Annotated in this window: 44 protein-coding genes (2 of these 44 cut by a window edge); 19 read left to right on the forward strand and 25 right to left on the reverse strand. The window is 66.2% G+C overall.

What is annotated here, in order from left to right; genetic code table 11:
• The 3 genes in view from tssM to tssK are tightly spaced (at most 14 nt apart) and all read right to left on the reverse strand, a layout consistent with a single transcriptional unit that may run on beyond the window.
• Positions 1–3,092, reverse strand: partial view of a type VI secretion system membrane subunit TssM gene (tssM, locus tag ASF09_RS07450; RefSeq protein WP_060525744.1) — the 5' portion only. The gene continues 406 nt to the left of window position 1, outside the view; 3,092 of the gene's 3,498 nt are visible here — the first part of the coding sequence; the start codon lies at positions 3,090–3,092; its stop codon lies off the left edge, out of view.
• A gap of 14 nt (positions 3,093–3,106) precedes the next feature.
• Entirely contained in the window at positions 3,107–4,573 is a 1,467-nt protein-coding gene (icmH, locus tag ASF09_RS07455; protein WP_060525746.1) for a type IVB secretion system protein IcmH/DotU, read from the reverse strand.
• Positions 4,549–5,889: a type VI secretion system baseplate subunit TssK gene (gene tssK, locus ASF09_RS07460; protein WP_121884791.1), complete on the reverse strand. Its 1,341-nt coding sequence runs from the start codon at positions 5,887–5,889 to the stop codon at positions 4,549–4,551. The genes icmH and tssK overlap by 25 nt, the downstream gene beginning before the upstream one ends.
• 127 nt (positions 5,890–6,016) lie before the next feature.
• On the opposite strand from tssK, the gene ASF09_RS07465 reads away from it, so the two are divergent.
• The gene (locus ASF09_RS07465; protein ID WP_060525578.1) at positions 6,017–7,501 is read left to right on the forward strand and encodes a M23 family metallopeptidase; all 1,485 of its coding nucleotides are present in this window, start codon (positions 6,017–6,019) and stop codon (positions 7,499–7,501) included.
• A gap of 20 nt (positions 7,502–7,521) precedes the next feature.
• Here the strand turns inward: ASF09_RS07465 and ASF09_RS07470 are convergent, their stop codons facing one another.
• Genes ASF09_RS07470 through ASF09_RS07485 form a run of 4 tightly spaced genes read right to left on the reverse strand, consistent with a single transcriptional unit; the run spans position 7,522 to position 20,780 of the window.
• Positions 7,522–8,331 carry a CPBP family intramembrane glutamic endopeptidase gene (locus tag ASF09_RS07470; RefSeq protein WP_162237234.1) on the reverse strand — a complete coding sequence of 270 codons (810 nt, stop codon included), beginning with the start codon at positions 8,329–8,331 and terminating at the stop codon, positions 7,522–7,524.
• A 29-nt stretch (positions 8,332–8,360) separates the two neighbouring features.
• Positions 8,361–11,492, reverse strand: a complete 3,132-nt coding sequence (locus ASF09_RS07475; protein ID WP_162237235.1) for a CHAT domain-containing protein — start codon at positions 11,490–11,492, stop codon at positions 8,361–8,363.
• A 56-nt stretch (positions 11,493–11,548) separates the two neighbouring features.
• A complete protein-coding gene (locus ASF09_RS07480) occupies positions 11,549–19,123 on the reverse strand; it encodes a two-partner secretion domain-containing protein (protein ID WP_060525581.1) in 7,575 nt (2,524 codons plus the stop codon).
• 34 nt (positions 19,124–19,157) lie between these two features.
• Positions 19,158–20,780 carry a ShlB/FhaC/HecB family hemolysin secretion/activation protein gene (locus ASF09_RS07485; RefSeq protein WP_156359250.1) on the reverse strand — a complete coding sequence of 541 codons (1,623 nt, stop codon included), beginning with the start codon at positions 20,778–20,780 and terminating at the stop codon, positions 19,158–19,160.
• 436 nt (positions 20,781–21,216) lie between these two features.
• On the opposite strand from ASF09_RS07485, the gene ASF09_RS07490 reads away from it, so the two are divergent.
• From ASF09_RS07490 to ASF09_RS07520, 7 genes are all read left to right on the forward strand, one after another.
• On the forward strand, positions 21,217–22,206 hold the full coding sequence (locus tag ASF09_RS07490; RefSeq protein ID WP_162237236.1) for a glycoside hydrolase family protein: 990 nt from the start codon (positions 21,217–21,219) through the stop codon (positions 22,204–22,206).
• A gap of 17 nt (positions 22,207–22,223) precedes the next feature.
• The gene (locus ASF09_RS07495; protein ID WP_060525584.1) at positions 22,224–22,769 is read left to right on the forward strand and encodes a hypothetical protein; all 546 of its coding nucleotides are present in this window, start codon (positions 22,224–22,226) and stop codon (positions 22,767–22,769) included.
• A gap of 374 nt (positions 22,770–23,143) precedes the next feature.
• Positions 23,144–23,506 carry a hypothetical protein gene (locus ASF09_RS07500; RefSeq protein WP_156359251.1) on the forward strand — a complete coding sequence of 121 codons (363 nt, stop codon included), beginning with the start codon at positions 23,144–23,146 and terminating at the stop codon, positions 23,504–23,506.
• A 207-nt stretch (positions 23,507–23,713) separates the two neighbouring features.
• Complete coding sequence (locus ASF09_RS07505) at positions 23,714–23,899, forward strand: hypothetical protein (protein ID WP_156359252.1); 186 nt, start codon at positions 23,714–23,716, stop codon at positions 23,897–23,899.
• 29 nt (positions 23,900–23,928) lie between these two features.
• Positions 23,929–24,420: a hypothetical protein gene (locus ASF09_RS07510; protein ID WP_156359253.1), complete on the forward strand. Its 492-nt coding sequence runs from the start codon at positions 23,929–23,931 to the stop codon at positions 24,418–24,420.
• A gap of 255 nt (positions 24,421–24,675) precedes the next feature.
• On the forward strand, positions 24,676–25,161 hold the full coding sequence (locus tag ASF09_RS07515; RefSeq protein ID WP_060525588.1) for an ankyrin repeat domain-containing protein: 486 nt from the start codon (positions 24,676–24,678) through the stop codon (positions 25,159–25,161).
• Positions 25,158–25,595, forward strand: coding sequence for a DcrB-related protein (locus tag ASF09_RS07520; RefSeq protein ID WP_060525589.1), 438 nt, complete (start codon positions 25,158–25,160; stop codon positions 25,593–25,595). Before ASF09_RS07515 ends, ASF09_RS07520 begins: the two co-directional genes overlap by 4 nt.
• 49 nt (positions 25,596–25,644) lie before the next feature.
• Here ASF09_RS07520 and ASF09_RS07525 read toward each other — a convergent pair whose 3' ends face one another.
• The 12 genes from ASF09_RS07525 to ASF09_RS20915 form a co-directional block, all read right to left on the reverse strand.
• Entirely contained in the window at positions 25,645–26,451 is an 807-nt protein-coding gene (locus ASF09_RS07525; RefSeq protein ID WP_060525590.1) for a hypothetical protein, read from the reverse strand.
• A gap of 3 nt (positions 26,452–26,454) precedes the next feature.
• Positions 26,455–26,763, reverse strand: a complete 309-nt coding sequence (locus tag ASF09_RS07530) for a hypothetical protein (protein WP_060525591.1) — start codon at positions 26,761–26,763, stop codon at positions 26,455–26,457.
• Positions 26,760–29,417, reverse strand: a complete 2,658-nt coding sequence (gene tssH, locus ASF09_RS07535) for a type VI secretion system ATPase TssH (protein ID WP_060525592.1) — start codon at positions 29,415–29,417, stop codon at positions 26,760–26,762. The genes ASF09_RS07530 and tssH overlap by 4 nt, the downstream gene beginning before the upstream one ends.
• Positions 29,417–30,406 (reverse strand): type VI secretion system baseplate subunit TssG, encoded by a 990-nt coding sequence (gene tssG / locus ASF09_RS07540; protein ID WP_235529713.1) that lies wholly within the window; start codon positions 30,404–30,406, stop codon positions 29,417–29,419. Before tssG ends, tssH begins: the two co-directional genes overlap by 1 nt.
• Before the next feature lie 20 nt (positions 30,407–30,426).
• Entirely contained in the window at positions 30,427–32,304 is a 1,878-nt protein-coding gene (tssF, locus tag ASF09_RS07545; RefSeq protein WP_082444139.1) for a type VI secretion system baseplate subunit TssF, read from the reverse strand.
• An 18-nt stretch (positions 32,305–32,322) separates the two neighbouring features.
• Positions 32,323–32,856: a type VI secretion system baseplate subunit TssE gene (gene tssE / locus ASF09_RS07550; RefSeq protein ID WP_060525593.1), complete on the reverse strand. Its 534-nt coding sequence runs from the start codon at positions 32,854–32,856 to the stop codon at positions 32,323–32,325.
• Between the two features lie 6 nt (positions 32,857–32,862).
• A complete protein-coding gene (locus tag ASF09_RS07555) occupies positions 32,863–33,687 on the reverse strand; it encodes a type VI secretion system accessory protein TagJ (RefSeq protein WP_235529718.1) in 825 nt (274 codons plus the stop codon).
• Positions 33,684–34,178 carry an Hcp family type VI secretion system effector gene (locus ASF09_RS07560; RefSeq protein ID WP_060525594.1) on the reverse strand — a complete coding sequence of 165 codons (495 nt, stop codon included), beginning with the start codon at positions 34,176–34,178 and terminating at the stop codon, positions 33,684–33,686. Before ASF09_RS07560 ends, ASF09_RS07555 begins: the two co-directional genes overlap by 4 nt.
• Before the next feature lie 63 nt (positions 34,179–34,241).
• Positions 34,242–35,735, reverse strand: coding sequence for a type VI secretion system contractile sheath large subunit (tssC, locus tag ASF09_RS07565; RefSeq protein WP_060525595.1), 1,494 nt, complete (start codon positions 35,733–35,735; stop codon positions 34,242–34,244).
• A 31-nt stretch (positions 35,736–35,766) separates the two neighbouring features.
• On the reverse strand, positions 35,767–36,312 hold the full coding sequence (gene tssB / locus ASF09_RS07570) for a type VI secretion system contractile sheath small subunit (RefSeq protein ID WP_060525596.1): 546 nt from the start codon (positions 36,310–36,312) through the stop codon (positions 35,767–35,769).
• Between the two features lie 103 nt (positions 36,313–36,415).
• Positions 36,416–37,420: a type VI secretion system protein TssA gene (gene tssA, locus ASF09_RS07575; protein ID WP_060525597.1), complete on the reverse strand. Its 1,005-nt coding sequence runs from the start codon at positions 37,418–37,420 to the stop codon at positions 36,416–36,418.
• A gap of 76 nt (positions 37,421–37,496) precedes the next feature.
• Positions 37,497–38,234 (reverse strand): OmpA family protein, encoded by a 738-nt coding sequence (locus ASF09_RS20915; protein ID WP_082444140.1) that lies wholly within the window; start codon positions 38,232–38,234, stop codon positions 37,497–37,499.
• Between the two features lie 287 nt (positions 38,235–38,521).
• Here ASF09_RS20915 and ASF09_RS07585 point away from each other — a divergent pair, with 287 nt between their 5' ends.
• The 4 genes from ASF09_RS07585 to ASF09_RS20235 all read left to right on the forward strand — a co-directional run bounded on the left by ASF09_RS07585 (position 38,522) and on the right by ASF09_RS20235 (position 43,465).
• Positions 38,522–40,453, forward strand: coding sequence for a type VI secretion system Vgr family protein (locus tag ASF09_RS07585; protein WP_060525599.1), 1,932 nt, complete (start codon positions 38,522–38,524; stop codon positions 40,451–40,453).
• Positions 40,450–41,022, forward strand: coding sequence for a DUF6931 family protein (locus ASF09_RS07590; RefSeq protein WP_060525600.1), 573 nt, complete (start codon positions 40,450–40,452; stop codon positions 41,020–41,022). Before ASF09_RS07585 ends, ASF09_RS07590 begins: the two co-directional genes overlap by 4 nt.
• Complete coding sequence (gene tagH / locus ASF09_RS07595; RefSeq protein WP_060525601.1) at positions 41,019–42,557, forward strand: type VI secretion system-associated FHA domain protein TagH; 1,539 nt, start codon at positions 41,019–41,021, stop codon at positions 42,555–42,557. Before ASF09_RS07590 ends, tagH begins: the two co-directional genes overlap by 4 nt.
• Before the next feature lie 242 nt (positions 42,558–42,799).
• Positions 42,800–43,465 carry a hypothetical protein gene (locus ASF09_RS20235; protein WP_156359254.1) on the forward strand — a complete coding sequence of 222 codons (666 nt, stop codon included), beginning with the start codon at positions 42,800–42,802 and terminating at the stop codon, positions 43,463–43,465.
• A 1,502-nt stretch (positions 43,466–44,967) separates the two neighbouring features.
• Here ASF09_RS20235 and ASF09_RS20240 read toward each other — a convergent pair.
• From ASF09_RS20240 to ASF09_RS07620, 5 genes are all read right to left on the reverse strand, one after another.
• Positions 44,968–45,150, reverse strand: coding sequence for a hypothetical protein (locus tag ASF09_RS20240; RefSeq protein ID WP_156359255.1), 183 nt, complete (start codon positions 45,148–45,150; stop codon positions 44,968–44,970).
• A gap of 42 nt (positions 45,151–45,192) precedes the next feature.
• Positions 45,193–45,519 carry an immunity 53 family protein gene (locus ASF09_RS07605; RefSeq protein WP_060525603.1) on the reverse strand — a complete coding sequence of 109 codons (327 nt, stop codon included), beginning with the start codon at positions 45,517–45,519 and terminating at the stop codon, positions 45,193–45,195.
• Entirely contained in the window at positions 45,516–45,638 is a 123-nt protein-coding gene (locus ASF09_RS21065) for a hypothetical protein (RefSeq protein ID WP_268795615.1), read from the reverse strand. The genes ASF09_RS07605 and ASF09_RS21065 overlap by 4 nt, the downstream gene beginning before the upstream one ends.
• A gap of 365 nt (positions 45,639–46,003) precedes the next feature.
• Entirely contained in the window at positions 46,004–46,720 is a 717-nt protein-coding gene (locus ASF09_RS07615; RefSeq protein WP_060525604.1) for an MgtC/SapB family protein, read from the reverse strand.
• Positions 46,721–46,726: 6 nt separating this feature from the next.
• A complete protein-coding gene (locus ASF09_RS07620; protein WP_060525605.1) occupies positions 46,727–49,051 on the reverse strand; it encodes a S9 family peptidase in 2,325 nt (774 codons plus the stop codon).
• 260 nt (positions 49,052–49,311) lie between these two features.
• Between ASF09_RS07620 and ASF09_RS07625 the strand changes: the two genes are divergently transcribed.
• The 6 genes from ASF09_RS07625 (at position 49,312) to ASF09_RS07650 (ending at position 55,285) form a co-directional block, all read left to right on the forward strand.
• Entirely contained in the window at positions 49,312–49,977 is a 666-nt protein-coding gene (locus tag ASF09_RS07625; protein WP_060525751.1) for a DUF6975 family protein, read from the forward strand.
• A 67-nt stretch (positions 49,978–50,044) separates the two neighbouring features.
• Positions 50,045–50,899: an AAA family ATPase gene (locus tag ASF09_RS07630; protein ID WP_060525606.1), complete on the forward strand. Its 855-nt coding sequence runs from the start codon at positions 50,045–50,047 to the stop codon at positions 50,897–50,899.
• Between the two features lie 107 nt (positions 50,900–51,006).
• Entirely contained in the window at positions 51,007–51,573 is a 567-nt protein-coding gene (locus ASF09_RS07635; RefSeq protein ID WP_060525607.1) for a CHAP domain-containing protein, read from the forward strand.
• Positions 51,574–51,764: 191 nt separating this feature from the next.
• Positions 51,765–53,678 carry a CocE/NonD family hydrolase gene (locus tag ASF09_RS07640; protein ID WP_060525608.1) on the forward strand — a complete coding sequence of 638 codons (1,914 nt, stop codon included), beginning with the start codon at positions 51,765–51,767 and terminating at the stop codon, positions 53,676–53,678.
• A 12-nt stretch (positions 53,679–53,690) separates the two neighbouring features.
• Positions 53,691–54,869, forward strand: coding sequence for a vWA domain-containing protein (locus tag ASF09_RS07645; RefSeq protein ID WP_060525609.1), 1,179 nt, complete (start codon positions 53,691–53,693; stop codon positions 54,867–54,869).
• 89 nt (positions 54,870–54,958) lie between these two features.
• Positions 54,959–55,285, forward strand: coding sequence for a hypothetical protein (locus tag ASF09_RS07650; RefSeq protein ID WP_056048621.1), 327 nt, complete (start codon positions 54,959–54,961; stop codon positions 55,283–55,285).
• A 243-nt stretch (positions 55,286–55,528) separates the two neighbouring features.
• Here the strand turns inward: ASF09_RS07650 and ASF09_RS07655 are convergent, their stop codons facing one another.
• Complete coding sequence (locus tag ASF09_RS07655) at positions 55,529–56,671, reverse strand: anhydro-N-acetylmuramic acid kinase (protein ID WP_060525610.1); 1,143 nt, start codon at positions 56,669–56,671, stop codon at positions 55,529–55,531.
• A 94-nt stretch (positions 56,672–56,765) separates the two neighbouring features.
• On the opposite strand from ASF09_RS07655, the gene rimO reads away from it, so the two are divergent.
• Positions 56,766–57,671: the 5' portion of a 30S ribosomal protein S12 methylthiotransferase RimO gene (rimO, locus tag ASF09_RS07660; RefSeq protein WP_060525752.1), read on the forward strand. 447 nt of this gene lie beyond the right edge of the window; 906 of the gene's 1,353 nt are visible here — the first part of the coding sequence; the start codon lies at positions 56,766–56,768; its stop codon lies off the right edge, out of view.

A 57,671-nucleotide genomic window follows, 5' to 3' on the forward strand; every position in this document is an offset into this window, starting at 1 on the left:
ATCTTGATCGGCAACCCGCCGACGAGGAGGTCGCGCAGCTCCCCAGCCTTGGCGAACGCCTCCGGGCTCGACGGGTTGAGCGACGCGGTGATCGGGTCCTCACTGCGCCAGCGCCAGACCGGGCCATCGGTCTGCATCAGCGCCTTCAGCCGCGTCTGGACGAAGCCGTCGATGACGCCCCCCATCCCGAATACCCGCAGCGCATCAACCATCGACGCATCCTGCGCCGACGCCGCGAAGAAAGGGTAGTGCTCCTGGGCAACCTCCTTGCAGGCCGGCAGGACGGTTTGCGCGTAGGCATCCGCGATCGCGCCCTTCGCCGCGCCGATCTGCGCCGACGCGCCGCCACCGGTCGCGCTCGAGACGAACCCCTGCAACTGCGGTGGCGCGCCGGCCGCGGCCGCCTTCACCGATGCCATCGCCGTCGCCATCCCCGCCTGCGTGGCATCCGCACCGCCGCCGCCGCCGACCGACTGCGCGGCCATCACCGCCTGCCCCGCCTCTTTCAGCGCCGCGACGAACTCGTCGACCGGTGCCGATCCGCGTCCGTCCCCGGCATAATCCTGGAGCGGCTGGAAATACGCGGCGATCTCCTCGCCCGCATCGATCCCGGAGGCCCGGTCGCGGTTCGCTTCCTGCGCGAAGCGCCCCAGTCGGGATCGGTTCAGGCCATAGCGGGTCGCCCGCGCCAGCCCCGCCTTCGCGCCGCCCTCGAAGATGGTGTTCTTGCGCAGTTCGAGCAGCACGCGCTTCAGCGGCGACGGACTCTTGGTGAACGCTCCGAACGCGACGGGATCGCGGAAATACGGCCCGGGCTGCAACGTCTTCAGCACGCCTTCCCACGCGGCGATATAGTCCTTGGCATAGAGACCCGCGACACCCGGCCGGACGTTGCTCATCTCGTCGCGGACGCCGCCGTTGCCGGCATCGCCGCCCAGCACCCACAGGTCGCGCTTCAGGTCCTGCTGCACCGTCGCCAACCCGACCATGTACGCGCGCTCGTAGCCGGCACGCGTGAAGAAATACGGGATGCGCGCGGTCAGCACCTGCTTGGGATTGGCGAAGGCGAGCGCGTCGCCCTGCGACAGGATGTTCGCCATTTCCCACGGCGCGCCGGCGCTCGCCGCCTTCTGCCGCAGCACCGCATAGGCGCGATCGGCGAGCGACAGCGTCTGCACCGCCGCGCGTGCCTGCGCGACGAGCGCACCGTCGAGTGGCGGCTTCCGGTTCGGCCAGACGCTTGCCATGTCGGTATCGCCGAGCAGCGCATCGAGATGCTGCGCCAACTGGTCGCGCTCGCCTTGGCTGTCCGCCCCCGGATAGACCTGAGTCACCCAGTCGTTCGTCACCCAGGCGCGCACCGTCTTCGCGTCCATCGGACCCTGCTGGCCGAGCATCAGATACACTTTGAGCGGTTCGTACAGCCGCATCGGATCCGCGCCGTCGGTGCGCATCGCCGTCTCCAGCCGCAGCAGCAGGCGCGGGAGCATCACGCGGCGAAGGGCCTCGCGGTAGGTCTCCTCCGCCTCGCGGCTGAGGCTCGACTGATACAGGCCGAAGGTCATCGCGAGCGGCGGCCCGCCGGCGACGCGCGCAGCGTAGCCGCGGGGCAGCGTGCGCAACGCGTTCAGCCCCGGCAGCGCCGCGCGCAGGTCGGCATCGCCGTCGCGGACCTGGCGCAGATCGACGCCGGCGTCGCGGAGTTGGGCCTCGGCCGCCCCCGCCTTGTTCGCGAGATCGGCCTGGAAACTGCGATTGCGCGCATAGCTCACGCCCCATGCGACGAGCACCAGCGCGACCGCGATCCCCAGCCCGGCGATCGTCCCGATCAAGCGGCTGCGCGTCCGCGCCTTTGCCCGCGGATCGGTGCTGACCAGCCCCGCCTCGGGGAACATCACCTCGCCGAGCAACCGGTTGAGGAAATACGCGCGGCCGCTCGACCCCGACGCGGCGGCGGGCTGGTCATAGACCTCGGCCATGCTCGCCATGATCCGGTCGAGCGGCGCGCCCTCCTGCAATCCGCTCGTCAGATAGAAGCCGCGCAGCACGCCGCCGGGCTCGTCGCCCGAGACGAACGCCCCGTCGAGGAAGCGCATCAGTCGTGCCCGCAGCGAGCGCATCTGCGCGGGCAGCCCGAGCATCAGGGCACGGCGGCGCGGGTCGCTCTCGTCGAACAGCCGCTTGGCCTGGCGGTCGGCGATCGCCTGCGCGATTTCGTCGAACGCCTTCGCCAGCGTCTCGGCATTCGCGCGGCCGTCGCCAAAGGTGAGCGTGCTGCCGAGCACCGCCCGCCGGCCCTCGACATCGAGGTCGTCGAAGAACTCGGTGAAGCCTGCCAGCAGATCGGCCTTGGTCAGCACCACATAGACCGGCGCTGCGACCTCCAGCGTCCGTCGCAGCTCGACCAGCCGACGGCGGACGGCGCGCGCGTGCGCATCGATCTTCGCGCAATCGCTGCGGACCAGTTCGTCGATGCCGATCGCGATCATGACGCCGTTGATCGGCTGGAGCGGGCGATGTTTCCGCAACAGCGACAGGAACGCGTTCCACCCGGCGGAGTCGACCGCATGGTCCGAATCCTGCGTCGTGTAGCGCCCTGCGGTGTCGACCAGCACGGCCTCGTCGGCGAACCAGAAATCGAGATTGCGCGTACCGCCGACGCCGCGCACCGCCTGTTCGACGAACGGAAAGCGCAAGCCCGAATTGAGCAACGCGGTGGTCTTGCCCGATCCCGGCGGGCCGATGATCACGTACCAGGGCTGTTTGTAGAGATAGTCGCGCCGCTTGCCGGCCGCGCCTTTCAGCCGTGACAGCGCCTCGGTCATCCGCTGGCCGAGCGCCTTGCCCTCCTCGTCGACCGCGTTGGGGCCGGCGAGTTCGGCCGCGATCGCATCCGCCGCGCGCCGCGTCCGACGCCGCCGCAGGAACGCCGCGAGGCCCCAGATCAGCGCGACCCCGACGACGCACGCGATGCGCACCCAAAGCGGCCGCATCGCGCTCACGAACAGCGGCAAGCCGAACGCGAGCAACGCCGCGAGCAGCACCGCGCAGGTGATCGTCACCGCCCACCAATTGCCAAAAAAGCGCCGCATCACTGGATATCCTGTCAGTAGCGCCGCGGCACGACGATCTCGACGCGCCGGTTCTGCGACTTGCCTGCCGCATCGTCGTTGCTCGCGATCGGTACGGTGTCGCCGAGCCCCTTGGTGGTGACGCGCCCGGTCTCGCTCAGTTCGGTGCGGACGATGTCACCCACTGTTTCCGCGCGCGCCTGCGACAACGCCATGTTGTCGGGGAAGGCGAGCGAGGCGACCCGGTCGCTGTCGGCATGGCCTTCGACCAGCACATCGCCCTTCTCGTCCTCGATCGCGCGGCCGATACGGTGGAACAGCGGCTCACGCCCCGGCTCCAGCACGTCGGAGCCCGACCGGAACAACTGGCCCACGGTGGTGCGGACGCGCACCGTCTGCGCATCTTCCTCGACGACCACCAGGCCTTCGCGGATCTCGGGCTCCAGGAACCGCTTGAGCTTGCTCGCCTGCGCGCTGTCCGCGGTGGCGATCGCCCCACCCGGCCGCGACAGAGTCAGCCGCGCCTCGGGCCGGAGGGCACCGAGCCGCTGGCCGGGCGTGTCGCCGCTCGACATCAGCATCAGCCGCAGCACGATGAACACCAGCAGCAACAGCCCCGCCGCGATCGCCGACGCCAGCGCGATCAGGCTCCAGAAGCCGAGCTTGCCGACCGGCGCGGTCTCGCCCCGCCAGCGCGGCGACAGTTCGGTTGCGGACTGCGACCGGACATGTGGCAACGCGCCCTGCAGCCGCGCCATGATCTCATGCAGGCGGCGGCGGCCATCGGGCATGACCCGGAACCGGCCTTCGAACCCGGCGGCGAGGCACGCGTGGTACAGCTCGATCAGCGCGTAATTGTCGTTGGGCACCCGCAGCATGTCGTCGACCAGCTGCCAGAACCGGTCGCCGCCGATATTCTCCTGGAAGAACTGCACGACCATCGAGCGGCGCGCCCATTCGGCGCCGTCGGTGCCGATCGCCGGCAGGTTCTGCGCGACGTCGTCGGTGGTGGCGCAAACCGCGTATTTGGCACGCTGGCGCATTTCCTCCGAATAATGCGGCGCGATCGCCTGGTCGAACCGTGCGATCGCCTGGCTCGCCTGCCGGTGGAACTCGGGCATCGCCAGCCGCACCCGCCCGCTGCGCACGCTCGCGACCAACGCGAGCACCGGCTCGGCCACCGCCAGCATGATGTTGCGCACGACCCGCGGGGTCGCCGGCAACGGCACGTCGTCTTCGGCCAGCCGCGACGGCGCTAGGCCCCCGCCAGCAGACGGCATACCGGTTCGGGACAATGGCGGCGGCGTGCCATAGCCCGGATCGGCAGGCTGAAACCCCGCTGACCCACCGCCCCCCGCTGGCGAGAAGGGCGGCGGGAATGACGGCGGCGGTGGCGGCGGGGGGGACGCGCCCTGCTTCAGACCCTGAAGCGGTGAGGGGCGAAAGACGGTCTTGCCGCCGTTCCCGTCCTCGACGCTCACCGTGCGGCTCGCTTCACGCACCACAGCTCCATCCGGAGCTGCGGCCAGTCACCCGCGACGTGCAAGCCGAGCGCGGGCGCGGTGGCGAAATCGCGCCAATCGGGAACGCCGCGATCCAGTTCGAAATAGACATGCCCCGGCAGCACGCGGATCTGCGGCGGCGGCGTTGGTGTATGCCGCAACGGCACGCCCGGCAGCGCGGAATCGACGATCTGCCGCATCTTCTGGACGGTGCCGATCTTGGCGATGGACGGGAAGATGCTGCGGATTTCCTCGACCGGCGACGCGGCCGACACCGCGAGATAGAAATAGCCCGTCTGGAACAGGTTGTGGTCGGTGATCTTCGAGACGTACGCTCCCGGCCCCGCTTGCTCCAACGGCAGCTGCACCGCGGACCGGTCGAACATCGCCGACAGCATCGACTGGAGCAGGTCGATCACCGGCTCGAAACAGGTCTGCGGATTCTCGTGATCGTAGCGCGGCAGCGGCGGTGGCCGGCGCTCGGGCCGGATCAGCGTCGCGAGTTCACCCGCCATCGCGATGAAGGACTCGTACAGCCGCTCGGGATGCACCGTCGGCAGATGCTGGAGATGCGCCAGCACCGGGATCCAGCGGTTGAGCGCCTGCAACAGGAGGAAGCTCACGAACGTATCGGAGCCGCCATCGGTCGCCTCGACCGCACGCAGGGCGAGTTCCTCGGCGCGCTGGTCGGCACGGCCACCGATATCCGCGAGCGCGCCGCGCAACCGCAGCGAGGCGGCGATGTCGAGCGTCGGCGGAATGAAGCGGTCGTCGAACATCAACCGGCGGTTCTGCACTTCGCGAACGCGGGCGAGGCCGAGCGTGACGCGGCCATAGAGCTGATCGCGGGTCACGCCGAAGCGGAGATTGGGGCTGCCGAACTCGATCGGCTCAGACGTGCGATCGTCCGAATAGGTGTCGGACACCTCCGCCTCCGACACCAGGAACCGCGCCTCGAGCGCACCGCCCTCGGCATCGCGAAACTGGACCGCACCCGATTGCTGCGCCGGCAAGGTGAGCGCGATCATCGCGTCGCGCGCATCCGCGGGCACGTCGAGCGGCGGCGGCGGCGGCAGGTCGTCGGGGATCGAAAACGGCGTCCCGTCCGGCATCACGCCCGATGCGCGGACGACCCCGAACTTGCCCAGCGTCGCCAGATCCTCATCGAGTACCAGCTCCGTCAGGCCCCAAGGCCAGGGCCGAACCGAATCGACCCGAGCCCGAATCAAGCCATCGATGAACCGATCCTGCGCCTGAAAATGCTGCGGCCGCAGGAACATACCTTCGTGCCATGCGACACGGTTCTTGCCAGCCAATGATCCGCCCCCGTTTCGTTACGTCAGGGCACACGGTGCGCCACTAGGAAACACTTGCGGTTATTGCGCCCGCGAGGCTTTCAGACAATAACTTTCTTCGCACGCGCAGTTTTGAAGGCGATTTGGATTGAACGACAGCGACGATGACGACCTGTCGTTCGATCCCCGAAGCTGGGATATAGGCCGACCCACTGCGCCGCCCGTGCCGTCGCCCAGGTCGGCGCCCCAGTCCCCCTCGTTCGATCCGCGAAGCTGGGGGAAAAGCGATCCTCGGCCCGCGCCGGAACAACAGCCCACGTCGCCGACGCCACCGTCGCTAGCGCCGGCGCCCGCCTTCCCCAAGTCGATAGCACAGCTCGGTCCGGCGATCCTGGCGGGTTTCGCCATCGCGTCGGGCGGTGCGGTCTGGGCCATATTGGATCGCCAGCCCGCACCGGGACTGCAATCGGTCGCAGCAACCACGGCGCCCGCGAGCCCCGCCGCGGTTGCCGCCAGTCGTCGCATCCTCACCGTCGCCGGTGCCGGCGCGATCGGCCCGAGCCTCGTCGCGGCAGGGGTCGACGCGACCGAAGCCAACGACGCCGCGACGCGTGCGCGCGGCCCGCTGGGCGCGGGGAGCGACGACGTCCGCCTCGTGTTCGACATCGAGTCCGGCCATCTCATCCATCTCGACGCCACCCGCGAAGACGGCGCGGGGATCGCGTTGGCGCGCGGTGCCGGCGGCTTCACACAGCAGATCCTGTCCGCGCATCTGGTCCAGCGGCTGACGATCGTCCGCGGCGAACTGGATGCGCGCGATTTCTACAGCGCGGCAGTCGCGGCGGGGATCAACGACACGCTGGTCAGCGACTTCGCCAACGCCTTCGCGTTCGATTTCGATCTCCAGCGCGAAGTCGCGCCCGGCGACATCTTCGAGGCGGGGTTCGAACAGCGCTACAATGCGGCGGGAAACCCGGTCGGCGTCCCGGTCCTCGTCTACGCATCGCTGGAGACCGCCGCGAAATCGCGCGCGCTCTACCGGTTCACTCCGCCGGAGCAGAAGGGTGCGCCGGGGCAGAAGGGTGCACCGGGACAAAAGGATGCGACGGGGCCCAAATGGTACGACGCCAATGGCCGCAGCACGGTCCGCACGCTGATGCGGACGCCGATCGACGGCGCGCGGATATCGTCGCCGTTCGGGATGCGCGAACATCCTGTCCTCGGCTTCATGAAGCTGCACCGCGGTACCGATTTCGCAGCGCCGACCGGAACGCCGATCTTCGCCTCGGGCGATGCAGTGGTCGAGTTCGCCGGCTTGAAGGGGCCCAACGGTAATTTCGTGAAGCTGCGCCACGACAATGGCTGGGAGACTCTCTACCTCCATATGAATCGCATCCTGCCCGGCATCATCGCGGGCGCACGCGTCGTGCAAGGGCGGCAGATCGGCGAGGTCGGCACTACCGGCCGCTCGACCGGGCCGCATCTGCATTACGAGGTGCATATCGACGGCCAGCCGACCGACCCGCTGGCGCTCCAGATGGGTAAGAGCAGCGAGACGCTTACCGGTGCTGCGCTGAAGGCGTTCGACGCCCTGCGCGACCGCGTCGACGCCCGTCGAAGCGCCGCCAACTGACGCTCAGGCCCCACTAAGACTCAGGATTGTGTGGGACGACGGCGAGACAGCAGGACGAGCGGCACCAGCAGCGAAAGGAGGCCGATCGTCATCGCGACGCTCGCGTTCAGCCCGGCGTCCGATCCGCCCCATAATGCCTTGCCGACCAGATCGTAATCGACCAGCGCGCCATAGCCGCCGATACCCGGATTGGGATCGAGCCCGAACCCGAGCTGCTCTGCACCATTCCACGCCAGATGCGCGCCGATCGCACCGGCCAGGCCTCCACCGCGCGCCGCCAGCAATCCGAACACCAGCCCGCCGACAAACAGGTTGAGCAGTTCGATCGGCCCACGCAGGCCGCCCGCCACATGGAGAAGCGCAAATCCGAGCGCCACGACCGGCACAGCGATCCGCATCCCCCAAGCGGTAGCGACCAGAGGTTGCAGCCAGCCGCGAAAATAGGCTTCCTCCGCGGCGACCTGGATCAGGACGACGACCGCCCCGATCGCCAGCGACGTGATCGACAGCGATGCTCCAGCGCCCCGAACGAGCGTTCCTGCGATCGCCGCGTAGCCGATCGCGAGCAACAGACCGCCGAGACCGATCGCTGCACCCTGCGCTAGCGTCACTCCCGGACGCGCCCCAAGGTTCAACGTCGCGATCCCCGTCAATCGACCGCCGACGATCGCCATCACGAGCAGCGGCACGAAGATCGCCAGCGTGAACACGGTCTCGCCATAGACCCCGTCCGCCCCGATCACCCCCGACGCGGCGATCAGCTGGGGGCCAAAACCGACGACCAGCGCGGCCATCGTGAAGCCGGCAGCCGCCGCCGTCGCCACTCTCATGGGCGAGCCTTTCGCTGCACCCGGAACGCTCATCGCTGGGCGGTGACGATCGGCGCGCGCACCGGTTGGTTAAGCGGTTGCCCAGCCGGCGGCGACAGCATCGTCTTGCTGCCGTCACCGACGAGGAAATACGGCGCCCAGTAAAAGGGGTGCGAATAGGTCGGCTGGCGGATCAGGTCGCGCTGCGCCTCCTGGAGCGCGACCCCGATCGTCTTGGTCCGTGCTGCGCCATAAAACACCTTGATGAACTCCTCGCTCTCGCGCTCGGCCGACACCTGCCAATAGGTCGCGAGCACCGATCGCGCATTCGCGGTCAGGAACGCGCGGACCAGCCCTTCGAGCGTCGAACCCGACTCCTCCTGACCGGACCGACGCGCGAGTTCCTGATCGCGGACTCCGCTCGCGGTATCGCAGGCCGAAAGCACGACGAGATTGGCGTCGAGATGCAGCCCGGCGATCTCCGAGAAGCTCAGCAAGCCGTCCGACTCCGCATCGCCGAACGACGTGACCAGCGCAGGCGGCGACATCGCGCAGCCCCATTGTCCTTCCTCGAGACCATGCGTCGCGAAGTGCAGCACCTCATACTGATCGAGATCGGCGCGTGCCTCGACGCCGGTATCGCTGAACGCCGCGCCGGTCATCTGCGGCGCGCCCGGCACGCCCAGCGCATCGGACGCGACGGTCAGTTCGTGATCGCTGATCGGCCTGATCGCCTGCGACAGCATGCCGAGCTGGCCGGCGCCGACCGTGCAGCCGAAGCCGACCTTGATCATCCGCCCCGCCTCGCCGAGCCCGAACGCGGTCGGACGGTGCTGGCCGAACCCGAGAAACGGATTGCGCGCGCGAGACGGCGGCAGCGCGCGTGCCACCAGGAACGATCTGGGCGACAGCGCCGTCGAGATCGCGGTGTCCGCTGCGAGGAACGCAGTGCGCGAGAAATCGAACGGCGTCTCGCGCACCGCCGCCTTGTCATAGCGCTTGACCAGCACACCCGCGGGCAGCCGTTCGAGCGGACCCGACGGATCGACGACGAGCGCCCGTGCCGATGCCAGGATCGGCTCGGCCGGCCCCGCGATCAGGCGGAACAGCGCATAGGCGGCCGCGTCGTCGAACGGCACGAGCTTGCCCTGCGACAACGCCCCGTCGATCGACCCGCGAACCTGCGACGCCAGTGCGTCGACCGCCTGCTTCGACGCAGCGTCGGCTGCGACCGCGTAGATATAAGTCCGGTCCGCACTCACGATCATGCCGTAGATCCGGCGATTGAGCGTCGTCAGCTTCAGGAACACCTCGCCGGGCTTCAACGCCGCGCGCACCGCCTCGATCGTGACAGGCTGATCGTCGACCGTCCGATAGCGCGGATCACTGGCGAGCTTCGCCTCCACATCGAGCAGCCGTTGTTCGGCGGCGGCGCGCGCGGCGCCCAGATCGCTCGACGGGGTTTTCACATCGGCGTTGGCGCCGGGCACGGCCACATCACTCGATTTCGCCGAGATCGCATAGCGAAGCCGCGTGACCTCGCGCTCCAGTTCGCCGCGTTCGCGGACGAGCGCACCGGTGGCAGGATCCGCGGTCACCACCGTCTGCAGCTGGCTGACCTGCCGCGCGATCGCCGGCTCGCCGGTCGCCTGCACCGCACGGAAGAACCGGGCGAACGTATCCGCCTGCGGCGTGGTCGCGGCCTCCCGGACCAGCAGGTCGAGATATTCCTCCATGCCGTTCGACGTCGCCAGCGTGTCGACATCGGCATCGATCATCGCGTCGATCGCGTGGGCATATTCGGTCCGCACCGCCGCCCGTGGCGCGCTGGTGCGCGCGAACAGGCTGGCGCGTTCCAGTTCGGCTTGCGCAATTGCGGGCTCGGCACCGGTGCCGCCGGTCGCCAGCGCGCCGCGCTTGAGGTTGACCAGCGCGGAATCGAACGCATCGAGCGCCGCCCCCGACTTGCCTGCCCGCGCGAGCAGGCGCGCGCGTTGCCGCTCGATCCGCGCGCTCAGCCACAGGATTTGCGACGGATTGATCCGCTCGTTCTCGAGCGGGCGATAGGACCGCGCCGCCGCGTCGATCGCGGCGAGCGATCCCGCATCGTCGCCCAGCGCCAGCCGCGCGACGCTGAGCGCCCATTTCGCCTGGATATCGAGCACCAGCTGCGCCAGGTCGGCGGTATCGGGGACAGCGATCGCGCTGACGGCATCGGCAGCGTTCGAGCGCGGCTGGTTCAACTGGCGCAGCGTCGCTGGATCCAGCAGCGGATCCTTCGCGGCAACCGCCGCACCGGTCGACTGGCTCAGCATGTCGGCGGCTTCGCGGAAAGCATGCCGGTTGATCAGGTCGAGTGCGCGGTACGCATCGCGCTTGCGCATCAGGAACAGCGACCGGTTGGCGGGCGACGCCGCCATGACCGCATCGGCCTCGTCGAAATGCTCCTTGGCCGCGTCGTTGAAGCGGATGTTCGAATCGGCCAGCCCGGCCTCGAGCAACAGGTCGACGCGCATCGCCGGATCGGCGGTGCTCGATACGCGGCTGAGCGCGTCGTTCAGCACGCGCGACGCTTCGACATGGAGGCCACGGTGGTTGAAGCCGATACCCTCGCCGAGCGCGGTCGCGGGATCGAACACGCCTGCGGTGGTCGTGGTCGACGCCACTGACGAGGTCGTGCGCCCCGGCGCGACCCCAGCGAGATCGATCGTCGGCGCGATCGGCCGCATCGCGTCCGCGCTCGGCCGCTTCGTGCCCGACAGAATCGCAACCGCTTCCTCGAGCTGCCCGAGCAGCGACGGCGGCGCATCCGCGACCAGCATCGTCTCGCCCACCGGCATGTCGATCCGGATCGTCGCGGTCCCCAGCGCGCGGTCGTTGCAGCGCCTGACCTGCACCGCACCGGCCGCGATCGTCATCGGCGAGACCGGTCCGCAGTCGAGCACCGCATCGATCGGTTTCATCGCCGCCGCGGTTGCCGGGACGATGCGGATGCTGCCGACCGGACGACTGGCGGTGACGCCGCGACAGGTGATCGCATAGGCCCGCGCGAACGGATCGGGCACGGCAGGATCGGACCAGTTGCGCGACGCGACGCAAGGCTCGCCGCTCGGGTTGCGACCGAGGGTGACGACGTCCGGTCGGTCTGGCGCGCGCACCGTCGCACACGATGCCAACAACATGGCAACGCTCGTCAGAGCGGCGCCCGCCACAAGACGCGGGCGCGCCATCGATCGGATCACTTGCACGACTCCTTCTTGCCGACGACGCAGCCATCGGTATCGGGCTTCGGCGCCAGTGCCGCCAGCCCGGTCAGCAGTTCCTCGTTCGAGCCGCCGACAAGCGGATCGAACGGCACCGTCAGATCGGCGACCGATCCGAACAGATCGGCCTGGCTCGCGGAGAACACCTGCAAAGTCGGCTGGATCACGATCGCGGTGAGACAACCCGCGCCCGATCCTACGACGCAGCCGTTGATCCGGGTAGCGGAGACGTTGGCGTTCCCTAGCGCCACGGCGTCCGGCCCCAACAGCGCCGCCGCGGTCGCGCCGACGCCGTTGATCGTGCCGAATGCGGCAAAGGTGTTCGACGCGGTGGTCGGGCGCAGGCTGAGCGCCGGATTAACCGGTGCGGTAGGCGTGCCGCCCAGGACGATACCCGTGTTGGTGCGCGCGACGCCGGTGTTCTGGAACAGCGCATAGTCGCCGTAGCGCACCGTCAGGCTGCGTGCCGACACCGTCGTCGGCGCGGACGGATCATAGGTGCCGCCGCCGAGATTGGCGTTGTAGAGCGCCGAATTGGCGTTCCCGACCAGGCCCGCAACGACCTGCGTGACGGTGGCATCGTCGTTCAGCAGGTTGAGGAAACCCGCGCCCAGCCCGACCGCGATCCGGTTGCCGCGCAGATCCAGATCGGCGGTATCGAACAACAGACGCCCGCCCGCCGTGCTGGTCGCCGCGACGTGGATCGCGGACGCAGTATCGGTCTCCGAGGTGGTCGTGCCACCGAACCGGAACATCCGCCCCGCCCCCGCACCACTGACGACGCCGTCGATCGTCATCCGCCCGGTCCCCAATACGTCGACCGTGCGGCGGCCCGCATCGGCGCCGAACGCCAGCGTGCCGATCTCGACCGCGCCCGCGCCCTGCCGGAAGGTCAGCGCATCGGCCTCGACCAGCTTGATCTCGGCATCGGACAATTGGAAGCCATCCGCGGCGGTGCCGTCGCCGAGCCGTAGCGCGCTGGTATCGCCCGTACGGTTCTCGAACCCGACCGCGGCGGCGCGCTGGATACCCGACAGCCGGGCGTCGCTTGCCTTGATCGTCAGGCTCGGCCCGGCGATCATCTGGCCGAGCGTCGCGATCCCGACCGCGTCGATCGTCGCGGCACCGCTGGTGCGGCTCGACGCGAGCGACACGTCGCCACCGCCGGTCACCGACAGCGCGCCACCGGTATCGATCGCGCCCGTCACCAACGCGGCCCCCGCCTTCAGACTGGTATCGCCACCTGCCCTCAGCGCCTGCGCGGTCAGCCCGTTGGTCGCGGTCAGCGACAGCGTACTCCCCGCGGTAGCGTCGCCCACCGTCAACGCGGTGCGCGCCTGCACCAGCAACGCGCGGGCGGCACTCAGCCCGCCCGACGCCCGGACATCGCTGCCGCCGATCGTCGCACTGCCTGCCGAGGTCGCCCCCGCCAGCGTTACCGCGCGGTCGCCGGTCACGGTGAGATCGCCGGCCGTGCTCGCCAACGTCGCGCCGGCCCCGGTGCGCCCACCGATATCGCCCGCCGCCTTGAGCGTGAGGGCGCTCGCGGTCGCCGTGTCGAGCCGGATACCGCCGCCGGCCGCGGTAATCGCGCCAGCACCCTTTGCGCCAAACTCACCGATAGCCACCGCGCCGCTCGCTGTGGCTGTTGCCGCGCCGCCAGCGACAAGCCGGGTGATGGCAATGTCGCCCGCGCGCGCCGTCGCCGTCACATCGCCCGTGTCGGACGTCAGCCCGGCCAGCGTAACCGCCTGTCCGACAACCGACGCCACTCCGTTCACCGCATAGGTACCACCTGAAACGCCACCGCCAGCATCCACCGCCAGTGCGCCCGCTGTCAGGCCATTTACCGTAACCGCGCCGGTTCCGATCAGCGTCGCGAGGCCGCCGGCCGTCACTCGTCCGATCGCCAGGTCGCCGCCGGTCGCGTTGGCGGTCAGCGATCCCTGCGTCGTCGTGACCCCGGTCAGCGCGATCGACTGCCCAGTCAGCGATGCCATACCCGTCGTCGTAAAGTCGCCACCCGACAGTGCACCGCCCGCCGTGGCGGTCAGCGTATTCGCCGTCAGGCCGCCGATCGCGATCGCACCGGGTGCGGTGAGTGTTGCGCCGCCCCCTGCAACGAGCCGATCGATCGCAATGCCGTCCCGTAGAGCCGTCGCAGTGATGCTCCCGGTCTCGGACGTGAGACCCGCAAGCCGGATCGATTGCCCGGCAACCGACGTCGCGTCCTTGATGGCGTAGGTTCCGCCCGTGACCGTACCGCCCGCGTCGAGCCTCAGCGCATTCGCCGTGATCGATCGGACACCGATCGCACCGGGTGCGGTGAGCGTCGCGGTGCTACCCGCCGCGACCGTGGCGATCACGATGTCGCCGGTGCGCGCAGCCGCGCTGGTCGATCCGAGACTAGCGGTGAGGCTGGTCAGTCCGATACTGCCCGCCGCCACGCTGTTATCCCCGCGCGACGCGTACGCGCCACCCGCCAGCACGCCGCTTGCGTCCACCGCGAAGGTATCCGCGGTGATCGACCCGACCCTGATCGCGCCTGCCGCCGTCGACAATCGCGTCGCCTGCGTCGTCGTCACAGCATCGATCGCGAGATCGCCCGCCGACAATGCGATTCCCAGATTCGCCGCGCGGATCGTACCGGCCGTGAACGCCGCGTCATTGGCAAACAGCGTCGAGACCGAACGGCTGCCATCCGCGGCCGTCGCGATGCCGCCGACGAGCCCGGCATCGATATCGCCGAGCGTCACGGTCTTACCCGATCCCGCGCGCAACCCCAGCGCGCCACCGTTGCGGACGGAAATGCGCGAGCCGAGCAGGTCAATCGCGCCCGCCGCATCGAGCAACATCGCATCGCCCGCGACGCCGTTGCCGCTGTTCGCGATCAACACAAGCCTATCGCCTGCGCCGATATTGCCACTGGTGGCGGTGATCTCGATACGGCCGCCCGCTTCCTGCGTAACGTTGCGCCCCAGCAAGACCGTCCCGCCGGTGACCAGATAATTGGCCCCCGCCAGGATAGCGCCAGGCGATGCGGCGACGCCTGCCGCGCTCAACACGATGTCGCCGCTCGCGGAGCCGCTGTCGAGCCGCGCATCGCCGGCCGTCGAAGCCAGGTTGGCGCTGCCGCCCGACACTGTGACCGCCCCCACCGACAGGTCGTCGCCGCGCGCGAGCGCGCCGATCCCGGTGACGGCGGTCAGATCGCCGGTCACGAGCTTTCCCGACACGGCCTCGAGCGTTATCGCACCGGTGGCACTGGTCAGGTCGCCGACCCGAAGCGAGCCGCCGGTCAGGTTGATAGCGCCGCTACTCCGGATCGCGCCGCCGGTGATCGCACCGCCCGAGTTTGCCGCGACCGACAGTCCGCGGATGCCGCCGAACGACAGCCCATCGGTGCTGGTCAGCGTGACCGCATCGCTCGCGTCGATCAGGCCGCCGACCGAGACCGCGCCCGATGCGCGGAGGTCGACCAACCCGGCCTTGATCCCGTTGCGGATAGTGAGATCGCCGCTGTCCGCGAACAGCTTGACGAGGTTGGTACCCACACTGATCGAACCGATGTCGATCGTATCCGCGCGCAACGAGACCGGACCGCCCGTCAGCGCGCCCAGCCGCACCGCGCGCCCGACGTCCACCGTATAGCCGCCATCGACGCCGGTATTGAGCTCGATCGTCGTACCCGGCAGGTACCCGGTGACGTCGCCATTGGGGGCGCTGAGCGAGAGGCTGCTGCCGGTGCTGGTGATGAACGGTGCGCGGATGTCGCGCGTCGAGGCGATCGTGACCTTGCCGACCGCGGTGAGACCGTTGACGATCAGCACATCCGCCGGATTGGTCAGCGTCGCCAGATCAGCCGTACCCCCGGCATCGACGCTATTGAGGCGGATCTCGCCGACCGAGTTGATCGTCAGGTTGGATTTCGTGGTGATCGCGCCGGTCGCGACCCCGCCGATGCCGTCGGTCGCGGTGATCGTCACCGGTCCGCTCGCATCGATCAGTCCCCCGGCGATACCCGTTGCGGAGGTGCCGACCGATCGAAGATCGACTGTGTTGGCATCGATCGCGCGGTAATCGATCCGCGATCCCGACACGGCCAGGTCGCCGCTGACCGCCGCTTTGCCGAAATTGACCCCGCCGTCCACCGCTGTGATCGCCAACCCGCCCGACGAGACCGAAACGTCGCCGAGACGGATTCCCGCCGCGCCGCCGGTGATCGACAGGCCATCGACGACTGCGATGTCGCCCACCGTCAGCGCCCCGGTCAGCGGTTGCCCCGCATTGAACACCAGCGATCGACCGTTGACGTCGCCCAGCGTGATCGCGTTCGCGCCGCCATCGATGGTGACCGCGCCCTGCTGAGCCGGACCACCATTGATCACGCTGTTCGCCGCGAACCCGATTCCACCGGTTGCCGACAACGCAAGCGATTGCGCCGTTCGGCCATCGCTTCCCGATGTCAGCGAAAGTCCGGACGCGCCGGTCAGCGTGCCGGCCGTCGCGGCAATCGAGACCGCGCCCACCGCCGCCTGCACGCCGCCGAGCGTGACCGACCCGCCCGAAACACGGTAATCGCCACCTGCGGTCACCGCGCCCAGCAAGCGCGCCGCACCGACATTCGCCACGACAGTCACGGGGCCGGCCGTCGCGCTCAACGCTCCCGCGACGTCGACATCGCCACCGGTCGACGTCAGCGTCACGCCCGTGACGCCGCGTGCCGATGCGATCCGCAGATTTCCCGCCGCCACGGCGGTGACGGCGTCGGGGGTGCTGATCGCACCCGTCGTCAGGGTCGCCGAGGAGGTCAACGTCACAACCCCGCCGGCGGTCAGCGCACCGGTCGCAAGCCCCGCACCAGACAACGACAAGGGGCCGGTGAGCGTGGCGTTACCGAGCGAGAGCGCGGATGTACGCGTGAGACCGCTGGTCGCGGTATCGGTACCGACCGCGCCGAGCAGGTTGCGCGCAACGACGTTGCCGAGCGCGACACTGCCCTCCGCGACGCCGGAGCGGATCACGACGTCCGATTGCGAGGCCGACCCACCCCTGAGCGTCGTTCCCGGCGCGAAGGCGATCGCGCCATTCGTCGTGTCGGCGATCGCAAGCTCGAGCGCTTCGCTGCCCGCACCGTCCGAATTGGACTGCAAGGTCAGCCGGTCGAGCCCGATTATGCCCCCCGCACCCCCGCTGATCGTCACCGCGCCTCGGGCGGCCTGCGAGACGACGCCGATCGGTCCGGATCCCGTCGTTCCCAGCGAAACCGAGCCGCCGTTGACCGCATAGTTGCGTCCCGCCGTAACGGTGCCCGAGACGATCGCGGCCGATCCCCCCGCGTCGACAATGACGTCGTTGCTGCCGGTCAAACTGCCCGCCGTCGCACCGCCGCTGCCCGTCAGTCGAAGAACACCGCCGTTCGCAGTGCCGCTGGCTACCGTTACCGCGCCGTTGGCCGCGGTCGCGCTCAAGGCACCACCGGCGGTCAGGCGTACGCCGTTGGGCGCAATCCCCGCAATGCCCCCGCTCGTCGCGACGAGCGTGAGATCGCCGTTCGTGCTTGTCACGGCGTTCAGCCCCAGACTCGCGCCGGTGAGCGTTACCGTATTCGCAGCGGTGATCGCCCCGGACGAGGTGAACGCGCCACCAGCCGTTGCGGTGAGACCACCAGTTGCCCTCACCGCGCCGCCATAGGTCTGCGCGCCGCTGGTAACGACGCTGATGTCGCGTGCGCCGACCGCGCCGCCGATGGCGGTGGACTCGGCGGTCGCTGCGGTCGTTCCGATCGTCAAAGTGCCACCGGCGGTTACCGGGCCTGTCACCCTGAAGGCGCCATCGCGCGCGATCGTAATGTTGCTGGACGCTCCCCGACTGACGAGGCCGCTCGACACCGTAGTTGCGCCACTCCCGTTCAGCGCGATGTCGCCGCTCGCATCGACTGCCGCCAGGCCCATCGCGCCGGTGCCGTTCAGCGTAACGGCGCCCCCTGATGTCAGCACGCCGGCGGTCAAGCTGCCTCCCGAACTCAGCGACAACGCCGACCGCGTGGTCACATCGCCAAGGTCCAGCGGGCCGCCGATCGACAGTCCGTTGGTGTAAGCGCCACCGCCGACTGCGCCGAGCAGACCGCGTGCCGACACGTCTCCGAGCGATATCGCGTTGCCCGCCACCCCGACGCCGATCCGGACGTCGGAGTCGAGGTTAGGACCGCCCTCGATCGACGAGCCCTTGGCGAAGACGATATCACCGCCTGCCGCGCCAGCTGTCGACAGCGTCATCAAGTTGTTGCCCGCACCATTCGCGTTGGCGCGAAGCGTCAGTCCAGCGCCGCCGGACAAGGTCCCATTGGTTGAGGTAATGTCGACCACGTCGACCGCCGACTGCACGACCGACGTCGAGCGCCCCAGCGTGACGCCGGTCCCGGCGACGCGGTAGTCATTGCCTGCCGTGACCGCGCCCGCCACGCTGGCGAGCCCCCCGGCGTTGACGACGACGTCGCCGCCCGACCGCAGCGCGCCGGTCAGCGCCACCGCACCGTTCGCGGTCAGCGTCACATCGTCGTTGATCGCACGCCATGCGCCAGACCCGCCGATGCCGACCACACCACCGGTCTCGGTCGCCGTGCTGCCCACGGTCACGCCGTTACCGCTGCGTCCCGCCGACAACACGATGCCGTTGTCGCCGTTCGAGGCGCTGGTGACGGATGCATCGACGCTGAGCAGGGCATCGGTGACGTTCGCCTTGGAAGCGAGCGCGAACACGACGTTCCGGCCGCTGACCGACCCGGTCACGAGCTGGCTGGTGCCGCCGACCGACGTTCCCTTGTCCAACGTCACCGACAAGGGACTGCCAGCGGCGTAGTTCAGCGTTACGTCGGTCGCGGTAACGAAAGCAACGTCCTGATTGCCCGCAGTCAGCGTGCCAGCCGAAGTAATCTTGGGCGCGACCATGATCAGCCCGCGGTTGCCGCTCGACAGCGTGATCGTCGCGCCCGACTGGACGCGGATATCGCCGGCGGTGCCGCCTTCTTTGCCGAGGCCGTAGCTGCCGCCGAGATCGTTACCGGCGAGAAAATTCGCCTGATCGGGCTTCAACGTCGTCAGGACGAGCGACCCGGTGTTGATCTTGGCGCCCGATCCCACGAGGATGCCGTTGGGATTGAACACCCACACCGCGACGTTCGCATCGGACTTGAGCGTGCCGAGGATCTGCGTGCCGGCCAGCGATCCCGACACGTCGCGGTTGAGTACGGCGATGTTGCGCGCAAGCGCCACCCCCCGACCGTCGGTGAACTCCGCCGTCGCTCCCGTCGGCACATTGAAGCCGTTCCAGTCGATCACCGTGCTGGTGGCCTTGAGATCGACCGACAAGGTCGAGCCCGAGCGCGTCACGGTCGGGTTGCCGCCGCCGGGCGACGTCATCACCGCCCTCACGTCACTCGCCCTGGGCAGCGCCTGCGCCCATCCGACCGCGGGTACACAGCCGCTTGCGAGCACGGTGCTGATCGCCAGCGTGCGGCGGATATGGCGACGGTATAATGGGATGGACATCGAAGGCTCCCCTAAACTCGGTACGGCGCGCGGGTCAGCGCGTCTTGTCGCGGAATTGCGCGGTCAACGACACCAGCACGCGGTTGGGCGGGCGCTTCTCGTCCAGCTTCAAAACCCGATCCAGCGGGTGCGCATACATCACCTCGAGCACCAGCAGCCCCGGCAACGAGAAGCGGGCGCCCCCGCCATAGCTGCGATAGGTGCGCCTCGGCTCGATCGCATTGCGATCGAGATTGCGCAGATAGACGTGGTCGTAGAAACCGAACAGCTGCGTCCCGAGGCCGGTGATCAACGGCAGCTCGGCGCGGACTTCGCCGCGACCGCCGACCGCACGATCGCCGGTGCTCACGCCCGGATCGTAGCCGCGACCGATCGTCAGATTGCCGACCGAGAACTCCTCGTAGTTCAGCAGCGGATCGTTCGTCCATTGCGCCTGGCCTTGGCCAGCCAGACTGAAGATCGGACCGACCCCGATCACCGTGTCGACCGTACCACGCACCACCAGCGCGCGCGAATTACCGTCGATCCGCGAGGTCAGCCGACCGTTTGCAAAGCCGATATCACTTGATCCGAACACATCGACGCCCTTGCGAACCTGCAGCGAACTGGCGATCGAGAATGCGGTCGCGCCGTCGTACCGCACCGTGCGATAGTCGCCATCGATACCGATAAAGCCGATCCGCAGCTTATCGAGCGTCAACGGCACCGACCCACCCTCGGTCCGCACCACCGAGCGCTGGTCGACATAGTCGAAGCCGCCGGTCGCACGCAGGTTGGTCCGCAACGACCGGATCAGCGGCCGCGCCAGATCGAACCCGGTGATCAGCGTATTGGTCCGCAGGTCGAGCGCACCAAGGTCGGGACGCGACCATGCGTAGGTGAAGCGCGCGCCCAGCGTCGTGCCGTTACGGTCGAGGCCCATGATGTGCCCCGCTTGCACGACGCGCTGTTCCTTGAAGTCCGCGGTTGACGACACGCCGACATAGGTGACGTCGGACAGCCCGGTCAGCCCGTAGATCTCGGCCCGCGCATAGCCCGTCTCGCGCCCGGTCAGCCGACTATTCTGGTTCTGCACGTTGGCGATCACCGCGAACCGGCGGAACGCGAGTGACAATTCGCCAATCACCTCGCCCTGTCGCGTCCCGGCGGGGCGCAGCGACAACTGCACCTCGAGCCCCGGGATATCGCCCGCGAGCAGCAACAGCCGCTCGGCCTTCTTCTCGTTCAGCGGATCGAGCGCCTGGATCTGCGCGATCCGCTCGCGCAGGATCGAGTCATACGGCCCGGCCGATCCCCGCACGCGGACTTCGACGATGCGCGCGGTCACGACCTGCAACTGCAACGTTCCGCCCGTGATCTCCTGTGCAGGGATCTGCACCGAAGCCACCCAGCCCGCATGTCGCAGCGCGGCGTTGGCACGGTCGCGCAGTGCGCAGACGACGCTGATCGGCTGCTCGCCCTGCGGCACGTCGATGCCGGCGACCGCTTCGGCGATCTCGGGTTGCAACGCGCCGCCATCCGGCCGCACGAAGCTCAGCGTGGTCAGCGTGACCTTGAGCGACGACGTCTCGAACGGGCAGGCGGGCTGTTCCAACGCACGGCTCGAATCGACGCTGACCCCCGATTCCTGGCGCGTGTCAGGTGCGGGTGGAGTCACTTCCTGACGGGAAGGCAGAACTACTTGCGCTGCAACAGGCTGCGCAAGAAGCGCCCCCCCTGCGACGCCAGCCATCATAAGCACGTATGAACGCCATACTTTCGATGTCATCAATCCCCCGCGCGTTGCCGATAACGACGTGCGATTTGCAGACAGACGAACTGTCGCTCTCCTTTGGGGATACGCACGACGCCTTGAAAGGCCCGGCGGACCATGACGACATTTTTACGCCATGCATAGATGCGAAGTCGCTGTGATCTTTCGAAGACTATGGTTAACCTCAAAAAACTTGTAAAATCGGCTGGAGATCATTCGCTTTCGATCTATTGTAGTCGCCGCACGACCGGGCCCGTTGCAGGCTGGCCCACCCGCTGCATTGAGGTGCAAGCCTGTGGAATTGGGTAGTATCCACGACCAGGAGACAGGAAGGATGGCGATGTTACGCGTTGGAAGCCGTGGCGAGGACGTCCGAAATCTACAGACGCTGTTGCGCCAGTACGACCCGCAGCTCGGCGCCGATGGCGTCTTCGGTCCGCAGACCGAGCGCGCGGTGCGGCTGGGCCAGCGGCGTAACGGGCTCTACCCCCCCGACGGCATCGCCGGCCCGATGACGATGGGCGTCTTGACCGGCAACGGTGCCGGCTACGCCAGCCCGGCGCGCGCCATCCCCTCAGGCACACCGACGCGCACCGTCGCGATTCCTGGAACCCGGTCCGCCGCCTTCCAGAAGGCGCAGACCGCAGCCAGCGCGGCGACTGTCGGCAAGGGCGATCCCGGCCCCTTGAAAGCCGCCGTCGAGCCCGCCCGCGAACGCGCCCGCACCGCCGCGATGCCGGCGGGCACGGCCAGCCCGGTGTCGAGCATGCACATGTCTCGAGAAGGCCGGCACTTCATCGTCGAACATGAGTCGCAACGCGGCGTCAGCAATCGGCTGCATCACCCGACCGCCGGCAGCGGCGTGACGATCGGACCCGGCTACGACATGAAGGATCGCTCCAGTGCGGAGGTTCAATCGGATCTGACCGCAATCGGCGTACCGATCGAGGCCGCGAAGACCGCCGCGGCGGGTGCAGGCCGATCGGGCGCGCCGGCGACGCAATTTGTGAAGGACAACAAGTCCGTCATCAACATTTCGATCGACCAGGAAGCCTTGCTGCTGCGCCGGATCGTCGGGTCATACGAGGACCGCGTCAAGCGTGCGATCAAGGTACCGCTGCATCAGCATGAATTCGATGCGCTCGTATCCTATGCATACAACCCCGGCGGCGGCTGGTCCAAGACCACCAAACTGGTCAACGAGGGCAAGCTTCACGACGCGATGGTCGAGATCAAGCGCCACGTCTATTCCAAGGGCCAGATGGTTCGCAGCCTGGTGACCCGACGCGCTGCCGAGAGTAAGCTGTTTCTATACGGAGAATATAAGTGATGGTTTCGCGTTCTGTAATGCTGGCGCTCGCCGTCGGGCTCGCCGGATGTGGCGCCAGCGCCAATGGTTCGGCCGCAGAGAACGGCAGCGCCGCCGCGTCCGTCGCGCAGCCAGCCGCCGACACGAACACCGACATGAACGCCAACGGTAACATGGCCGCGCGAGAACCTTCGGCTCCGCTGCCAGCGACGGAAAATGCGTCCGAAGACGCGCCTGCGGCGCAATCGCTGGACCGGACGAATACAACGGGTGCCGGCACGATCCGCCCCGTGCTCATCCAGTTCGGAACGATCGACGGCGCGGCAATCAAGGACTTTCAGCTCCGGTCACGCTGCCAGACGGCCTTTGTCACGACCAAGGGACCCGTGGTAGTCGATTGGACGAAAGTCGGTAATTTTGCCGAGCATGACGAGGGTAACCGTGTCGTGACGCCGATCGACGACGGTCACGGATCGCACGATTTGTCTCTCCCCAAGGATACGAAGACCGCCACCGTCGGCGATGTGGCGGCGCTGGTGAACATGGGATTGTCCGGTATCGCCGATGGCTGCGCACCGAACTGATGCTGCGCTGCAGTACGGCAAGGGTTCCCACCCCTGCTGTACACCTCGATAGGCGATGCAGGCTATGGGCGAGACCACTGCCGTGATCCTGCTACGCGCCTGTGGATCGGTGCGATCGCGCGTGCAGTCACGGGGTACGTGCCGCGGACCGTTGGCAAACATTGGGCGCGAAAATTGACTGCGTCGGTTCCGGACAGCACCTACCAGAACGGCGTATCGATCCTGACGAAAGGCGGACAGCTGAACTACGAACTGTATGGCACCTATACATGACTGGATCTTGCCTACCACTCGCCGCCTCGGCGCTGATACTTTGCGCTGGCGGGAGCAACGCTAACGCAGCGACAACCAAGGCATCGATCAATGCAGAAGGTGTGAGTGATCCGACCGCTACTGCTGGTTCGCAATATACCGAAGACCAGACAAACGCGATCGGGGTGGCATCGCTGCGTCGCGAACTGATCGGGGCGGCCGCAACGCTGGATGGCCAGCCGATCACCAACGTCAAGGCAGTGTCGCGTTGCCAGACGGTGTTCACCACCAAATCCAACGTAACTGTTACCGTGCACTGGAATAAGGTGAACAATTTTGCCCCAACCGTAGATCACGGATCAGCGACAATTCCGATCGATGACGGTGCTGGCGTTCACAATTTCATATTGCCCGAAGGCGATGGTTTCCGGCGGGTCAACGGTACGATGGGACATCTCGCCGATGCCTGTGAAAGCGAGAAATAAATCCTCGGATATTCGTGCCTGCCCGACCTGACATCGGTTACCCGTGGCACGCGCAAATACGAGACGGTGCTCGTCGCGGAAAACGAGCACGCGTTCGATCTTATCCGCAAGCAAGAAGGCATAGCTGGTCCATATCGTCCCCAGCTATGAAGCGAAGGTGAAGAGAGCGATCACGGTTCCGCTCCATCAACAGGAATTCGATGCTTGGTGTCCTACGCCTACACTCCGGGCGGCGGCGGGGCGAAGACAACGAAGCGGGTCAACGATGGAAAGCACCACGAGGCGATGATTGAAATCAAACGCCATGTATTTTCCAAAGGGGAGAAGGTCCTCAGCTTGGCCGTCAGAAGAGACGCTGAGGCCAGAATTTTCCTATCCGGCGAATATAAATGAACAGGGTACGAATCCCAATAGCCCTCGCAATGCTGTTGCTCGGCGGGTGCCGCAACAATAATGCGCCCGCAACGCCCGCAAATTCATCAAATGGCGAAACATCTTCCTTTGACACGCATGCAGTGCGCAACGCCGCTGCTACTGCGCCTGCCGCTGACGATAGCCCGCCGGACGATGTCCGATCGAGCAACAACGACCAGGCGGGCATACCGATCCTGAAAACCATTCTCACGAAAGTCGGACAACGCGATGGAAAATCGATCACCGATTTCACGCTGTCTTCGCCATGCATCTCTAAGATCACGACCATGGATGGCACCAAGACGGTGAACTGGTCGGAAGTGCAGGACTGGGCCGCGCGCGATGAGAATGAGCGGACAATAATCGAACTGAATGACGGGCACGAGACCAGCGTCGTATCGGTACCGACGAAACCCCAACCCGAGCCGATCGGCAACGCCTTCGCCCGCGTCGAAGGCGGCTTCATAGTTCTTGCGGAGACGTGCGCGAAGAAGCCGTGACAGGAACCCAGGGCTTTTATCAACATATCCAAGCCACCTGAGTGGTAAGCCCTGATCCGAACCGCCGCCGATCCGTTTCGTCCGGGATACCGATTCAGGACGCCCCGCCGCCGGTGCGACATACCAGTCCCACACCTATGTCGCGGCAGGCGATATCGTGCTCGCTGGACCGCTGCAAATGATCACGGCGGCCGACGCCGCCCTCGCTCAGAAGCGCGTTGAAACCGAGCGTGCGTTGTCTACGAATGGGTGCTCATGATTCGGCTGTTCCCCATTACCGCGCTGGTCGGGTTCGCTCTGCTGGCCGCCTGCTCCAACGAGGACGACCCCGTGAACGACTCCGTAAACAAAGCCGCGATCATGCCGATGCTCGGGGCCGTCATGCATTCCGAGACGAAGGACGTCTTGAGACTGGCTAAACAAGGGACCGGTCTGGACGAACGCTATCCAGCGAACCAGACCACGCCGATGATCATGGCCTCCGGCAGCGACCAATGGCCCGTGGTCGAGATCCTCGTCGACCATGGCGCCAACATCTGGGCGCATGACAAGTTCGGTACCACGATGCCACAAATGGCGATTACGAGCCGTATTTTACCCGGCTCGGATGAAGACAAGGCTCGATTGCGTGTGATCGAGACGCTCAAGGCGCGCGGCTATCCTTTTTCGCCACGGGGCCGCGCCGAGATACTCGCGCTTGAGAAAGACGGCAAATGGCCACCGTTGGAGGTGGCACGATGACGCAGGTCCAAGGCGTGACGATCACCTGCCCCGATGGCTGGCTCGACAAGTCGATGCTGGTCCTCTCGGCTGCGAAGCCCGGACCGAGTGGCGTTTCGCCAAACTTCGTCGTGACGCACGAACCGATGCCCGACGATTTACGCTTCGCCGCTGAGGACGCGCTCAATGCCTTCGTCGAGCGGCAGATCGAGCAAATGCGGACAACGCTGCCCGGCCCGGTGAGCATTGCGCGGCGGCAAGCGGCGGACGCTTCAGGCTTACCCGAACTGCGGGTCGACTGGACCGCGGATCGCATTCCGCTGACCCAGTGGATTGGCTACAATCAAACCGACGACGGGACGGTCACGATTGCGACTGGAACAGCGGGCAAGGCCGATTTCAGCGCCGTCGAACCCGTCTTCCACGCGATGCTTCGCAGTTTTCGCATCGCATAGCGACGCCGCAAGACCGTCGATCACCCGGTCGCGGGCGCATATCGCCATATCACCGCCCGTCGACCGACCAATGCGGCGGATCCGACAGCAGTTTCCTGACGCCGTAGCTTGCGCCTACAGTGTGCAACGCCGCGTTGTCGTTGCCGTTGCGGGGTTGGTCGATCGGCTGTTTCGCACCAGCGGCGTCGACGACCTCGATCGGGCCCGACCAGCTGATCGTCATGTCGATCGCCAGCCCGGCGATATGGTTCGAGGTCAGCGACGGCTTGAAGCGGATCGCGAACAGCGCGACCATTTCGGCCGCCGCGGCGATCGAGCGGGTGTCGTCGCCGTGATCCCAGATGATCCCCGCCGTCGGCTCATCTGGAACATCCGCGGGGGCGACTGCCCCGTGCGACACCTGCCACGCATAATGCATCAGCCACGCGCGGATGCGGTTGCGCCGTGTCGAGGATATCCGCACGATCGTCCCCGCGTTCGCCAGCGCGGTCAGGAACTGGCTCACCTGCGCGGCGAAGGCCGGGGCGAGGTCGGCGACCCGGTCGCTGTTGGGAAACCGCGCCTGGTTGCGGCGGAACCAGTCCGCCCCGCTCAGCTTGGCGGCAGCTTCCCGCGCCCGCGCCTGTTCGCGCAACAGGTCGGACGGCGATTGCTGCGCGAGCGCTGTCGCCAGGTCGCCGCGGCTCGCGCTGCGCCCCATCACCCGCGAGGCATAGGTCCGCATCGCTCGGCTGGTCGCACCGTCGAGCACGCCATCGGTCCTGAGCGGCGTCATCCCAAGCGTGCTCGCGCGCAGGTTGAGCAGCCGCTGGAGCTCGGCGGTCTGCGCAGGCGTGGCGGCGGGTTCCCTGGCCATGACCTACTCGATTCGCGCGTCATAGGCGGAGAGCGCCTGCATCGCCGCGCGGTTGCGGTGGTGAGCGCGCTTCAGCCGCGCGAGCGTCGCGTCGGTGCCCGTGCAGGTCGCGCGCATCCGCCGATCGAGGTCGGCCGCACGGGCTGCATCATAGGGCTCCTCGCCCCTGAAATGGTCGCACTGCGTCCGCTTGGCGACGAATGCGCGAACGTCGGCGGGCATTCCCGCCGCCACCGCGCGAGGCTGCGCGCTGCACCCCGTGGCGAAGATCGCCGCAGCGACGATTCCCGGCAGGAGCGGCGCCCGGATCATACCGCTTCCACCGTCGGCTCGGCCGCGATCGCGCGTTTCACAGGCTCGCGTGCGCGAAAATCGTAGACGAAGTCGCCGCCCTCGACCCGCATCGTGATCGCCGCCACCCGCTCGCCGCTTATCTGCCGCTCGAGCAGCGCCACCGACATCGCCGGCAGCATGGTGTTGGTCAGGATCGCATCGATCATCCGCCCGCCTGACGCCACTTCGGTACAGCGCGCGACGATATGCTCGACCACCGCCTGATCGTAATCGAGCACGATGTCGTGATTGTCGCGCACCCGCCGGACAATCCGGTCGAGCTGCAACCCGACGATCCCCGTCAGCATCGCCGGGCTCAGCGGATAATAGGGCAGCACCAGCAACCGCCCGAGCAGCGCAGGCGGAAACACCTTCAGCAGTTCGGGCCGCAACGCGGTGGCGAGGCCGTCGGCCTCGGGCACCATCTCCTCGTCCTCGGTCAGGCTCATGATCAGGTCGGTGCCGACGTTCGAAGTCAGCAGGATCACCGTGTTGCGGAAATCGATATGCCGCCCCTCGCTGTCGTTCATGAACCCCTTGTCGAACACCTGGAAGAACATCTCGTGGACATCGGGATGCGCCTTCTCGACCTCGTCGAGCAGCACCACCGAATAGGGTCGCCGCCGCACCGCCTCGGTCAGCACGCCACCCTGGCCATAGCCGACATACCCCGCCGGCGCGCCCTTCAGCGTCGAGACGGTGTGCGCCTCCTGGAACTCGCTCATGTTGATAACGATCATCGATTCGTCACCGGAGAACAGCAGTTCGGACAATGCGTGCGCGGTTTCGGTCTTGCCGACCCCCGACGGGCCGCAGAGCATGAAGACGCCGACCGGCTTCGACGGATTGTCGAGCTTGGCGCGGCTGGTCTGGATGCGCTTGGCGATCGCGTCCATCGCATGATCCTGTCCGACCACGCGCGCCTTCAGCTTGTCGGCGATCGTCAGCACGCTGGCGATCTCGTCCTTGACCATCCGGCCGATCGGGATGCCGGTCCAGTCCCCCACCACCGCTGCGATCGCGTCGCCATCGACCACGCCGAACACCATCGGCGCATCGCCCTGCACCGCGCGCATCGCCGCCAGCGCCGCGTCGAGCGGATCCGAGGACGCCTCCTTGGTCAGCGCATCGCGGGCCGCGCGCACGGCGTCGAGCGCGTCCTTCTCCGCCGCCCATTTCGCCTCGACCGCCTCGACGTCGGCGCGGGCCGCGACGATCGCCTCGTCGAGTTCGCCCAGCCGATCATCCTCGCGGTACCGCCCCGTCGCCTCGCGCTCGACGACGCCGCGCTCGACCTCGAGCAGTTCGAGCCGCCGCCTGCGATCCTCGACCGGCGCTGGCGTCGCGTGCTGCGATACCGCCACGCGCGCGCAGGCGGTGTCGAGCAGGCTCACCGCCTTGTCGGGCAGTTGCCGCGCGGGAACGTAGCGCTGCGACAGCGTCACCGCCGCCGCGACCGCCTCGTCGAGCACCACGACCTCGTGATGCGCCTCCATCATCGGCGCGACCGAGCGCAGCATCGCGATCGCGGTATCGATCTCGGGCTCGCCGACGTCGACCGTCTGGAATCGCCGGGTCAGCGCGGGGTCCTTCTCGAAATACTGGCGATATTCGGCATAGGTCGTTGCCGCGATCGTCCGCAGCCGCCCGCGTGCCAGTGCCGGCTTGAGCAGGTTCGCGGCGTCGCCGGTGCCGGCCTGCCCGCCCGCCCCGATCAGGCTGTGCGCCTCGTCGATGAACAGGATCACCGGCGTCTCGGACGTCTCGACCTCGTCGATCACCGCGCGCAGGCGCTTCTCGAACTCGCCCTTCACGCCAGCACCCGCCTGCATCAATGCGATGTCGAGCGAGCGCAGCGTCACGCCCTGCAACGCCGGGGGCACGTCGCCATCGACGATCCGCCGCGCAAAGCCCTCGACCACCGCGGTCTTGCCGACTCCGGCCTCGCCGACCAGGATCGGGTTGTTCTGCCGCCGCCGCAGCAGCACATCGACCACCTGGCGGATTTCGGCGTCACGCCCGACGATCGCATCGATCTCGCCGGCGCGCGCGCGCGCGGTCAGGTCGATCGAATACGCCGCCAGCGCTTCGCCGACCTTGCCGCCCGCGTGAGGAGAACCGTCGCCAGCCTCCGCAGCCACCGGCGCTTCGTTGGTCTCAGCCGACGCGCCGACGATCGTCGCGAAGTCTTCGCCCAGCCGGTCGGCCTGCACCTTGCGCCACTCGCCGCTGATCGCGAACAGCGCGTTGCGCAGCGTCGGTGTGCGGACCATCGCGTACAACAGATGCCCGCTCCGCACGCGCCCGGCGCCGAACTGCAACGAGGCATAGACCCAGCCACGCTCGATCGCCTCCTCGATCTGCGGCGCGAAGTCGGAGATCGCGCTCGCCCCGCGTGGCAACGAATCCAGCGCGGCGGTCACGTCGGCGGCCAGCCGCGCATCGTCGATCGCGAACGCGGCGCGGATCGCGGCCACGTCGTTGCGCGGATCCTGGAGCAGGACGTGCACCCAGTGAACCAGCTCGACATACGGATTGCCGCGCATCTTGCAGAAACTGGTGGCGGTTTCGATCGCCTTCCGCGTGGCGGTATCGAGGCGGCCGAACAACGCGGTGCGGCTGATCTCGGTCATTACATATCCCCCGTAGTCGAGTGTGCAGTCTGTCTGCGTGATGCGGCGCGGCGCGTAAGCCGGGCGTCGGCGCGAACCCGGTCGCCCTGCCCTGGTGCAAGCCAGCCGGTCCAGCCTAGCCGCGCACGTCCGTCGAGACGGGCGGGCCGCGCGTGGCGCTCCTCCATCTCGATCATGATATCCCATTCGAGATGGCTCGGCGCGAACGCATCGAGCGCCTCCGACGCGATCCGGAACCGGTCGCCGCCGGGCAGCAACGCCTCGAATTCGTGCAGCGAATTGGCGCGCACCACGACGCGGAACGCATCCGACGCCACTCGCACCCGCTGACCGATCATCATGTCGGTGCCGAGCCCGCTGAAGCCGCGCCCGAGCCGGCTCTGGTCGTCGCGCTCGACGTCGCGCCAACGCGGCTGGTATTCGAGCAATTTGACGCGCTGGCGGAGCAGATGGCCGAGCGCATCCTCGATCCCGACCGCACTGCGCCGCGAGGCGAACAGCCCGGCATAATGCAGCCGCGCCCGCGCCGGGAACGCGGCATCCTCCGCCACGCCTTCGCCCGCACCGGTCAACTGCGCGAGATAGCGCGCGAACCGATCGTCGAGCGGCCGATCCGCCTGCGCCGCCGGCTGCGAATCCGCCCATACCCGGTAGAAAAGCTGCAACATGCGGTTGGCGAGCAGGTCGAGCCAGCGCCCGAACGGCTGCGTCTTGGCATAGCGGCTTTCGAACACCGCGAACTCGGTCAGATGCGCAGGCAGCGGCCCCATCGGCCCGGTCAGCCCGAGCCAGAATCCGGACACGCGCGCACGGTCGCCGGTGACCTCGACCGAATCCAGAGTCGCATCAGGAAACGCCAGCGTCGGCACCTGCGCCAGGTCGGCGATGCTCTGCGACGGACGGCGTGCGTGGCCGATCCGCGGCAGATGCGGCGCACGCGCCTCCGCCCCACGCGCGATCGGGAACAAGCCGAACCGTCGCGCATCCACCGCCGCATCCCGAAGGAAAGTCAGATGGTGTGTTGGCGGCCTATCCTCGGCGGCCATTTGGCGAACTCCCCCTCGGTGGCACTGGTAAAATGAGTCTCGGTAAACGCATTGATGCTCGCGAATTCGGCCAGGAAGCGTTCGAGCACCGCGCCGAACAGGAACATCCGCCCCTTGTCGAACGCCGCATCGTCGAGCCTGATCGTGATGCGGTGGCCACGCGCGATCGCCATCCGGTCTAGCCCGGGCACGCGCCGCGCCACCTTGGTCGAATGGATCCCAAGTACGCCGTCGATCTGCCGCCGCAGACCCGCATCGTCCTGCCAGCCGTACAGCGCGAGATGATCGCGCAACACGTGCGGATCGTCGCCATCCTCGGGCGCGAGCGTCATGTAATTGGGCGTCAGATGCCCGATGACGCGCCATGCCGCATCGCCCAGCCCGAGCGGTGGCCGCGGCCGGGTCGGTGCTCGCAACACCGTCACCGCACGCGCCGGAACGCCGGAAACGACAAAGTTCGAATCCCCGCGGAACGTCAGGAGTTCGGGCAATTCGCGGTTGGTGACCAGTGCGCGAACTCCCAGCTCATGCACCTCGTCGAGCCGCGTCGCATCGCCCGGCGCGGTCAGGCTGACCCAGGTTTCGGTGCCGGTATATTCATGCCGTCGCCGCAACCGCTGCTCACGCGTCGAAAGCCGGCGCGGGCGCAACTGCGTCGTGTAGAACAACGCCTCCTGCCAGTCGTAAAGCAGCGCGCCGAACGCATAAAGCGGCGCGACGGTGCGCGAATCCACCTTGTCGCGCGCATAGGCCTTCACGTCGAGGATCCGGAACACCTCGAAATCGAGCGGCCGCGTCCGGTCCGGGATGACGTGATGCTCATGATCGAACCGCGACACCTGGACGCGGCCAAGCTGCTTCTCGAACAGGTTGATTGCGGGCGTCGCAAACAGCTTGAAGTTGGCGGGTTCGAGCGCGTTGTTCAGCACCGGCGACGACCGCCCGAACAGGATCACGATGTCGCACGCGCGCGGCGACTGTTTGAACGCCCGCGCGAGGTCCTTCAGGTCGATGAACAGAAAGCGCTCGGGACACGCGAAATACTCGGCGAGCAACCGGTAGCCGCGGAACGATCGCTGCTCGGATGGCAGCAAGGATTCACTGTCGCCGAACCCGACCTGCTCGGGTTGCGGCAGTCGCAGCCAGCCCTCGGGCCCCGCCGCCGCGTCCGCCGACCGGCCGATCACCGCCAAGGTCTCGCCGATGATCTGGCGGTACAGCTCGGCCGGCACCGCTTCCGATCCGGCGAGATAGATCGGCAACGACGCGGGCAGCACGGTCGGCAGGTCGAAGCCGCCGGTCGACTCGAACCGTAACCGCAAGCCGGCCTCGGCGCGCACGCCCGTCGCCGACACGAACGGCGCCACCGCGGCGCGACTCGACAGATATTCGACCTGCGTGATCTTCAACGGCCACAGCGTCACGTCGTGACCTGTGCGGAACTGCACCGGCGCGTTCGCATGATCCGCCGCGGTCGCGGTCATCTCGGTCCCGCGCGGCACCTTGTAGCCGTCGAGCAGGATCGGATCGCCATCGCGCGGCTCGAACCCGGCGATGCAGATCGACGGCATTGGCGCGAGATAATGCGGCTGGATTGCGTGGAGCAGATGCTGGGTAAATTCGGGGTACTGATCCGCCAGCTTCAGCTGGACGCGCGCGCCGAGGAACGCGACGCCCTCCAGCAACCGCTCGACATAGGGATCGGGATCGGTCGGTGTCTTGAGCCCGAGACGCCCGGCGACCGCCTCATGCTCCTGCCCGAACGCGACCGCCTCCTCGCGCAGATACGCGAGTTCATCGTTGTAGAATCGCAGCAACCGCGGATCGATCCCGCCGCTCATCCGCGCGGCACCGATACGTTATTCACGGACGTTCACCGCCGTCGTCTCCGCCTCGACCTCGGTGCGGAACTTGACCGGCATCAGCTGCGCCGCGGACGTGATGTCGCCCTGGATCACGAATGTCAGCGAATGCGGCTGATCGGGGTCCTCGACCGGCTCGACCGTCAGGCTGTCGTGCCGGATCCTCGGCTCGAACACGCGGATCGCCTTGCGCGTCTCACGCGCCCGCGCCAGCACCGCGCGCCGGTTCAGCGTCCGCCCCGCCAGATCGGTCAGCCCGTAATTCAACACCGAGGCGCGCACGTGCGGATACGCCTCGAGGTCGACAAGCGACTCCAGGTTCGTCGTGTTCAGCAACCAGGCGAGATCGCGCCGGATGGTGGCACGCAACGCCGTTTCGTTGAAACGTTCGAGCTTGGGCACCGAATAATGCCGGAATTTCTCGCGCGCGATATCGGGAGCATCGTCGCTCATGTCGCGCATCCCGGAAATCTCGATGTCCGCGACCAGCTTGTCGAACAGGGTCGGCGTCAGGCGCTGCGTTACGGCCATGACGGATCAGGCGAAGACGAGCGCGCGCAGCGACAACAGGCCGTGCTCGTCGCCGTTCGACAGCGACCAGAGATGCTGCCCCGATCCGACCGATCCCGCCGCGCCGTCCCGCCAACTGGTCGACCGCCCAAGCCGCTCGGCGGAATCGCCTTCGGCCTCGGTCCCCGGATACCGCGCCGGCAACAGCGCCGCGACCGATTGGCCGGTGCGGAATGTAATTTGTACCGGATACCAGATGACGTCGCGAAGATCGAGTGGTCCCTCGCTCACGATCCGTTCGATCTGGTCGAACGCCTGCAATCCGTATCGCCCGCCGATGATGGCCTCGAAGCACGGCCCGAACCGACCATCGGCATCCGCAATCCAGTCGAACGTCGCCCCGTCGAGCGTCCCGGCGGTGTCCGGTGCTGCGTCGAAGGCGGCATCACGCGCCGCTTCGCCCTCGGCGACGCGACCCTGGCCAAAATACTGTAGTGCCTCGACGACGCCCTGCGCCCAGTCGGAGGCGACGTGCTGCACGGCCAGCGTTCGCCCTGCGAACACGTCGGCGCGCTCGCGCTCGGCGGCGATCGCCTGCCCGTACACGACGGACAGCATTTGCGCCTCGGGCGAGATCTTCGCCAGCGCATCGAGTTGAATTCTTGCCTTGTCCCATTCGCCGGCCAGCGCCAGCACCTGGAACAGGAACATCCGCGCCGACGCATCGCCGGGGGACGACCGAACGGCCTCGACGAGTGCGCGTCGCGCACCGTCGAGATCGCCCGATTTCAGGAGTTGGTCCGCATCGCGCATCATCCGCTCCACGGACTTCCCCTCGGTCTTCAAGATCAACCGGCTTCGTTCTGCCGGATGTCGTAATACGCCGTGACGACGCCGCCGTCCTTGCCGCCCTGCGCGTTCTGCGCCTGGTAGTCGAACGTGACCTTGGCACAGTTAAACGTCACCGATTCCATGATCGAATCGCCACCCGACGAACCCGAATTGTGGATGTCGGAGACGATGATGTCTTCGAGCTTGATCTTGTAATAGGTCAGCGGATTGGAGCCATCGCCCGCCTTCTGCGAATAGATGACGGCTTCCTTGATGTGCTTGCCCGATGCGCACGCCTTGAAGAGCATCGGCGACGACTTGTCGACCTGCTTCTGGATGCGGATGTCGGAGATCTCAGCCTTGCCCGAGCCACCGCCGGCGCCGCCGGTGTGGAACGAGCCCTGCTGGACCGCACCGAAGTCGAACGAGATGATATCGATCTCGTCCTGGTGGTTCTTCTTGCGCGATTCGCCGTTTACGCCGTCAATCTTCAAGAACAGATCTACTGCCATGATACTTCTCCCACATCATGAAAACCGCCATCGCCACACCCCGCGACGATGGCCAGATTTGGCTCAGCCGGAAGTCTTGGGAAGCCTGGAAACCATGCTGAGTGCGATGTCCATGCCTTCCAGCTGATAATGCGGCACGAACATGAACTTCCCAAGATAATAGCCCGGATTGCTTTCGTCCGGGATCACGTCGATCGCGGCATTCTTGAGTGGCAGCCGCGCCTTCGTCTCTTCGCTCGACGTCGACGGCGAGCCGTCGACATATTGCAGGACCCAGTTGTTCAGGTCGCGCTTGAGCTGATCAGCCTCACGCGTCCCGCCGACCCAGTCGCGCACCATGCACTTCAGATAATGGGCAAAGCGGCAGCTCGCGAAGATGTACGGCAGTCGCGCCGACAGATTGGCATTCGCGGTCGCATCGGCCAGTTCGTAGTTCTTCGGCCGATGCAGCGTCTGCGCGCCGATGAACGTCGCCTGGTCGGTGTTCTTGCGGTGGATCAGCGCCATCAAGCCCGCGCTCGACAGCTCGGCCTCGCGCCGGTCCGAAATCGCGATCTCGGTCGGGCACTTCAGGTCGATGCCGCCATCGTCGGTCGGGAAAGTCGCGGTCGGCAGATCCTGCACCGTACCACCCGATTCGACGCCGCGGATCCGCGTGCACCAGCCATAGGTGCTGAATGCCTCGGTAATCCGCGTGCCCATCGCATAGGCCGCATTAAGCCACAGATGCTTGTCGTGCGACCCGGTCGAGCTTTCCTCGAAATCGAACTCGTCGACCGGCTCGGTCTTCGCGCCGTATAACGGCCGACCGAGGAAGCGTGGCATCGCCAGCGCCATGTAGCGGCTGTCCTCCGACGCGCGGAACGTCCGCCATGCGGCATAGTCGGTCGCGTCGAACAGCTTGCCGAGATCGCGCGGATTGGACAGTTCGGTCCAGCTCTCCATCCCGAGCAGCGACGGCGCCGCCGCGGCGATGAACGGCGAGTGGGCCGCCGAGCCGATGCGTGCCAGCCCCTTCATCACCTCGAGATCGGGCGCGCTATGGTCGAACGTGTAATCGCACACGAACGCACCGTAGGGCTGGCCGCCGAGCTGGCCGAATTCGGACTCGTAGATCTTCTTGAACAGCGGGCTCTGGTCCCACGCCGCATCGCGGAACTGGCGGAACATCTTGCGACATTCCTCCTTCGACATGTTCATCACACGGATCTTCATGTCCTTGCCCGTCGACGTGTTCATGACGAGATAGTGAAGACCGCGCCACGCCGATTCCAGCTTCTGGAATTCCGGGTTGTGGATGATCGCGTTGATCTGTTCGCTGAGCTTGGCGTCGATCGCCGCGCGCATCGCGTCAACCGTGGCGAACACGTCGCCGCCGATGATCGCCGCATTCGACAGCGCCTGCTGTGCCAGCGTCTGCACCGCCTGCTCGATCCGCGTCTGCCGCGCGGCATCGGTCGGCTTGAACTCCTTTTGTAGAAGCGCCGAAAATTCGTCTAGCGCGACCTCTTCGCCATGCGGCTGAGATGGGGTCTGCTGAAGCGCGTCTTGCGCCATATCCTCGTTCCAATCCGCTCTGGGTTTGTGCTTATGCAGCGCCGTTGGTCGGCGCGTCCGGCGCGGCGTCAGCCTCGGCTGCCTTAGCCTGCTTCGCTGCGGACAGCGCGGCGAGAAGGTCGGGATCCTTCAGCACCTTGTCGAGCAATTCCTGCGCGCCGTTCTTGCCGTCCATGTACGACAGCAGATCCTCGAGCTGGGTCCGCGCTTCGAGCAGCTTGGCGAGCGGCTCGACGTTGCGCGCCACCTGGCCCGGCGAGAAATCCTCCATGCTGCGGAACGTCAGGTCGACCGCGAGCTTGCCGTCGCCGCTGAGCGAATTGTCGACTGCGAACGCAGCCCGCGGCGCGATCGCCTCCATCCGCTGGTCGAAATTATCCATGTCGAAATCGACGAAGTCGCGCTGGTCGGTCGCCTTGCGTTCGACATGGCTCTTGCCCGACAGATCGGACATCACCCCCATGACGAACGGCAACTCCACCTTCTGGCGCGCGCCATAGGTCTCGACTTCATATTCGATATGGACGCGCGGCGCCCTGTTTTCGCGAATGAACCGCTGTCCGCTCTTGATCGCCATTCCCCGTCCTTTTCAACTCAGACTAGCAGCTTAGAAAGCTTTGAACCCCTGTTTCGCTCCAACCGAAACGAAAAAGGCATGAAGTAAATTCGATTATACAGCGTTACCAATTCGTTGCGCCGTCTTCCTCAACTCTTGCCAACAATACCGTTCCGGCATCGGCGACGCTGTTGGGCGCAATATCCTTAATAATTGCCATGAAATCCAGCCCGATCCAGCCGCGGACGCGCCGCAACGCCACCGGAATCGGGCTCGAAGGCTCGCGACGCTGATAATAGTCGCTGATCGCATCGAGCGCGCGCATCACGTCTTCGCGGCTGTCGACCCGACCGACGGCTGCGCCCTTCGAAGACGGTGCCTCGATATCGCTGGAGGGCTCTTCCATACGATCCGCAACCGCCTCCACCTCGACACCGGCGTGCGGCGCGACCGCCCGACGGATTGCCGAGAGCACCTCGAATGTCGGCGCGAAATTGGTGCCCGTTTCATCGACCGCCGCTGCCTCGCGGGTCAGGATCGCATCGGCCTGGCGCAACGACGACTCGATCTGGTCGATCCTGCCGAGTACCGTCTCCAGTACGTCGAGCGGCGTGTCGTTCAGCGCGGCCCGAAACAGGCCATAACCCTCCGCGGCATCGCCATCACGCGCGAACCGCGCAAAATCGTCGCCCGAATAGCTGCCCAGTCGCGGATGCGTGAGCAGCACGGTTCGCTGCAACGGCCCAAGGAATTCGGCGATCCGCGTCAGCGATTCACACGGCCCCTTGCGCCCTTGGATACCATATTCGTCCAGCGTCGGATGGACGCTGTCCCAGTATCGGTCGAACAGACCGGCCAGCATCGCGCAGCCCGTCTCGACGATCTCTAGCGACCCCGTCCGCGTTCCTGCACGCGCCAGATAGACCGCCAGCCACACGTCCTTGGTACGCCGACTCTGCGCCTCGATCAGCGCGATCGTCTCACGCCAGTCGACCGCCTCCGAGACGTCGGCCGCAAGCGAGGCGACCTCGAATGCCTCCTCGATCCGTTGACGCTCGGCGTCATAGGACAGGTCCTCGCCCGCCGGCGCGTCCGCGGAAACGGGTTCGAGAAGATCCTCGACCGTCACCTACGCCTCCGCGCCGATGCGATTACCGGCATGGGTGCCAGTATGAGTTTCGACGAAACGCACCATGATCAGCGCCTTACGGCACCAACTCGGCTTCGACACGGCGGTTTGCCGGATCCCCCGGCTTATGACCCGGCAACGGCACGCTCGCGCCAAACCCGCGCGTAACGAGGCGCGATCGATCGACCCCCTGCGACGCCAGGAAGTCCGCGACGGCCTGCGCACGCCGCGCCGACAACGACGTATTCAATGCCTGACTGCCGCGCGAGTCGGTATGACCTTCGATTCGGAAGCGCGTTCCGGAAAGTTCGGGACGAACCAGCGACTGTGCGAAAACCCTCGCGGAGGCGAGCCCCTGGCGACTGATCCGCGCCGAGTTGAGATCGAACCCGATCATGAGATCGGCGCGACGCTGTCCCAACGATTCGACGTTCGCCGCAGCAGTAGCCGTGACGCCGTCAGCGCGCGAACCCGCAGCCGCCGGGCTTTGCGCACCGCGCCATGCCTGACGACGTCCGGGGCGGGGCTGCTTCGCGGTGGAAGGACGGACATACCCATTGGATGAGGCGGAAACCGGCGATGCCTTCTGAGCCGAACCGACCTCGCCCGCCGGACGTGCCAGACGGAAACCCTTGGTCGCCGGCGCGTCGCGCGTCGCCTGCCCTGCGTCCGTCTGCGCCCCGCCGCATTTGCCCGCGAACGTGCAAAGATAGCCTTCGACGCTCGGCGCGCGCTTGGCCGTGTCCTGCGCAACCAATGGCGTGGCCACCATCCCGATCAGGACAGCCGTTACGCCAACTCGATGAAACCGCATTGCTAAACTCTCCCGAGAAGTCGCGTCCGGACGTGCGTCTACTGAATTTCTAGTCGCGGTTTACGTACAAAGATCCAGTATCGCAAGGCGCGATGGTTAACACTGCTGTCGCATATCTACGTCCATTTTCGATGTAACATCCAAGTTGCTGAATTGCAGACCCGGAAGGATTTCTTGGGATTGATCCGTCCGACGATCCGGCTATTTATCGGCCTGCCGCCTGCTACGGGCCGTTCAAAAGGCGAGGAAGACCGATGGCGTCGGGCGCTCCATCCCGTTTAACTCAGATGTCGATCGATGTCGGCGACGAACAGGTCGTGCTCGAACGCATCGACAGCGTCGAGACGCTCAGTCGACCCTTTTCGATCACGGCGGATATTATATCGCCGCTCGAAATCGATCTGCAGCCCCACCTCGGCAAGCCGACCGCGCTGGCCGTGCTGGAAGACAGTCAGGTCGTGCGTCGTTTCCACGGCCTGATCACGTCGGCGGCGTACGATCGCGAGAGCACGAGCGGGCATCATTACCGGCTGACGTTGCAGCCCTGGACGTATTTCCTCGCGCAGAACCGCGACATGGCGATCTTCCAGGATCTGACGGTGATCCAGATCATCAAGCAGGTTACCGAAGCCGCAGGCATTTCCGACATCGAGTATTCGCGGCTGTCACGCACGCGCATCCCGCGCGCCTATTGCGTGCAGTACAAGGAAAGCGACTTCGCATTCATTTCACGACTGATGGAAGAGGAAGGGATCTACTACTTCTTCCGTCACGATGCCGAGCGTCATGTGATGATCTTGTGCGAGGGGCCGAAATGCCACTTGGCCGGTGATCCCGCGACGCTCGAATTCAACCAGAACGCGGTGTCGGTGTTCGCCTCCGAATCGAAGGAGCGGTTCGCGAAACCCGCGTCGCATCTCCAGGCCTGGACCGAGCGCGTCTCGACCGGTGCGGAATCGCGCGTCACCTACCGCGACTTCGATTTCGAATCGCCCGATCAGCCCTTGGTCGCGGTGCATGATTCGGAAGGCGCGCACCCGCGCGACGACCGCGAGGTGTTCCACTATCCCGGCCGCTACACGCGCGAGAAGACGGGCCGCGAGGATCAGCAGAAGACCGGGCAGGAGCGCAGCCAGACCGTGCTGGACGGGTTGCGCGCCGGGCGGCGCGTGTTCACCGGCACGTCGCAGGCGGCCGGGCTTGCCTGCGGTACGCTGGTCAACGTCACCAAGCATCCGGCGGCGCGGATGAATGCCGCGTACATGGTCACCTCAACCTATCACAGCATCGCCGCCGAGACCTATCGATCGGGCAAGCAGGGCGACGAGCTGTCGTTCAACGTCCGCTTCGACGCGATCCCAGCGGACACGACCTATCAGGCGATCCAATCGACACCGCGCCCGGTGGTCCAGGGGCTCGAGTCCGCGGTGGTCACGGGGCCTTCGGGCGAGACGATCTACACCGACGAATACGGCCGGGTGAAGGTACGCTTCCACTGGGATCGCAAGGATACGCCGGGCGAAAAATCGACCTGCTGGATCCGCGTCTCGCAGACCGGCGGGCTCGGCAATCTGATCCTGCCGCGCGTCGGCCACGAGGTTCTCGTCGATTTTCTCAACGGCGACCCCGACCGCCCGCTCGTGGTCGGGCGCGTGTTCAACAAATCGAACATGCCAGTCTATCCGCTGCCCGCGAACAAGACGCGCGTGCTGTGGCGGACGCTCCGCTATGGCCAGGCGGGGGCGTATCCCAATGCTCGGCCGCTCGACACGGGCGCGCCGGGTGCCAACGAGATGCGATTCGAGGACAAGGGCGGCCAGGAGGAAATCTTCGTCCACGCCGAGCGCGACATGAACACGCGCGTACGCTTCGACGAAACGCATCACGTCGGCCACAACCAAGGCGAAGTCGTCGGGTACGACCGCACTGCCGAGGTCGGCAACAACGAGACGGTCAGGGTCGTCCACAACCGCAAGACCACGATCGGCGATCACGACAAGCTGATCGTCGGCAAGACACTCGAAATCAGCGCGACCGACAGCATCCTGCTGAAGGTCGGCCAGTCGTACGTTTTCATCACGCCGACGGGCATCAGCATGACCGCGGACACCGTATCGATCCACGGCAAGGTAAACGCGATCTTCCGCGGCATGGATACGCTGGTGAAGGCCGGGGCCAATCTGATCCTTAAGGGCGCACAGACGTTCATCAATCCATGACCCACTGGCCCATCGTGAAACTGACCCAGGCGCGCCAGGTGTTCGCGCTCATGGACGTCGACGAGGACGATCTTCCGCCCGCGGCGGACGATCTCCATGCGCGCTATGTCTCGCTTCGCCGCGGCGAAGCCCCAGCCGATGCGCTCGACTACATCGCGCACGCGCTGCCGCGTCAGGAGGCGGTCGCCTGGGCCGCACGCTGCCTGCACAATCATGCTCGCGATCGCAGCCTGCCGATCCGCGATCAACTCGCGCTGGATCATGCGATGCGCTGGATCGACGAGCCGAGCGATACCAATCGTCGGGCGACCCACGCCGCCGCAGAGGCCGCCGGACAACGCAGCCCAGAACGCCTGTTGGGGATGGCCGTGTTCTATTCGGGCGGATCGATCGCCCCGGTGAATGCCTCACCCGTCTTGGCGCCGCCTGAAGCGTGCCTGCGCTATGCCGCCGGCGCGGTGAAGGCATCGGCCTATCGTAGCGGCACCCCCGGTACCACGCTGACCGAGGCGCTCACGCTCGCCGAACAGGTTGCGGAACGCGGGGTTCAGGCGCTGGCGAAACCATGACGCTCACGTTGACGATCGGAAATGTCGCACGACTCGACAATGGCATGCCGACCGAGTTCGTGCTCAGCCGCCGCGGTGCCGTCGTCGGGCGCGCGGCCTCGTGCGACTGGAGCCTGCCCGATCCGCGCAACCACATCTCGTCGCGCCATTTCGAGATCATGTTCGACGGCAGCGGCTATATCCTGACCGATGTCAGCACCAATGGCACATATCTGAACGGCGCATCGACGCGGCTGCCGGCGCCACATCGGATCATGCACGGCGACGTGGTGCAGATCGGCCATTACGAGATTGCCGCGCGGCTCACCGGCGACAGCGCGTCGATCGCGGCGGAGACCGCCGAACTGCCCAAGTCGGCTGAATGGCGTGGCTGGGACGATGGTCTCGCCGCGGCACCTGAAGCTCCATCGACGCCCGATCCCTATGGCGCATCGGGCTACGGTGCCGCGCAACATTGGGACAGCACGCCGATACCGGCGGCGGCAGGGTCGAGCGGGCGGTGGCAGCCGCAGATCGGCCCTGGCCTCGCACGGCAGGAACCGCACCGGTCGCCGACACCCCTTGCGCCGCCAACCGCCACGGGCGGTGGCTGGCATGCAACCCAGGCCGCACCCGACGTACCGGTCGCTTCGGCTTGGACCGCGCACGTTCCCGCACCGGACCCTGCATCGGGCTGGTCGAGCGCAGCGCCCGACCGCCCTGCGACGCCGTCGCCAGACGATGTCTGGGGTCGCATTGCGGAAGGCAATGTGGTCGATTGGGCAAGAGGCGGCTTTGGCCAGCCCGTGGAGGCACCGTCCGACCCGCTCGGCCTGTCGCGGCCCGCGGCGCGTGACGCGCTCCCTGCGGCAGCGCCGCAAATGACCCCGTCGGGCTGGGACGCACCGCCATCGAGCCCCGCCCCTGCCCCTTCCGCACCTCCTGCGCCGCCTGCATCGCCTGCATCGCAGCCGCGAGGAGACATCGACGCTTTCCTGACCCAAATGGGATTGCGTAAGGAGCAGGTGACGGACGAGCCCGGCGTTGTACTGGCACGAAGCGGCCGCCTGCTGCGTCGGCTCGTCGCCGGGCTGGTCGTCATGGTCGAGGCCCGCGCCCGTGCGAAGGCGCAGTTAGGCGCGGAGATGACCGCTTTCACGCCCGAGGGCAACAATCCGATCAAGTTCGCCCGCACGCCCGAAGAAGCGATGACGATGCTGCTCAATCCGCCCCAACGCGGCTTCATGGACGCTGAAAACGCCATCGAAGACGCGTACGTCGACCTGCAATCGCACCAGATGGCGACGATCCGCGCCATGCAGGGCGCTTTGCGGGCGACGCTCGACCGCTTCTCCCCGACCGCGATCCGCACGCGAGCCGAATCGAAAGGACTGCTCGAGCGGATCCTACCCGCAGCCCGCGACGCCGCGCTATGGCAAGCGTACGAACGAGAGTTCGGCGGCGTTGCGCACGGTTCAGACGAAGCGTTCATGGACGTGTTCGCCAAGGAATTCCGGGAGGCGTACAACGCGCAGGCGAAACGGCCGCCGCTATGATCCCGCAAGATACGTCAAACATTATGGACAGCCATCCAGAGTCGCGTGAACGCTACATAGGAATTTTTATAATCTAAAACCCGCAGGCAAGCAGTTACGGGACAAAGCGTTTTATGAAGCGGGGGACTATTCGGGAAGAGCGACGCCAAGCAGGCACGGGTGAAGGAGGTCGCTGCTGCGGAGCAAGCACTTTCGTGGCTGTCGAACGTGACGCAGCCCTTGGCACCGCTAGGCCCGACGGCGTGACCATGCGCGTTTCGTGCATCGTCGCTGCCTGCTCGCTCGCGTTGCTGGCCGGTTGTCATCTAAACGCTGCGAAGCCGCAGTCGAAACCCGACGATGCGATACAGCAGATACGCGAGCAGGTGGAAGGGCAACGTCAATGCGCACCGCTATTGTCTGGCACATCCCCCATCGAGTTTAGCCTCGAAGTTCTCGCCGGGCCACACGTAGACGCTTTGGTGGCCGCTGGCGTTGTACGGCGAGTGCTTCTCGACCGCGCCGACGCGGAAGGCGATCGCCCCCGAGTGCGCATTGAACCGACGTCAGCAGGCATGCACGATATATGGTTCCGTCGGCTCGATCCGGCCAGCAGACCTGAACCTATGCTGTGCTACGGTCGCAAACATGTGGTGGCTGTGCGTACTGGTGGGCACGACGGTGGCTCGGAAACCGGCCCCTCCAAGCCGGCAGAGGTTCGCCGATACGACTACCGGATTGTACAGACACCGTCTTGGACGAGTCGTGCAGACATCCGGGCAGCGTTCCCTTTCTTGGTGAAGGAACTGAATCGCACCCGTACCGCCGAGCAGGCGGCAACGCGGGTAGGAGACCGATGGACGCTCGCGTCCGATACCGGCCCGGACGCGGGCGCTGAACTTGACTTAAGCGAAGGGTTCTTCCCGTAACTGGCACATTCTCGTCTCTGAGGTGCTCCTCAAAAATTATGCGATGATTGTTTAACGGCCTCCGATCGCTTCGCAAAAGCACGCGGATTGCGCACCTTCGGACCCCTGCCCTGCCCCCCCGAACGAACGGCTGTTTACGACGATCGCTGCGCGATAGCGGCCGGGCTGCTTCCACAATGCCGATGGGTATCGTTGAAGGTGCATGGGCGTGATGGCCATTCCGCAGGTATCGAACCGTGACAAGGCCTAAGCACTGGTGCGCGATCTGCGCCCTCTCTTGAGCGGAGATCGCGCAGGCTCAGCGATAGCCAGGATGCGCTTGCCACCGCGTCTCGGGGGCTCCGTTCGGCCATAAGGTTCGCGACGGCCGTTGAAATGCTCGAGTTCGACGAGCACTGGTTCGATGCCGAGGGCGAAGAAACAGGGACGTAGACTGGCGTTCGGTTTGCGCTTGGCGACATCGCGTCTATCACGCGCGCGACATCGGACGAAACACTCCGCAAAATAGCGCGCGGCGTTCGCGCAACGCACGGCAGTATCGTTATCGTCGATCTCGAAAACTACCTGCAGCGCATTCGAGATCCGCTCGAGTACTGCAAATGTTACGGATCGCCGCCCCGCAGCGATACCTGCCTCTCGTCGTCACAGCGGTAGGGGGACCGTGAATGGCCCGCAATGCCGCTGAGAAGCATCTCGGGATAGCGCCGTTGCGATGCGAGGCGTGCGTATCAAGCTCCTTCGCAAAAGCGGTCAAGCCAAGGGTTTAAAATGACCAAAACTGGCCAGTGAGATCCGTCGACCAGTTCATCAAGCCAGAGGACTCGCGATTTCGCACCCTGTCCGCGCTTGAGGCGGGACAGCAACGGTGCCGATATGCCGTTCGCTCGCTGGCTGCACCAATGTCGAACCCCTGCCTTGCTTGGCGGCTTTACTTCCTCACCAAACGAGATAATCCGGCGCCTGATCTTCACCGAGCCCGCAAAAATAAAAAACGCAAGGACAACACAGGTTGCCACGTCGTCTAACGCGGTAATCGTGCTTGGAGACGAGCCATGAGCCGCGTTACGTTGATCGCGCGAACGTCGGACAGTTCACCGTGGCGTTCAATTACGACGCTCTCAAGGTGCAAGCGTTCGAGCGGCTACGCGCGCTCATTGAGGCGGTGGTGCTACCGCTTGGGAATGCTGATCTCACCATCTGGCAGCTCGGAGAACTGGTGTCGACGTTAACGCTATGCGCGTCGCGAGAGCCCACAAAAGCCCCCGCGGGGGTGACCGAGGAGGCGTTGCAAATTAAGTTGGTTGCGGGGACAGGATCTGGCCAACATCATACATTAATCGTTGCGAAGGCATAGGCTGTTGATCGCCCAACTAATGTGGTCGCCAAATGCGCCTCCCCGCCAGCGACGGCGTAGCGGGAACGACCGGGTTAAAAAGGAAAGCGGACTGGCGGCTTTCGGGTCGAGGGCGAGCGTAAGCTGCCATTGCGCTATGCTGCTGCCTCTACCCAGCGCCTGAACACCCCGACGGCGGCGGACAAGTCCAGCGGTCCGCAAGAAACGTCAAGACCGGCATCTCGCCGATGGTGACGGTGCGGTCGGAGGCGGCGGCAGCGGTGGCCTGGCAGAGGGTGCGGGTGGTGTACTCGATGACGTACCAGCCGCCCGGCTTTACATACTGAAACACTGGCTGCTTTAGGGGCGGGGGCGAGCGTAAGCTGCCATTGCGCTATGCTGCTGCCTCTACCCAGCGCCTGAACACCCCGACGGCGGCGGACAAGTCCAGCGGTCCGCAAGAAACGTCAAAGGAGTCACCCTCCACACGCGCTACCCACCAGCTTCCAGTCCGCTGCCACTCTCCCAAGTCTCCGCTAGGCTTACCAAGCGCCGCACGTTCAAAGGCACGCCCTTCCATCTGCGTGTCAGTCAAATCGATCTTGAGCGACCACCCGGGATTGTCGATCRTGTCGATCTTCACGCCGTAGGAATGCTCCCAGTCGTTATCGCATTGGGAAAGATACCACCGGGCCAGCCAGAGGAGATTATCGTCGTTCACGCTGCCAGCACCGCAAGTGCCTTGATCGTCTCGTCGCGCGTCGGCCGCCTGCTGTCGTCCCCAACAAAATGAACCGCGTCTCGCACGGCATCGTCGGAGAAAACGAAGTCGCCGCTCATGATAAGGCAATCTGCGACATAGTTCGCGAGTTCAAAGGACAGTCGTTCCTCAGCGATAGCATCCAGCAGGCGTCCCGCTCCCTCTCTCGTCACCTCAAAAGACGGCCCATCCGTAATGATGATGTAGCCAGTTCCACCTACTTGGCAGGCGGCATTGTAGGCCCCTACCTCGGTAGCGATTTCACCTGCAAGCACCTCTGCCGACAGGGTTCCGGATAAAATCCTACGAGGGTTGCGTGCTCCATGTAGGCACAGTGCATCCCTGAACGACCGTCTGCAATCTGGAAGCCGGGGACTGGCTTTAAAAGACCGAATTTCAGACGTTGGCAACGTCAACTCAGGTATCGTCTAGCGTCCTGCACCCGTCAATCGTGCGTCCTGGCCTGCCACGTCGCATGCTCGATGCCGTGCACCTTCGCCAGGTGATCCGTGATCGCATCCAGTTCCTCCGACGGCACGTTCGTCGCCACCAGCGTCGCGGCGATCTCGACCCGGTCTTCGCCGCGCTCGGTCACGGCCAGCTCCGCCACCTGCAGTTGCGCCGCCTCCAGATGCTCGACCACCAGATCGCCGATCGGTCCCGCATCCCCGGCCGCAACCGTCACCATCACGCTGTACGTGGCCTCGATCGTCCGCCCCTCGGTCGGGATCCGGTTGATCCCGTCGACCAGCGGCCGCAGCGCGGTGTTCGCCAGCAGCACCACGAAGGTGAGCAACCCCGCCTCCGCGATCATGTCGCTCCCCGCGCACGACCCCACCGCCGCCGAGCACCACAGGGTCGCCGCGGTGTTCAGCCCGCGGACGTTCATCCCCTCCTTCATGATCACGCCCGCGCCGAGGAAGCCGATCCCCGACACGACATAGGCGATGATCCGGATCGACTCGACGTCGCCGCCCAGCCGCTGGCCGAGATCGACGAACGCCGCCGACCCCAGCGCGACCAGCGTGTTGGTCCTGAGCCCCGCGGTGCGCTGGCGATATTGCCGCTCCGCCCCGATCAGCGTCCCGAACACGAACGCGGCGATATAGCTCACCAGCGTGTCGAGAAACGGCCACAGGTGAAACGTCTCGACGAACCGCACGATAAGTTACTTCACCGGTGCCGACGCCGGCGTGGCCTCGGGCACCGGCTTGTCCTTCACCGTCCGGTCGAGGAAGTTGAGGATCGTCCCCCAGACATGCTCGCTGATCCCCGGCCCCGCCACGCGGTGCGTATAGCCCGGGTAGAACATCATCTCGAACGGCGTATCGGTCGCCTGCATCCTCGCCGCGACCTTGGTCGAATTGTCGAGGAACACATTGTCGTCCGCCATGCCGTGGATCAGCAGCAACGGATCGACGATCTTGTTGGCCTCCTCGACCGCCGCCGAGGTCGCATAGCTCGCCGGGTCGGTCGCCGGATCGCCGAGATACCGCTCGGTATAATGCGTGTCGTACAGCTGCCAGTCGGTCACCGGCGCGCCCGACACCGCGGCGGCATACACGCCTGGCGTCTTCTCCAGCATCTTCAGCGACATGTAGCCGCCATACGACCAGCCATAGGTCGCGATCTTGCTCGGCTCGACGAACGGCAGCGACTTCAGGTAATTCGCGCCGGTCAGCTGATCCTCGACCTCGACCGTTCCCATCGCGTGATAGATCTGGTTCTCGAACGCGCGGCCGCGATTGTACGAGCCGCGGTTGTCGATCTTGAAATAGATGTAGCCGCGATCGACCAGATATTGCGGCAACGCGCCCTGCCAGCCGCGCGTGACGACCTGGCCGGTCCCGGGCCCACCGTAATGTTCGAAGAACACCGGGTATTTCTTGCCGGGCTCGAGCGGCGGCGTGATCATCTCCCAGTAGAGCGTCATGCCGTTCTTGGCCTTCAGCGTCCCGAACTTGGTCTCCTGATGGCTCGCCAGATACGGATAGTAAGGGTGCCCCTCGACCACCGCATTCTCGTTGATCCACGAGATCCGCTTGCCGGTCGCATCGGCCAAATACACCTGCGTCGGTTGTTTCGGGTTCGAGCGCGAGATGATCAGGCGGCTGGCGGCCGCGTCCATCGTCGCGCTGTTCCACCAGCCCGCTTCGGTCAGCCGGGTGATCGCATTGGGCTTGGCGACATCGACCGAATACAGCTGCTGTTCGAGCACGTCGTCCTTATTGCCTAGGAAGAACAGGCGTCCCTTGGCTTCATCGACGCCGACCAGATCGGTGACGACCCAATCGCCCTTGGTCAGCTGCGTCCACTTGCCCGATGCGAACCGGTAGAGGTGGCCGTAGCCGCTCCGCTCCGAGCGCCAGATCAGGCTGCCGTCCTTCAGCACGCGGTACGCGTCGGACAGGTTGAGCCAGCTCTTCACCCCTGATTTCTCGGTGAACAGGATCGTCGACTTGCCCGTCGCCGGATCGACGCGGAGCATCTCCATCAGCTTCTGGTCGCGGCTCTGGCGCTGCACCAGCAGCATCCGGCCATCGGGCGTCCAGTCTACGCGCGCCAGATAGATGTCGCGGTTGGTACCGAGATCGACCTTCACCTGGCCCGAGCCGTCGGGCTTCATGATGTAGAGATCGATCAGCACGTTGGGCGTGCCCGCTGCCGGATAGCGCTGCTCGTAGACCTTGGTCCCGGTCGCGCCGATCGATGCGCGGGTGGCGACATGGACCGGCGCCTCGTCGAACCGCTCGACCGCGATATGCTGCTCGTCGGGCGACCACCAATAGCCGGTGTCGCGGTGCATTTCCTCCTGCGCGACGAACTCCGCCTCACCGAAATGGACGGTGCCGCCGCCACCGGTGGTGACGGCGCGCGCGGCGCCACCACTCAGTGGTTGGACGACGACGTTCTGGTCGCGGACGAACGACACGAAGCCGCCCTTGGGGCTGACCACCGGGTTCAGTTCGCCACCCGGCGTGTCGGTCAGCCGCGTGACCTTGCCGTCGAGCCCGGCGAGATACAGGTCGCCGTCGAGCGGCACGAGGATCGACTTGCCGTCGGGCGCCCAGTCATACGCGACGATACCCTTCTGGCCGCCGATCCGCGCGCGCTCGCGCTGCATCTTCTCGGCTTCGGTCAGTTCGGCGCCGCTGCCGACCTTCTTCGAATCGACCAGCATCCGCGCCGCCCCGGTCGCGGTATCGACCGCCCATAGGTCGAAGCGCTCCTTCTCGTCGTCGCGGTTGCGCAAGCTCGTCAGCAGCGTGCCGTCGGGCGATAGCCGGACCGCTTTCGGCTGCGATCCCGACAGGTCCGGATTGCCGAACACGCGCGCCATCGTCAGGTCGCCGGGCTTGGCGGCCTCCACCGGCCGTGCCGGTGCGGGCGCAGGCGCCGTCGCAGCAGGCGCGGCCGGGGGCGTGACCTGATCAGCGGCCATCGCGGCGGTTCCGACCGAAGCAAGTGCAAGCCCGAGCAACCATGTGCGCATCCTGTAGACTCCGTGGGATCAGGTCGCCGATCCTACCCCGGCGCCGGGCGCGTTATCGCGACGGCGCGTCACGGCGTAAAGACCGGATCGCGTACGGTCGGCGATTGTCCGAAAAACGCGGGATTTGAGACCGTCATCGCGACCAAGATGCTATAATTAATTTCACGTACACCATGTTCTTACGCGCTTCGTACAGGCGATGCGGCGCAAGGGAACGGCGTGGCGCATACGCAGCGCACGACTTGTTCGACCGGAGCACGATGGTTTCCCACGCGGCACTACAGATCGGGACGTCGAATGCGTGGGACGCGCTCGTCCGCCTGGGCGAGGCCGACGGCAGCGCCGCGCACCCGCACATGCGCCGCCTCGTGCTCGGGACGCCGGTGCAGCGCACGCTCTCCGACGCGATCCACGCATTGTGCGCGATCCACGGCGACCATCCGGGCATGATCGCCGATGTCCTGACGCAGGCAGCGCAGCCGCCGGCGACCGAATGGCTCGCCGCCGCCGCGGTCGGGTTCGCCGAGGAACGCGCCTATCTCGCGCAACTCACCGCAGCGGTCGGCCCGTTGCCGTCGACGCCGGGCCAGGCCCTGACCGAAACCGCGCTGGTCAACGAACGGCACGCGCTCGAAATGCTGGCCCGGTCCGAACGTCGCGGGTGCGCCACCGGCGCCGCCGCCGCGCTGGTCTACGACTGGACCGCGATCCGCCGTGTCCTCGACGCTGCGGCGGAACGGTTCTCGGTCGCCGTGCCCGCGACCGGCTTCCCCGCCGAGTCCGTGACGGCGGCGACGATCGCCGAGCTCGGTGCAGCGCCCGGTTGCGATCGTGCGATCCTGTTCGGCGCGCAGCAATTGTTCGCGCAGCACCGCGGTCTGTGGTCGCTGCTCGAAGCCCGCGCGAGTGCTCGCGGCGATCTGTAACGCGCTTGCGTCGACCAACGCTTCCCCTCTATCCATACCCGGTATTCAGAACCGGACGGGACATCGCATGAAGCGCTTCGAGGGCACCCAGAGCTACGTCGCGACCGACGATCTGAAAGTCGCGGTCAACGCCGCCGTGACGCTGCGCCGCCCGTTGCTGATCAAGGGCGAACCCGGCACCGGCAAGACCGTCCTCGCCTACGAGATCGCGAAAGCGCTCGGCGCGCCGCTGATCGAGTGGAACATCAAGTCGACCACCAAGGCGCAGCAAGGCCTGTACGAATACGACGCGGTCGCCCGCCTGCGCGATGGCCAGCTCGGCGACGCGCGCGTCCACGACATCGGCAACTATATCCGCAAGGGCAAGCTTTGGGAGGCGTTCACCCAGCCCGCGCCGCCCGTCCTGCTGATCGACGAGATCGACAAGGCGGATATCGAGTTCCCCAACGACCTGTTGCAGGAACTCGATCGGATGGAATTCCACGTCTACGAGACCAAGGAAACCGTGCGCGCGGTCGAGCGCCCGATCGTCATCATCACCAGCAACAACGAGAAGGAACTGCCCGACGCGTTCCTCCGCCGCTGTTTCTTCCACTATATCAAGTTCCCCGACCGCCAGACAATGCAGGCGATCGTCGACGTCCACTTCCCCGGTATCCAGAAGATCCTCGTGAGCAAGGCGATGGACCTGTTCTACGACGTTCGCGACGTGCCGGGCCTCAAGAAGAAGCCGTCGACCAGCGAACTGCTCGACTGGCTGAAACTGCTGCTGCACGAGGACATGCCGCTCGACATCCTCCAGAACCGCGACCCGACCAAGGCGATTCCGCCGCTCCACGGTGCGCTGCTCAAGAACGAACAGGACGTCATGCTGTTCGAGCGTTTGGCGTTCATGGCGAAGCGGCAGAAGAACCAGGGGTGAGCGTTTCGAGGCGGCCGCACGCCGACCCGACCGAAAAGCGCGGCAGGACCATGCGTTAACCAAAGCCGGCAACCGACCAGTCACTCGGTGCTTTGTAGACCAGGGGCATGAAGCGACTCCCCCGAACGCTCCTCAGCCTCGTCATCGCCGCCGCGTCGGCGACCGGCGGCCATGCCACGTCGTTGCTGAATTATGTCGGCGAGTGCGTGCCCTTCGCGCGCGCCGCGTCGGGGATCCAGATCTACGGCAACGCCTGGACGTGGTGGGAGCAGGCGGACGGCAAATACGAACGCACACACAAGCCCAAGGAAGGCGCGGTGATCGTCTTCGCCAAGACAGCGCGCCTGCCGATGGGCCATGTCGCGGTCGTCAGCCGCGTCGTCGAGAAGCGCGTCGTCATGCTCACCCACGCCAACTGGTCGCGCCAGAACGGCGAGCGCGGGCATGCCGAGCAGGACGTCACGCTGTTCGACGTGTCGCCGCGCAACGACTGGAGCGACGTGAAGGTGTGGTACAAGGACGTCGATGGCCTCGGCGGCGGGGTCTACCCGGTCTATGGCTTCATCTACGGCCACACGCACGCCGCCGCCGAACTGACGAGCCGCAACCCCGATTATGTCGGTGCGCTGATCGACGCCTACGTACCCGTCAGCGGCAAGCCCATAGCGCGGTAAACCCGCACACTCACTCCCACTCCGCCATCCTGACCACCACCGTCATCCTGACGAAAGTCAGGATCCAGAGCCATGGATTGGGCCGCCCGTGACCCTGGATCCTGACTTTCGTCAGGATGACGGCGGGAACGGATTGCCGCCGCCCGCAAAACCGTGCCACCTGCGTCTTCGACAAGACGGTGAGGATAACGATGCGGTTCAAGGCTCTTACGACGATCACGCTGGCCCTGCTCGCCACGTCGGCACCCTCCGCGATATCCGCGCAGAAGGAAAAGGCGCCGCAGCCCGGTGGCGACATCCCGACCAAGTTCGTCCCCGCCAACGCCAGCTTCGATTTCGACCGCCGCGAAGTCGACATCAAGATGCGCGATGGCGTCACGCTCCACGCCGTCATCCTCCAGCGCAAGGGCCTCACCGACGCCCCCATTCTTCTCCAGCGCACGCCCTACAACGCCGAGAGCGCCGCCAGCCGATCCTCCAGTTCCAGCGGCGCGATGAACCTGCGCGCGTCCGACGCGATGTTCTTCGACGCCGGCTACATCCGCGTGTTCGAGGACGTCCGCGGCAAGAACGGGTCGAACGGCGCGTACATCAACGAACGCCCGCTGATCGGCCCGCTCAACAAGACGAAAGTCGATCACTCCACCGACGCCTACGACACGATCGACTGGCTGGTGAAGAACCTCAAGAACAGCAACGGCCGGGTCGGCATCATCGGCGGCAGCTACGACGGCATGATGGCCGCGATGGCGCTGGTGAACCCGCATCCCGCGCTGAAGGCCGCCGTCCCGATGAACCCGGTGATCAACACCTGGAAGGGCGACGACGACTTCCACGGCGGCGCGTTCCGGCAGATCGGCTACGACTATTACTACACGCAGGACGCGGCAAAGGGCGAAGCCGGCGACCTCTGGCGCGACGCGTACGACGATTACGACACGTTCCTCCGCGCCGGATCCGCCAGCGCGTTCGTGAAGAGCCGAGGGCTCGAACAGTTGCCCTTCGTCAACCGCCTCCACGATCACCCGACCTACGACGCGTTCTGGCAAGGCCAGGCGCTCGAGACGATCCTGCCGAAGCAGCCACAGACGGTGCAGACGCTCTGGGTCGCCAGCCAATGGGACCAGGAGGACATCTACGGCGCCGTCGCGGCGTATGAGGCGGTATCGAAAGTCGACCCCAACCACGTCAATCACCTCGCGCTCGGCCCCTGGGCGCACGGCGGCGCGAACGGCGATGGCTCGACCTTGGGCGCGATCCGCTTCGACGCCGACACTGCGCTCTGGTTCAGGAAGAACGTCCTGCTCCCGTTCCTGAACGGCGCGCTGAAGACCGGCGCGACACCGCCCGCGCTCGCCCCCGTCACCGCGTTCCAGACCGGCACGAACCAGTGGCAGACGCTCGCAGACTGGCCGAACTCGACCGCCACGCAGAAACTCTACTTCCAGCCCGCCAGCGGCCTCGCGCCGACCGCGCCCGCACAGGACGGCCACGACGACTACATCTCCGACCCCGTCAAGCCGATCCCCTACCGCCTCCGCCCCATCCGCCCGACCTACGCGACCGGCTCGACCTGGCGTCAATGGCTCGTCGACGACCAGCGCCCGTTCTCCGACCGCACCGACGTCCTCACCTACCAGACGCCGCCGCTGACCAGCCCGGTCGCGATCGCCGGCGCCCCCGTCGCCGACCTGATCGCCAGCACCACCGGCACCGACGGCGATTTCGTCGTGAAGCTGATCGACGTCTACCCCGCCGAATATTCCGACAAGCCCGAGATGGGCGGCTACCAGCTCGCCGTCTCGATGGACATTCTCCGCGGCCGCTACCGCGACGGCTTTGGCAAACCGACGCCGATCGTCGCTGGCCAGCCCACGCATTTCCGCGTCGTGCTGCCCAACGCCAACCACGTCTTCCTCCCCGGCCACCGCATCATGGTCCAGGTCCAGTCGAGCTGGTTCCCGCTCTACGACCGCAACCCGCAGACCTACGTCCCCAACATCTTCGACGCGAAGCCCGCCGACTACCGCAAGGCCACGATCAGCGTCTTCCACTCGGCCGCGCAACCCAGCGCGATCGAACTGCCGATCGCGGCTACCAAGTGAGGACGTGACCCCATGTTCCTGAACTTCCTCGACGAACTCCGCAGCGCCGGCATCCCCGCCAGCCTCAAGGAGCACCTCATCCTGCTGGAGGCGCTCGACGCCGAGGTGATCGAGCGGACGCCCGAGGATTTCTACTACCTCTCCCGCGCGGTGTACGTGAAGGACGAGGGGCTGCTCGACAAGTTCGACCAGGTCTTCGCCAAGGTCTTTCGCGGCCTTGCCACGAGCTATGGCACGCCCGCCGGCGAAGTCCCCGAGGACTGGCTGAAGGCGGTTGCCGAGAAGTTCCTGACCCCCGAGGAGATGGCGGCGATCAAGTCGCTCGGCTCGTGGGACGAGATCATGGAGACGCTCAAGAAACGCCTCGAGGAGCAGAAGGAACGCCACCAGGGCGGCAACAAATGGGTCGGCACCGGCGGCACGAGCCCGTATGGTAACGGCGGCTACAACCCCGAAGGCGTCCGCATCGGCGGCGAAAGCACGCACAAGCGCGCGCTGAAAGTCTGGGACCAGCGCGAGTTCCGCAACCTCGACAACACCAAGGAACTCGGCACCCGCAATATCAAGGTGGCGCTCCGCCGCCTGCGCCGCTTCGCGCGCGACGGCGCCGCCGACGAACTCGACATCGATGGCACGATCGCCGGCACCGCGCGCCAGGGCTATCTCGACATCGTCATGCGCGCCGAACGCCGCAATGCGGTGAAACTGCTGCTGTTCCTCGACGTCGGCGGCTCGATGGATCCGTTCGTCAAACTCTGCGAGGAGCTGTTCTCGGCGGCGACCACCGAGTTCAAGAACCTCGAATTCTTCTACTTTCACAATTGCCCGTACGAGGGTGTGTGGAAGGACAATACGCGGCGCTTTGCCGAGCGGACGCCGATGTGGGATCTGCTCCACAAATACGGCCACGACTACAAGCTGATCTTCGTCGGCGACGCGTCGATGAGCCCGTACGAGATCACGCACCCCGGCGGCTCGGTCGAGCATTTCAACGAGGAGCCGGGCGCGGTGTGGATGCAGCGGCTGACCAACACCTATCCGGCGGCGGCGTGGCTCAACCCGGTGCCCGAGGCGCAATGGGGCTATTCACAGTCGGTGCGGATCATCCGCGAGCTGATGACCGACCGCATGTACCCGCTGAGCCTAGCCGGGCTCGACGACGCGATGCGCGAGTTGACGCGCAAACGGTGACTTTGGCGCGGTAAGCGGCTGACCGTAACGGAACCGTCACGGACGCGATCGGTTTATCGGGCATCATCCCTTACCGAAGGACAAGCCCTATGTCGTCGATCCCCAACTCCGCCATGCCGCATGCCAAGGTCCATCACGACGACGACCACAAGCCGAAGCCCGACGCGAAGAAGACCGCAGCGACCAGCGATTGGGTCGAGGACGCGACCGACGCGGCCAAGGCCGGCCTCGCGACGGCCACGGATGCGGTGAAGTCGCACCCGAAGACCGCGATCGCGGTCGGCGCGACGGTAATCGCGGGGATCGCGGCGGCGATCGCGGCGCCTGCGTTGCGCGCGAAGGATGCGGCGGAGAAGAAGGCGCCACCAAAGAAGCCCGAGCCGAAGAAGCCGGCCAAGGCGAAAAAGCCACACTGATACAAGCCCACCCGCTCACCCCACTGAGCACCACCCCGGCGAAGGCCGGGGCCCAATTGGGGGACGTCGCTAACTGAGGGCGCGCTTTGTTACCGCAACCTTTCCAATTGGGCCCCGGCCTTCGCCGGGGTGGAGATCCAACACCGGACGGTCTTGCACTTCCTTGTTCTCCCGCGAAGGCGGGAGCCCAGTCTGGGCTCCCGCCTTCGCGGGAGAACAAGCTTTTACACGCTGGTCAGCAAACTAGGCTCGATCCACAACCCCACCAGCCATCGCCATCGGAACCCCCGTCGTCCCAGGAAAGCTGATCGCCAGCCCCTTCAGCGTCCGCACCGCCATATACGCAAACCCCTCGGCCTCCAGCGCATCGCCGTTCCACCCGAGCACATCGGTAGGCTCGACCACCAACCCGGTCCGCTCCGCAATCATCGCCAGCATCGTCGGATTATGCCGACCACCCCCCGCGACCAGCAACCGCACCGGCCGAGCCGGCAAATGCCGCAAAGCCTCAGCCACGGTAGCGGCCGTAAACGCCGTCAAAGTCGCTGCCCCATCAACAGCGGACAACCCCCGAGCCGGCTGGATCGTAAAATCATTCCGATCGAGCGACTTAGGCGGAGGCGCATCGAAAAACGGGTGATCGAGCATCGCGGTCAACACCGTCTCGTCCACCCGCCCGGAGGCCGCCAACGCCCCCCCGGCATCATACCGCCCACCAGTCTCCGCCTCGACCCAGCTATCGATCAGCCCATTCGCCGGCCCGGTATCGAACGCCACCAGCCCGTCGCGGTCCATCATCTGCGCCCGCTCCGGCGACATCTCGCGCGAATCATGCATGTCGCGCCCGCCGGGAATGAAGGTGATGTTCCCCACCCCGCCAAGATTCAGCACCGCGACCGGCCCCTCGAGACCCGCCGCCAACGCCGCATGATACACCGGCAGCAACGGCGCGCCCTGCCCGCCCGCGGCCACATCCGCCGACCGAAAATCCGACACCGTCGTAATCCCGGTAGCGCGCGCGACCGCCGCCCCGTCGCCGATCTGCCACGTCCAGCGCCGATCCGGCCGATGCGCGATCGTCTGCCCGTGAAAGCCGATCACATCCACGTCCGCCGCCGCAACCCCCGCATCCGCCAGCAGCTTATGCACAGCAAACACATGCGCCCGCGTGATCAGCTCACCCGCGGCGACCACCGGCGGACTGGCGCGCGGCTTGTCGAAGGTCAGCGCCATCCGCGTAGCTTCGGCCAACTGCGCGCGCGCCGCATCCGAATACGGCTCGCCGCGAAACGCGATCGGCCGCACGAACGCCTCGCCGTCGGTCTCGATCAACGCCGCGTCGATCCCGTCGAGCGACGTCCCCGACATCAGTCCAATCGCCAGCATATCGGTTCCTTCCCGCGCAATCTCCCCACCCATGGCGGATGCATTTTCCGCCGCCTAGAAAAAACCGAACTTTGCGCCTATGTGCGCGGGCTTCATGGCAACAACACTCCCCTCCCCGCCGAAGATCGGCATGGTCTCGCTCGGCTGTCCGAAAAACCTCGTCGACAGCGAACGGATTCTCACGCAGCTTCGCGGCGACGGCTATCAGATGTCGCCCGATTACGCCGGCGCCGACATCGTTCTCGTCAACACCTGCGGCTTCCTCGACTCCGCCAAGGAGGAAAGCCTTGAAGCGATCGGCGAAGCCATCGCCGAGAACGGCCGCGTCATCGTCACCGGCTGCATGGGCAAGGAAGCCGATGCGATCCGCGCGCGCTTCCCGCAGGTGCTCGCGATCACCGGCGCGCACGAATACGAGCAGGTCGTCGGCGCGGTTCACGAGGCTGCCCCGATGCCACCGTCCGCGTTCCTCAACCTGATCCCCGACGCCGGCCTGAAGCTGACCCCGCGTCACTACAGCTATCTGAAGATCTCGGAGGGCTGCAACCACCGCTGCTCGTTCTGCATCATTCCGTCCCTGCGCGGCGACCTCGTCAGCCGCCGCCCCGACGCGATCCTGCGCGAGGCCGAGAAGCTCGTCGAAGCCGGCACCAAGGAATTGCTGGTCATCAGCCAGGACACCTCGGCGTACGGCGTCGACCTGCGCCACGCCAGCTGGCCGGTGAAGACCGGCGGCCCGATGGCACGCAACGAGGCCCGAGACGTCCGCGCGCACATGACGGACCTCTCGCGCGAACTCGGCAAGATCGCGCCGTGGGTCCGCCTCCACTACGTCTACCCGTATCCGCACGTCGACCACGTCATCCCGTTGATGGCGGAGGGCCTCGTGCTGCCGTATCTCGACATCCCGTTCCAGCACGCCGCACCGTCAGTGCTGCGCCGAATGAAGCGCCCCGGCAACGATGCGAAAGTGCTCCAGCGCATCCACAACTGGCGCACC

It is taken from the genome of Sphingomonas sp. Leaf242 (genome assembly GCF_001422045.1).
Lineage (GTDB): Bacteria > Pseudomonadota > Alphaproteobacteria > Sphingomonadales > Sphingomonadaceae > Sphingomonas.

Coding starts and splice junctions, on each gene's coding strand:
- tssE (WP_060525593.1), bottom strand. CDS start 32,856: ATGGCCGTAACGCAGCGCCTGACGCCGACCCTGTTCGACAAGCTGGTC.
- ASF09_RS07515 (WP_060525588.1), top strand. CDS start 24,676: ATGATTCGGCTGTTCCCCATTACCGCGCTGGTCGGGTTCGCTCTGCTG.
- ASF09_RS07640 (WP_060525608.1), top strand. CDS start 51,765: ATGCGGTTCAAGGCTCTTACGACGATCACGCTGGCCCTGCTCGCCACG.
- ASF09_RS07490 (WP_162237236.1), top strand. CDS start 21,217: ATGTTACGCGTTGGAAGCCGTGGCGAGGACGTCCGAAATCTACAGACG.
- tssH (WP_060525592.1), bottom strand. CDS start 29,417: ATGACCGAGATCAGCCGCACCGCGTTGTTCGGCCGCCTCGATACCGCC.
- ASF09_RS07645 (WP_060525609.1), top strand. CDS start 53,691: ATGTTCCTGAACTTCCTCGACGAACTCCGCAGCGCCGGCATCCCCGCC.
- tssF (WP_082444139.1), bottom strand. CDS start 32,304: ATGAGCGGCGGGATCGATCCGCGGTTGCTGCGATTCTACAACGATGAA.
- ASF09_RS07630 (WP_060525606.1), top strand. CDS start 50,045: ATGAAGCGCTTCGAGGGCACCCAGAGCTACGTCGCGACCGACGATCTG.
- ASF09_RS07475 (WP_162237235.1), bottom strand. CDS start 11,492: ATGTTGTTGGCATCGTGTGCGACGGTGCGCGCGCCAGACCGACCGGAC.
- ASF09_RS07530 (WP_060525591.1), bottom strand. CDS start 26,763: ATGATCCGGGCGCCGCTCCTGCCGGGAATCGTCGCTGCGGCGATCTTC.
- ASF09_RS07510 (WP_156359253.1), top strand. CDS start 23,929: ATGCTGTTGCTCGGCGGGTGCCGCAACAATAATGCGCCCGCAACGCCC.
- ASF09_RS07655 (WP_060525610.1), bottom strand. CDS start 56,671: ATGCTGGCGATTGGACTGATGTCGGGGACGTCGCTCGACGGGATCGAC.
- ASF09_RS21065 (WP_268795615.1), bottom strand. CDS start 45,638: ATGAGCGGCGACTTCGTTTTCTCCGACGATGCCGTGCGAGACGCGGTT.
- ASF09_RS07635 (WP_060525607.1), top strand. CDS start 51,007: ATGAAGCGACTCCCCCGAACGCTCCTCAGCCTCGTCATCGCCGCCGCG.
- tssB (WP_060525596.1), bottom strand. CDS start 36,312: ATGGCGATCAAGAGCGGACAGCGGTTCATTCGCGAAAACAGGGCGCCG.
- ASF09_RS07495 (WP_060525584.1), top strand. CDS start 22,224: ATGCTGGCGCTCGCCGTCGGGCTCGCCGGATGTGGCGCCAGCGCCAAT.
- ASF09_RS20915 (WP_082444140.1), bottom strand. CDS start 38,234: ATGCGGTTTCATCGAGTTGGCGTAACGGCTGTCCTGATCGGGATGGTG.
- tssC (WP_060525595.1), bottom strand. CDS start 35,735: ATGGCGCAAGACGCGCTTCAGCAGACCCCATCTCAGCCGCATGGCGAA.
- ASF09_RS07560 (WP_060525594.1), bottom strand. CDS start 34,178: ATGGCAGTAGATCTGTTCTTGAAGATTGACGGCGTAAACGGCGAATCG.
- ASF09_RS07625 (WP_060525751.1), top strand. CDS start 49,312: ATGGTTTCCCACGCGGCACTACAGATCGGGACGTCGAATGCGTGGGAC.
- ASF09_RS07525 (WP_060525590.1), bottom strand. CDS start 26,451: ATGGCCAGGGAACCCGCCGCCACGCCTGCGCAGACCGCCGAGCTCCAG.
- ASF09_RS07585 (WP_060525599.1), top strand. CDS start 38,522: ATGTCGATCGATGTCGGCGACGAACAGGTCGTGCTCGAACGCATCGAC.
- ASF09_RS07590 (WP_060525600.1), top strand. CDS start 40,450: ATGACCCACTGGCCCATCGTGAAACTGACCCAGGCGCGCCAGGTGTTC.
- ASF09_RS07650 (WP_056048621.1), top strand. CDS start 54,959: ATGTCGTCGATCCCCAACTCCGCCATGCCGCATGCCAAGGTCCATCAC.
- ASF09_RS07620 (WP_060525605.1), bottom strand. CDS start 49,051: ATGCGCACATGGTTGCTCGGGCTTGCACTTGCTTCGGTCGGAACCGCC.
- ASF09_RS07470 (WP_162237234.1), bottom strand. CDS start 8,331: ATGAGAGTGGCGACGGCGGCGGCTGCCGGCTTCACGATGGCCGCGCTG.
- ASF09_RS07520 (WP_060525589.1), top strand. CDS start 25,158: ATGACGCAGGTCCAAGGCGTGACGATCACCTGCCCCGATGGCTGGCTC.
- ASF09_RS07480 (WP_060525581.1), bottom strand. CDS start 19,123: ATGTCCATCCCATTATACCGTCGCCATATCCGCCGCACGCTGGCGATC.
- tagH (WP_060525601.1), top strand. CDS start 41,019: ATGACGCTCACGTTGACGATCGGAAATGTCGCACGACTCGACAATGGC.